The organism is Streptomyces sp. NPDC055254, assembly GCF_053606025.1.
In genome coordinates, this window is sequence record NZ_JBSGQV010000001.1 from 288,358 (window position 1) to 345,599 (window position 57,242).

General features: G+C 71.8%; 50 protein-coding genes (2 of these 50 only partly in view). 28 read left to right on the forward strand and 22 right to left on the reverse strand.

What is annotated here, in order from left to right; genetic code table 11:
* On the reverse strand, positions 1-247 hold the beginning of the coding sequence (gene glgP, locus ACWFQ8_RS01225) for an alpha-glucan family phosphorylase (protein WP_453784104.1). 2,390 nt of this gene lie to the left of the window's left edge; 247 of the gene's 2,637 nt are visible here — the first part of the coding sequence; its start codon is at positions 245-247; its stop codon lies beyond the left edge, outside the window.
* Positions 248-867: 620 nt separating this feature from the next.
* Between glgP and ACWFQ8_RS01230 the strand changes: the two genes are divergently transcribed.
* From ACWFQ8_RS01230 to ACWFQ8_RS01250, 5 genes are all read left to right on the forward strand, one after another.
* On the forward strand, positions 868-2,862 hold the full coding sequence (locus ACWFQ8_RS01230; protein ID WP_453784105.1) for a maltotransferase domain-containing protein: 1,995 nt from the start codon (positions 868-870) through the stop codon (positions 2,860-2,862).
* Positions 2,859-4,568: a maltose alpha-D-glucosyltransferase gene (gene treS, locus ACWFQ8_RS01235; protein ID WP_453784106.1), complete on the forward strand. Its 1,710-nt coding sequence runs from the start codon at positions 2,859-2,861 to the stop codon at positions 4,566-4,568. Before ACWFQ8_RS01230 ends, treS begins: the two co-directional genes overlap by 4 nt.
* A 159-nt stretch (positions 4,569-4,727) precedes the next feature.
* On the forward strand, positions 4,728-6,302 hold the full coding sequence (locus ACWFQ8_RS01240; protein WP_453784107.1) for a maltokinase N-terminal cap-like domain-containing protein: 1,575 nt from the start codon (positions 4,728-4,730) through the stop codon (positions 6,300-6,302).
* Positions 6,299-8,629 carry a 1,4-alpha-glucan branching enzyme gene (glgB, locus tag ACWFQ8_RS01245; RefSeq protein WP_453784108.1) on the forward strand — a complete coding sequence of 777 codons (2,331 nt, stop codon included), beginning with the start codon at positions 6,299-6,301 and terminating at the stop codon, positions 8,627-8,629. The genes ACWFQ8_RS01240 and glgB overlap by 4 nt, the downstream gene beginning before the upstream one ends.
* Positions 8,630-8,909: 280 nt before the next feature.
* Complete coding sequence (locus tag ACWFQ8_RS01250) at positions 8,910-9,593, forward strand: helix-turn-helix domain-containing protein (protein WP_453784109.1); 684 nt, start codon at positions 8,910-8,912, stop codon at positions 9,591-9,593.
* A 126-nt stretch (positions 9,594-9,719) separates the two neighbouring features.
* Here the strand turns inward: ACWFQ8_RS01250 and ACWFQ8_RS01255 are convergent, their stop codons facing one another.
* Complete coding sequence (locus ACWFQ8_RS01255) at positions 9,720-10,745, reverse strand: ATP-dependent 6-phosphofructokinase (protein WP_453784110.1); 1,026 nt, start codon at positions 10,743-10,745, stop codon at positions 9,720-9,722.
* A gap of 323 nt (positions 10,746-11,068) precedes the next feature.
* Between ACWFQ8_RS01255 and pta the strand changes: the two genes are divergently transcribed.
* From pta to pyk, 3 genes are all read left to right on the forward strand, one after another.
* Positions 11,069-13,159, forward strand: coding sequence for a phosphate acetyltransferase (gene pta, locus ACWFQ8_RS01260; RefSeq protein WP_453784111.1), 2,091 nt, complete (start codon positions 11,069-11,071; stop codon positions 13,157-13,159).
* Between the two features lie 51 nt (positions 13,160-13,210).
* Positions 13,211-14,434 (forward strand): acetate kinase, encoded by a 1,224-nt coding sequence (locus ACWFQ8_RS01265; RefSeq protein WP_453784112.1) that lies wholly within the window; start codon positions 13,211-13,213, stop codon positions 14,432-14,434.
* Positions 14,435-14,497: 63 nt separating this feature from the next.
* A complete protein-coding gene (gene pyk / locus ACWFQ8_RS01270) occupies positions 14,498-15,928 on the forward strand; it encodes a pyruvate kinase (RefSeq protein ID WP_453784113.1) in 1,431 nt (476 codons plus the stop codon).
* A gap of 108 nt (positions 15,929-16,036) precedes the next feature.
* Here the strand turns inward: pyk and ACWFQ8_RS01275 are convergent, their stop codons facing one another.
* The 4 genes from ACWFQ8_RS01275 to ACWFQ8_RS01290 all read right to left on the reverse strand — a co-directional run bounded on the left by ACWFQ8_RS01275 (position 16,037) and on the right by ACWFQ8_RS01290 (position 20,294).
* A complete protein-coding gene (locus ACWFQ8_RS01275) occupies positions 16,037-17,368 on the reverse strand; it encodes a hypothetical protein (protein ID WP_453784114.1) in 1,332 nt (443 codons plus the stop codon).
* On the reverse strand, positions 17,358-17,954 hold the full coding sequence (locus ACWFQ8_RS01280; protein ID WP_453784115.1) for a DUF6114 domain-containing protein: 597 nt from the start codon (positions 17,952-17,954) through the stop codon (positions 17,358-17,360). Before ACWFQ8_RS01280 ends, ACWFQ8_RS01275 begins: the two co-directional genes overlap by 11 nt.
* Positions 17,955-18,064: 110 nt before the next feature.
* A complete protein-coding gene (locus tag ACWFQ8_RS01285; protein ID WP_453784116.1) occupies positions 18,065-18,703 on the reverse strand; it encodes a DUF6230 family protein in 639 nt (212 codons plus the stop codon).
* 598 nt (positions 18,704-19,301) lie between these two features.
* Complete coding sequence (locus ACWFQ8_RS01290) at positions 19,302-20,294, reverse strand: tetratricopeptide repeat protein (protein ID WP_453784117.1); 993 nt, start codon at positions 20,292-20,294, stop codon at positions 19,302-19,304.
* A gap of 239 nt (positions 20,295-20,533) precedes the next feature.
* Here ACWFQ8_RS01290 and ACWFQ8_RS01295 point away from each other — a divergent pair, with 239 nt between their 5' ends.
* Positions 20,534-21,172, forward strand: a complete 639-nt coding sequence (locus tag ACWFQ8_RS01295; protein WP_453784118.1) for a TetR/AcrR family transcriptional regulator — start codon at positions 20,534-20,536, stop codon at positions 21,170-21,172.
* Positions 21,173-21,236: 64 nt separating this feature from the next.
* Here ACWFQ8_RS01295 and ACWFQ8_RS01300 read toward each other — a convergent pair whose 3' ends face one another.
* From ACWFQ8_RS01300 to ACWFQ8_RS01310, 3 genes are all read right to left on the reverse strand, one after another.
* The gene (locus tag ACWFQ8_RS01300; protein WP_453784119.1) at positions 21,237-22,937 is read right to left on the reverse strand and encodes an acyl-CoA mutase large subunit family protein; all 1,701 of its coding nucleotides are present in this window, start codon (positions 22,935-22,937) and stop codon (positions 21,237-21,239) included.
* Positions 22,938-23,013: 76 nt separating this feature from the next.
* Entirely contained in the window at positions 23,014-23,343 is a 330-nt protein-coding gene (locus ACWFQ8_RS01305) for a DUF3817 domain-containing protein (RefSeq protein ID WP_453784120.1), read from the reverse strand.
* 60 nt (positions 23,344-23,403) lie between these two features.
* Complete coding sequence (locus ACWFQ8_RS01310; RefSeq protein ID WP_384543760.1) at positions 23,404-23,910, reverse strand: MarR family winged helix-turn-helix transcriptional regulator; 507 nt, start codon at positions 23,908-23,910, stop codon at positions 23,404-23,406.
* Positions 23,911-24,369: 459 nt separating this feature from the next.
* On the opposite strand from ACWFQ8_RS01310, the gene ACWFQ8_RS01315 reads away from it, so the two are divergent.
* Entirely contained in the window at positions 24,370-25,431 is a 1,062-nt protein-coding gene (locus ACWFQ8_RS01315) for a glycoside hydrolase family 6 protein (RefSeq protein ID WP_453784121.1), read from the forward strand.
* Positions 25,432-25,523: 92 nt separating this feature from the next.
* Here ACWFQ8_RS01315 and ACWFQ8_RS01320 read toward each other — a convergent pair whose 3' ends face one another.
* Positions 25,524-25,820, reverse strand: a complete 297-nt coding sequence (locus ACWFQ8_RS01320; RefSeq protein WP_453784122.1) for an MTH1187 family thiamine-binding protein — start codon at positions 25,818-25,820, stop codon at positions 25,524-25,526.
* Positions 25,817-26,161 carry a DUF3817 domain-containing protein gene (locus tag ACWFQ8_RS01325; RefSeq protein WP_453784123.1) on the reverse strand — a complete coding sequence of 115 codons (345 nt, stop codon included), beginning with the start codon at positions 26,159-26,161 and terminating at the stop codon, positions 25,817-25,819. Before ACWFQ8_RS01325 ends, ACWFQ8_RS01320 begins: the two co-directional genes overlap by 4 nt.
* Before the next feature lie 184 nt (positions 26,162-26,345).
* Between ACWFQ8_RS01325 and ACWFQ8_RS01330 the strand changes: the two genes are divergently transcribed.
* The 5 genes from ACWFQ8_RS01330 (at position 26,346) to ACWFQ8_RS01350 (ending at position 29,743) form a co-directional block, all read left to right on the forward strand.
* Positions 26,346-26,984, forward strand: a complete 639-nt coding sequence (locus ACWFQ8_RS01330) for an AIM24 family protein (RefSeq protein ID WP_453784124.1) — start codon at positions 26,346-26,348, stop codon at positions 26,982-26,984.
* Complete coding sequence (locus tag ACWFQ8_RS01335) at positions 26,984-27,634, forward strand: AIM24 family protein (protein ID WP_453784125.1); 651 nt, start codon at positions 26,984-26,986, stop codon at positions 27,632-27,634. The genes ACWFQ8_RS01330 and ACWFQ8_RS01335 overlap by 1 nt, the downstream gene beginning before the upstream one ends.
* A gap of 11 nt (positions 27,635-27,645) precedes the next feature.
* Positions 27,646-28,437: an AIM24 family protein gene (locus ACWFQ8_RS01340; protein WP_453784286.1), complete on the forward strand. Its 792-nt coding sequence runs from the start codon at positions 27,646-27,648 to the stop codon at positions 28,435-28,437.
* A gap of 100 nt (positions 28,438-28,537) precedes the next feature.
* Positions 28,538-29,041, forward strand: coding sequence for a MarR family winged helix-turn-helix transcriptional regulator (locus ACWFQ8_RS01345; RefSeq protein ID WP_453784287.1), 504 nt, complete (start codon positions 28,538-28,540; stop codon positions 29,039-29,041).
* 120 nt (positions 29,042-29,161) lie between these two features.
* Entirely contained in the window at positions 29,162-29,743 is a 582-nt protein-coding gene (locus ACWFQ8_RS01350; protein WP_453784126.1) for a PepSY domain-containing protein, read from the forward strand.
* Between the two features lie 95 nt (positions 29,744-29,838).
* Here ACWFQ8_RS01350 and meaB read toward each other — a convergent pair whose 3' ends face one another.
* Both meaB and ACWFQ8_RS01360 read right to left on the reverse strand, forming a co-directional pair.
* Positions 29,839-30,801, reverse strand: coding sequence for a methylmalonyl Co-A mutase-associated GTPase MeaB (gene meaB, locus ACWFQ8_RS01355; protein WP_453784127.1), 963 nt, complete (start codon positions 30,799-30,801; stop codon positions 29,839-29,841).
* A gap of 50 nt (positions 30,802-30,851) precedes the next feature.
* Positions 30,852-32,063: an acetyl-CoA C-acetyltransferase gene (locus tag ACWFQ8_RS01360; RefSeq protein ID WP_453784128.1), complete on the reverse strand. Its 1,212-nt coding sequence runs from the start codon at positions 32,061-32,063 to the stop codon at positions 30,852-30,854.
* A gap of 136 nt (positions 32,064-32,199) precedes the next feature.
* On the opposite strand from ACWFQ8_RS01360, the gene mce reads away from it, so the two are divergent.
* From mce to ACWFQ8_RS01395, 7 genes are all read left to right on the forward strand, one after another.
* Positions 32,200-32,628: a methylmalonyl-CoA epimerase gene (gene mce, locus ACWFQ8_RS01365; protein ID WP_453784129.1), complete on the forward strand. Its 429-nt coding sequence runs from the start codon at positions 32,200-32,202 to the stop codon at positions 32,626-32,628.
* Between the two features lie 182 nt (positions 32,629-32,810).
* Positions 32,811-37,367: a polarized growth protein Scy gene (gene scy / locus ACWFQ8_RS01370; protein WP_453784130.1), complete on the forward strand. Its 4,557-nt coding sequence runs from the start codon at positions 32,811-32,813 to the stop codon at positions 37,365-37,367.
* A 194-nt stretch (positions 37,368-37,561) separates the two neighbouring features.
* Complete coding sequence (locus ACWFQ8_RS01375; RefSeq protein WP_453784131.1) at positions 37,562-38,500, forward strand: cellulose-binding protein; 939 nt, start codon at positions 37,562-37,564, stop codon at positions 38,498-38,500.
* A gap of 100 nt (positions 38,501-38,600) precedes the next feature.
* Positions 38,601-39,614, forward strand: a complete 1,014-nt coding sequence (locus ACWFQ8_RS01380) for an ABC transporter ATP-binding protein (protein WP_453784132.1) — start codon at positions 38,601-38,603, stop codon at positions 39,612-39,614.
* A 2-nt stretch (positions 39,615-39,616) separates the two neighbouring features.
* The gene (locus tag ACWFQ8_RS01385; protein WP_453784133.1) at positions 39,617-40,393 is read left to right on the forward strand and encodes an ABC transporter permease subunit; all 777 of its coding nucleotides are present in this window, start codon (positions 39,617-39,619) and stop codon (positions 40,391-40,393) included.
* Between the two features lie 152 nt (positions 40,394-40,545).
* Positions 40,546-41,661 carry an ABC transporter ATP-binding protein gene (locus ACWFQ8_RS01390; protein WP_453784134.1) on the forward strand — a complete coding sequence of 372 codons (1,116 nt, stop codon included), beginning with the start codon at positions 40,546-40,548 and terminating at the stop codon, positions 41,659-41,661.
* Positions 41,658-42,521, forward strand: a complete 864-nt coding sequence (locus tag ACWFQ8_RS01395; RefSeq protein ID WP_453784135.1) for an ABC transporter permease — start codon at positions 41,658-41,660, stop codon at positions 42,519-42,521. Before ACWFQ8_RS01390 ends, ACWFQ8_RS01395 begins: the two co-directional genes overlap by 4 nt.
* 19 nt (positions 42,522-42,540) lie before the next feature.
* On the opposite strand, the gene ACWFQ8_RS01400 is transcribed toward ACWFQ8_RS01395, so the two are convergent.
* Positions 42,541-42,867: an ATP/GTP-binding protein gene (locus ACWFQ8_RS01400; RefSeq protein ID WP_453784136.1), complete on the reverse strand. Its 327-nt coding sequence runs from the start codon at positions 42,865-42,867 to the stop codon at positions 42,541-42,543.
* A gap of 229 nt (positions 42,868-43,096) precedes the next feature.
* Here ACWFQ8_RS01400 and ACWFQ8_RS01405 point away from each other — a divergent pair, with 229 nt between their 5' ends.
* On the forward strand, positions 43,097-44,128 hold the full coding sequence (locus ACWFQ8_RS01405; protein ID WP_453784137.1) for an LLM class flavin-dependent oxidoreductase: 1,032 nt from the start codon (positions 43,097-43,099) through the stop codon (positions 44,126-44,128).
* A gap of 10 nt (positions 44,129-44,138) precedes the next feature.
* On the opposite strand, the gene ACWFQ8_RS01410 is transcribed toward ACWFQ8_RS01405, so the two are convergent.
* Complete coding sequence (locus ACWFQ8_RS01410; protein ID WP_384532758.1) at positions 44,139-44,531, reverse strand: SCO5389 family protein; 393 nt, start codon at positions 44,529-44,531, stop codon at positions 44,139-44,141.
* A gap of 220 nt (positions 44,532-44,751) precedes the next feature.
* Here ACWFQ8_RS01410 and nucS point away from each other — a divergent pair, with 220 nt between their 5' ends.
* Positions 44,752-45,423, forward strand: coding sequence for an endonuclease NucS (gene nucS / locus ACWFQ8_RS01415; protein ID WP_453784138.1), 672 nt, complete (start codon positions 44,752-44,754; stop codon positions 45,421-45,423).
* A gap of 92 nt (positions 45,424-45,515) precedes the next feature.
* On the opposite strand, the gene ACWFQ8_RS01420 is transcribed toward nucS, so the two are convergent.
* From ACWFQ8_RS01420 to ACWFQ8_RS01430, 3 genes are all read right to left on the reverse strand, one after another.
* Complete coding sequence (locus ACWFQ8_RS01420; protein WP_453784139.1) at positions 45,516-48,128, reverse strand: ATP-binding protein; 2,613 nt, start codon at positions 48,126-48,128, stop codon at positions 45,516-45,518.
* Positions 48,129-48,320: 192 nt separating this feature from the next.
* Positions 48,321-48,644 carry an STAS domain-containing protein gene (locus ACWFQ8_RS01425; protein ID WP_267717808.1) on the reverse strand — a complete coding sequence of 108 codons (324 nt, stop codon included), beginning with the start codon at positions 48,642-48,644 and terminating at the stop codon, positions 48,321-48,323.
* 185 nt (positions 48,645-48,829) lie between these two features.
* Positions 48,830-49,678, reverse strand: a complete 849-nt coding sequence (locus ACWFQ8_RS01430; RefSeq protein ID WP_453784140.1) for a 3-hydroxyacyl-CoA dehydrogenase family protein — start codon at positions 49,676-49,678, stop codon at positions 48,830-48,832.
* Positions 49,679-49,861: 183 nt separating this feature from the next.
* Here ACWFQ8_RS01430 and ACWFQ8_RS01435 point away from each other — a divergent pair, with 183 nt between their 5' ends.
* The gene (locus ACWFQ8_RS01435) at positions 49,862-50,434 is read left to right on the forward strand and encodes a cob(I)yrinic acid a,c-diamide adenosyltransferase (protein WP_453784141.1); all 573 of its coding nucleotides are present in this window, start codon (positions 49,862-49,864) and stop codon (positions 50,432-50,434) included.
* 36 nt (positions 50,435-50,470) lie between these two features.
* Here ACWFQ8_RS01435 and ACWFQ8_RS01440 read toward each other — a convergent pair whose 3' ends face one another.
* Positions 50,471-51,043 (reverse strand): hypothetical protein, encoded by a 573-nt coding sequence (locus ACWFQ8_RS01440; protein ID WP_453784142.1) that lies wholly within the window; start codon positions 51,041-51,043, stop codon positions 50,471-50,473.
* 182 nt (positions 51,044-51,225) lie between these two features.
* Here ACWFQ8_RS01440 and ACWFQ8_RS01445 point away from each other — a divergent pair, with 182 nt between their 5' ends.
* The 3 genes from ACWFQ8_RS01445 to ACWFQ8_RS01455 all read left to right on the forward strand — a co-directional run bounded on the left by ACWFQ8_RS01445 (position 51,226) and on the right by ACWFQ8_RS01455 (position 55,100).
* The gene (locus ACWFQ8_RS01445) at positions 51,226-52,410 is read left to right on the forward strand and encodes a sensor histidine kinase (protein ID WP_453784143.1); all 1,185 of its coding nucleotides are present in this window, start codon (positions 51,226-51,228) and stop codon (positions 52,408-52,410) included.
* Entirely contained in the window at positions 52,407-53,072 is a 666-nt protein-coding gene (locus tag ACWFQ8_RS01450) for a response regulator (RefSeq protein WP_453784144.1), read from the forward strand. The genes ACWFQ8_RS01445 and ACWFQ8_RS01450 overlap by 4 nt, the downstream gene beginning before the upstream one ends.
* Before the next feature lie 123 nt (positions 53,073-53,195).
* Positions 53,196-55,100, forward strand: a complete 1,905-nt coding sequence (locus ACWFQ8_RS01455) for a glycosyl hydrolase family 18 protein (RefSeq protein WP_453784145.1) — start codon at positions 53,196-53,198, stop codon at positions 55,098-55,100.
* 152 nt (positions 55,101-55,252) lie between these two features.
* Here the strand turns inward: ACWFQ8_RS01455 and ACWFQ8_RS01460 are convergent, their stop codons facing one another.
* The 3 genes from ACWFQ8_RS01460 to atpD all read right to left on the reverse strand — a co-directional run.
* The gene (locus tag ACWFQ8_RS01460) at positions 55,253-55,699 is read right to left on the reverse strand and encodes a DUF2550 domain-containing protein (RefSeq protein WP_453784146.1); all 447 of its coding nucleotides are present in this window, start codon (positions 55,697-55,699) and stop codon (positions 55,253-55,255) included.
* Between the two features lie 162 nt (positions 55,700-55,861).
* Positions 55,862-56,233, reverse strand: a complete 372-nt coding sequence (locus tag ACWFQ8_RS01465; protein ID WP_281209075.1) for a F0F1 ATP synthase subunit epsilon — start codon at positions 56,231-56,233, stop codon at positions 55,862-55,864.
* A gap of 138 nt (positions 56,234-56,371) precedes the next feature.
* On the reverse strand, positions 56,372-57,242 hold the 3' portion of the coding sequence (atpD, locus tag ACWFQ8_RS01470) for a F0F1 ATP synthase subunit beta (RefSeq protein ID WP_453784147.1). It continues 572 nt past the right edge of the window; the window shows 871 of its 1,443 coding nt (coding positions 573-1,443); its start codon lies beyond the right edge, outside the window; its stop codon occupies positions 56,372-56,374.

The following is a 57,242-nucleotide window of genomic DNA, read 5'->3' on the forward strand; positions in this document are numbered from 1 at the left end:
CGGCCACGGCGAGCCGGCGCAGGAAGCGGCGGTCGGCGGCCAGTTCCGCGAGCCGGGCCGCGGAGACGGAGCCGAGCAGCCGGACGGGATCGCGACCGGCGGCCTGCCAGCCCTCGGGGTCGACGGATTGGAAGAGTTCGCGGGTCTCCGCATGCCATGACCAGCGCAGATTGCGCGCGAGGTCGGTGAGCGGCAGCAGAGGCCCGGGAAGGACGGGACGCACGGTGAATCGACGGATAGCCTTCACGTGTTCCACCTTCGCAGGGGATTACGGATCGGAGCGGCCGCACCACGCTGTGCACCCGCGCATCACCCCCGGAAGGCTAGCGACGGCCGCCGCTTCCGACCATGGCGCCTCCGGCGGACTCCGGGCCGAAGGACCCGCCCCGGGGGCGCGTCGGGACGTTTCGAGAGGCCCCGTCAACTCCACCGGTGCCACAAACCGGTACTCCCTGGCGCCGGATTCCCACCCCCGGAGCGGTGCGCACGAGGCCCCCGGGACGGCCGGGACGCCGCTGTCACTCACCCGCGCGCGGGGTGGTCGCGGTCGACCCGGCGGAGTCCCGGCGGATGTCGTCCCGGGCCCCGGATGCGGCCGTGCCACTACGTACGAGTAGTTGACCGAGAGCGCGGATTGGGCGCCGCGAGAGTGGGAAGGGCTGACCGGGTACACGTCGTACACGCACGGCGCACCCGCACCCCCCTCTCCCCGCCACCCGAGTGAACGCGGACAGGAGCGGCCATGCCCGCAGCCCAGCCGTCCACTGAGCGGCTAGAAACAGAGCGAACAGAGCGTGCACTACCAGCCGCGATACCGGCTGGCCTGTTGTCACCGAGCCCTGCGAACTGCCCCCAGGTGATCCCATCATGATCGGTCGCATTCCCGTGCTGGACGTCCGCCCCGCCGTCGACTGCGGCGCCAGACCCGCCAAGGCGGTCGTGGACGAGGTCTTCGAGATCTCGGCCACCGTCTTCCGCGAAGGGCACGACGCCGTCGCCGCCCATGTCGTCCTCCGAGATCCGAGCGGGCGGCTGAGGCCCCCCGTGCCGCTGCGCGAGCTGGCCCCCGGTACCGACCGGTGGGGGGCCCGGGTGTCCGCCGACACCGAGGGGAGGTGGACGTACACCGTCGAGGCGTGGAGCGACCCGGTCGCCACGTGGCGGGCCCATGCCGCGGTCAAGATCCCCGCCGGGATCGACACCTGGCTGGTGCTGCTGGAGGGCGCCGAGCTCTACACCCGGGCCGCCGCCCGGATCACCAAGCGCGACGGCCGCGAGGCCGTGCTGGCGGCGGCCCACATCCTGCGGGACGAGGACCGGCCGGTGGCCGAGCGGTACGCGGCCGCCCTCGCCCCCGCCGTGGACGCCGCCCTCGCGCGGCGCCCGTACCGGGAGCTGGTCACCGCGGCGAAGCCGCTGCCGCTGCTGGTCGAGCGCAAGCGGGCCCTCTTCGGTTCCTGGTACGAGATGTTCCCCCGCTCGGAGGGGGCGGTGGTCGAGCCCGGCGAGGTGCCTGCCAGCGGGACCTTCCGCACCGCTGCCGAACGCCTGCCCGCGATCGCCGCCATGGGCTTCGACGTGGTGTACCTGCCGCCCGTCCACCCCATCGGCAGCACCTACCGCAAGGGACCCAACAACACCCTTTCCGCTGGCAGTTGGGACCCGGGCGTGCCGTGGGCGATCGGCTCCACCGAGGGCGGGCACGACGCCGTGCACCCCGACCTCGGCACCATCGAGGACTTCGACGCCTTCGTGGCCCGTGCCCGCGAGCTGCGCCTGGAGATCGCGCTGGACTTCGCGCTCCAGTGCTCCCCCGACCACCCGTGGGTGGAGAAGCACCCGGAGTGGTTCCGCCACCGGGCGGACGGGACGATCGCGTACGCCGAGAACCCGCCGAAGAAGTACCAGGACATCTACCCGGTCCACTTCGACACCGACATGGCCGGCATCGTCGAGGAGACCTGCCGGATCCTGCGGTACTGGATGGACCACGGGGTCCGCATCTTCCGGGTCGACAACCCGCACACCAAGCCCGTCGTCTTCTGGCAGAAGGTGATCGCGGACATCAACAAGTCCGACCCCGACGTGATCTTCCTGGCGGAGGCCTTCACCCGCCCCGCGATGATGCGCGCGCTGGCGGCCGTCGGCTTCCAGCAGTCGTACACGTACTTCACCTGGCGCAACACCAAGGCCGAGCTGACCGAGTACCTGACCGAACTGGCCGACACCCGCTCGGCCTCCGTCATGCGGCCGAATTTCTTCGTCAACACCCCCGACATCCTCCACGAGTACCTCCAGCGGGGCGGCCGCCCGGCGTTCGAGGTGCGGGCGGTGCTCGCCGCGACCCTCTCCCCCACCTGGGGCGTCTACGCCGGTTACGAGCTCTGCGAGAACACTCCGGTGCGGGAGGGCAGCGAGGAGTACCTGAACTCCGAGAAGTACGAGTTCCGGCCACGGGACTGGGCCGCCGCCGACCGCGAGGGCCGCACCATCGCGCCGCTCATCACCAGCCTGAACCGGATCCGCCGGCGCAACCCGGCCCTCCAGCAGTTGCGGGACATCCACTTCCATTCGACCGACAACGAACAGGTGATCGCCTATTCGAAGCACGCCGGAGCCAATTCCGTACTGGTGGTCGTCAACCTCGATCCGCACCACACCCAGGAGGCCACGGTCTCGTTGGACATGCCGGTACTCGGCCTCGACTGGCACGGGTCCCTCGCGGTGCGCGACGAGCTCACCGGCGAGACCTATCACTGGGGCAGGGCGAACTACGTGCGCCTAGAGCCGGGCCGTACGCCCGCGCACGTGCTGGCAGCTCTGCGACCGTCCCCGCCCACCGGAGGGTCACCCACCACATGATGATCAACGACCCCGTCCACGACACCTTCGAGGACACCCCCGCCAAGGACCGCGATCCCGACTGGTTCAAGCGGGCCGTCTTCTACGAGGTCCTCGTCCGCTCCTTCCACGACAGCAACGGCGACGGCGTGGGGGACCTCAGGGGCCTCACCGCCAAGCTGGACTACCTCCAGTGGCTCGGCGTCGACTGCCTCTGGCTGCCGCCCTTCTTCGCCTCACCCCTGCGCGACGGGGGCTACGACGTCTCCGACTACACCTCGGTGCTCCCCGAGTTCGGCGACCTCGCCGACTTCGTGGAGTTCGTGGACGCCGCGCACACCCGCGGCATGCGGGTGATCATCGACTTCGTCATGAACCACACGAGCGACCAGCACGAGTGGTTCCAGCAGTCCCGCAAGGATCCGGACGGACCGTACGGCGACTACTACATGTGGGCCGACAACGACAAGCAGTACCAGGACGCCCGCATCATCTTCGTCGACACCGAGACCTCCAACTGGACGTACGACCCCGTACGCAAGCAGTACTACTGGCACCGCTTCTTCTCGCACCAGCCGGACCTGAACTACGAGAACCCGGCCGTGGTGGAGGAGATCGTCTCGGCGCTGCGCTTCTGGCTGGACCTCGGCATCGACGGCTTCCGCCTCGACGCCGTGCCCTACCTGTACGCGGAGGAGGGCACCAACTGCGAGAACCTGCCGCGCACCCACACCCTCCTCAAGCGGGTCCGTGCGGAGATCGACGCCCACTACCCGGACACCGTGCTGCTCGCCGAGGCCAACCAGTGGCCCGAGGACGTCGTCGACTACTTCGGGGACTACGCCAAGGGCGGGGACGAGTGCCACATGGCGTTCCACTTCCCCGTCATGCCGCGCATCTTCATGGCGGTCCGAAGAGAGTCCCGCTACCCGGTCTCCGAGATCCTGGCCAAGACCCCGGCGATCCCGGACCGCTGCCAGTGGGGCATCTTCCTGCGCAACCACGACGAGCTGACCCTCGAAATGGTCACGGACGAAGAACGCGACTACATGTACGCCGAGTACGCCAAGGACCCGCGGATGCGGGCCAACATCGGCATCCGGCGCCGGCTCGCCCCGCTCCTGGACAACGACCGCAACCAGATCGAGCTGTTCACCGCCCTGCTGCTGTCCCTGCCCGGCTCGCCGATCCTCTACTACGGGGACGAGATCGGCATGGGCGACAACATCTGGCTCGGTGACCGCGACGGCGTCCGCACCCCGATGCAGTGGACCCCGGACCGCAACGCCGGTTTCTCCTCATGCGATCCGGGCAGGCTGAACCTGCCGGTCATCATGGACCCGGTCTACGGGTACCAGGTCAGCAACGTCGAGGCGGCCATGGCGTCGCCCTCCTCGCTGCTGCACTGGACCCGCCGGCTGATCGAGATCCGCAAGGCGAACCCGGCCTTCGGACTCGGCTCGTACACCGAACTGCCCTCGTCCAACCCGGCGGTACTCGCGTTCCTGCGCGAGTTCGGGGACGACCTGGTGCTGTGCGTGCACAACTTCTCGCGCTTCGCGCAGCCCACCGAGCTGGATCTGCGGTCGTTCAACGGGCGGCTCCCGGTGGAGCTCACGGGTGACGTGCGCTTCCCGCCGATCGGCGAATGGCCGTACCTGCTGACCCTGGCGGGACACGGCTTCTACTGGTTCCGGCTGCGCACCGAGCAGCGCGCCGCCGACTAGCGGGTCGGCCGGGTACGGGGCGGGCAGCACGCGAATGGGTCAATCGCCCGCCCTGTACGGATCATCCTGACCCGACACTCGCACTACCGGAGAAGCAACTGCCGCGCATCCGGGACACTCTGCGCATTCTGTGACGGCCCGGGGAAAGGACGCGACGCCATGTCGGAGGCTGCATCCGCCCGGAGCCGGCTGACGGCCGACCCGGTCGCCGGGGTCGGCGCACTCGAACCGATGCTGCGGGCCTGGCTGCCCGCCCAACGCTGGTTCGCGGGCAAGGGCCGGGCCATCAGCAGGCTCGGCACCGTATCGGCGGCCGAACTACTGCCCCCGGGCTCCTCGCCCGGGCTGCTGCACCTGCTCCTCGACGTGGACGGGGACTGCTACCAACTCCTGCTGGGCATCCGGCCGTCACTGCCGCCCGCCCTCGCGCCGGCGCTGATCGGCCACGCCGAGGAGGGCCCTTACGCGGGCCGGGCGGTGTACGAGGCGCTGGGCGATCCCCGGCTCGCGGCCATGCTGCTGGAGCGGCTGCGCTCCCCCGGCGCTCTCGGGCCGCTGCGCTTCGACCGGGATCCGGACGCCTCGGTCCCGGCCGGACTGCTGCCGCGCCCGCTGTCCGGGGAGCAGACGAACTCGTCCCTGATCTACGGAGATTCGTTCATCCTCAAGGTGTTCCGCCGGGTCGGCCCCGGGGTCAACCCGGATCTGGAACTGCCCAGGGCGCTGGCCGCCGCGGGCTGCGCCCGGGTCCCGGCGCCCGTCGCCTGGTACGAGGCGGCGCTGCCCGGCAGCGAACCACTGACGCTGGGCGTCCTCCAGCCCTACCTGCGCGGCTCCGACGACGGCTGGCAGCTCGCGCTGCGCCGGCTCGGCGCCGGGGCCGACTTCACCGCCGAGGCGCACGCGCTGGGCCGGGCCACCGCCGAGGTGCACAGCGCGCTGGCCGGGGCGCTGCCGACCGTCGCGCTGGGCCCGGAGCAGACCGCGCGGCTCGCCGCAGGGATGACGGCGCGCCTCGCCGCCACCGCCCGCGAGGTGGCGGCGCTGCGGCCCTACGAAGCGGGGCTGCGGGGGGCCTTCGACGCACTGGCCGCCTCACGCGGCGCGGGGGTGTCCGCCCAGCGGATCCACGGGGACCTGCACCTGGGCCAGACCCTGCGCACCCTGGACGGCAGCTGGTCGCTGATCGACTTCGAGGGCGAGCCGGCCCGGCCGCTGGCGGACCGGCGCCGGCCGGAGCCGGCGGTCCGCGACATCGCCGGGATACTGCGTTCCTTCGACTACGCCGCCCGCTCGCACCGCCCCTTCGCGCCCGCCTGGGCCGACGACTGCCGGGCCGCCTTCTGCGAGGGCTACGCCCGCACGACGGGCCGGGACCCGCGCGAGGATCCCGTACTGCTGCGCGCGTACGAGACCGACAAGGCGGTGTACGAGGCCCGGTACGAGTTCCGGCACCGCCCCGACTGGCTGCACGTCCCGATGGCAGCGATCCGGCGGCTCGCCGCCGGCGCGGACCGGAGCTTCGGCCGGGCCGCGCCCGGTCCGGCGCCCACCACTCGCCCGGCCCGGTCCCACCGGACGAGCTCCGGACTCGGGACGGGGCTCGGCACCGGGCACGGCCAGGGTCCCGCTCCGGGACCGGGCGCCGGCCCCGGGGCCTCCCCCGGCGAAGGCTTCTCCCCCTCCACCTCCCCCCGTCCCCGCCCGCAGCCGCCTAGGAGGCCGCCCACGTGAGCGCCGCTCGTCAGTCCCCCTCCACCACCGCGTCCTCCCCGGCCCCGGCCCCGGACCCGGACATGGCCACGGCCCCGGCCCCCGCCGCGCCCGCCGCGGCCGTGCGCAGAACCCAGGCACCGCGCGCCCGGACGGCGCCCGCGCACGGGGTCCGGCAGGCGCCGGCGCTGGAGGCCGCTGAACGGGCCCGGCTGCTGGAGGGCCGTCACCACGATCCGCACTCCGTGCTGGGCGCGCACACCGAGCGCGGCGGGGTCGTCCTCCGCGCGCTGCGCCCGTACGCCAAGGCGGTGACCGTCCTCGCCAAGGGGCTGCGGGCCGAGCTCCACGACGACGGCGACGGGCTGTTCACCGGGCTGCTGCCGCTCGCCGAGGTGCCGGACTACCGGCTGCTCGTGACGTACGACGGGGTCGAGACGGAGGTCCACGACCCCTACCGGTTCCTGCCGGCCCTCGGCGAGCTGGACCTGCACCTGATCGGTGAGGGACGCCACGAGCAGCTGTGGAAGGCGCTCGGCTCCGAGCCGATGGAGCACCAGGGCGTGGCCGGCACCCGGTTCACGGTGTGGGCGCCGAACGCCCAGGGGGTCCGCGTCTGCGGGGACTTCTCGTACTGGGACGCGGCCGCGTACCCGATGCGCTCGCTCGGCTCGACCGGTGTGTGGGAGCTGTTCCTGCCGGGTCTGGGCGCGGGCACCCTGTACAAGTACGACATCACGCGGCCCGACGGCAGCCACACGCTGCGCGCCGACCCGATGGCGCGCGCGGCGGAGGTCCCGCCGGCGACGGCCTCGGTGGTCACCGCCTCCTCGTACGTCTGGCAGGACCGCGCCTGGATGGCCGAGCGCGGTGCCCGGCCCCCGCACCAGGCCCCCTTCTCGGTGTACGAGGTGCACCTGGCGTCGTGGCGGCCCGGGCTCTCGTACCGGCAGCTGGCGGAGCAGCTCCCGGCGTACGTGAAGGAGCTGGGCTTCACGCACGTGGAGCTTATGCCGGTGGCCGAGCACCCCTTCGGGGGTTCGTGGGGCTACCAGGTCACCGGCTACTACGCGCCGACCTCGCGGATGGGCGGCGCGGACGACTTCCGCTTCCTCGTGGACGCGCTGCACCTGGCCGGGATCGGGGTGATCGTCGACTGGGTGCCGGCCCACTTCCCGCGCGACGAGTGGGCGCTCGCGGAGTTCGACGGCCGGCCGCTGTACGAGCACCAGGACCCGAGGCGGGCCGCGCACCCGGACTGGGGGACGCTGGAGTTCGACTACGGGCGCAAGGAGGTCCGCAACTTCCTCGTCGCCAACGCCGTGTACTGGTGCGAGGAGTTCCACGTGGACGGGCTGCGCGTGGACGCGGTGGCCTCGATGCTCTACCTCGACTACTCGCGCGCCGAGGGCGAGTGGTCGCCGAACGAGCACGGCGGGCGGGAGAACCCGGACGCGGTGTCGCTGCTCCAGGAGATGAACGCCACCGTGTACCGGCGCTGCCCGGGCGTGGTCACCATCGCGGAGGAGTCCACGGCGTGGAACGGCGTGACCCGGCCGACGGACGCGGGCGGGCTCGGCTTCGGCCTGAAGTGGAACATGGGCTGGATGCACGACACGCTGCGCTACATGTCGAAGGAGCCGGTGCACCGCAAGTACCACCACCACGACATGACCTTCGGGATGATCTACGCCTTCAGTGAGAACTACGTGCTGCCGATCTCGCACGACGAGGTGGTGCACGGCAAGGGTTCGCTGGTGTCGAGGATGCCCGGGGAGGACTGGTGGCAGCGGCGGGCCTCGCACCGGGCCTACCTGGGCTTCATGTGGGCCCATCCCGGCAAGCAGCTCCTCTTCATGGGGCAGGAGTTCGCCCAGGGCGCGGAGTGGTCGGAGGCGCACGGGCCGGACTGGTGGCTGCTGGACCCCTCCTACCCGGCGGCGGCCGACCACCAGGGGGTGCGCCGGCTGGTCGGCGACCTGAACCGCACCTACGCGGCGGCGCCCGCGCTGTGGGAGCGGGACTCCGTTCCGGAGGGCTTCGCCTGGGTGGAGGCGGACGCGGCGGACGACAACGTCTTCGCGTTCCTGCGCTACGCGCAGGACGGCTCGCAGCTGCTGGCGGTGTCGAACTTCTCGCCGGTGGTCCGGCACGGGTACCGGATCGGGGTCCCCGAGGAGGTCCGGCTGTGGCGGGAGGTCCTCAACACCGACCACGAGGTCTACGGCGGCAGCGGGGTGCACCACGCGCAGCCGCTGCGCCCGGAGCCGGTTCCGGCGCAGGGCCGGCCGGCGAGCCTGCGGATGACCCTGCCGCCGCTGGCGACGCTCTGGTTCAGGCCGCAGTAGGAGGACGCGGGGCCCTCGCTACCCGTGTGCGGGGGCCCCTCACGGATCAGGGACCGCGGGGACGGGCGGTTCAGGTGCCACGAGGTGCGTCGGAGGTCTTGCGCGGGCGGGTTTTGGCTGGAACCGTACGAAGTGAAGGGATCTTCCGATGTACCGGTTACCGGACAGTCGCCGAGAATACCGACAAATGGCCCTCATTCCATAGGACTTTCCTACGAGTTATGGGCTTGTTTGTTTGGTCTGTAGGCGGACTGCCCTGGCCACTTCTACGGTGTGCCGTGTGCACTCCAGCCCACCTTTCAATGCCCCCGCCGCGCGTCGTCTCCGCGCGGCCCTGGGCATGGCTCCCGGTCATGTCGCTTATGGCCTCGGCGCCCAGTACGGCCTGCTCGTCACACCCGAGACCGTGATGGCCTGGGAGCGTGGCGAGATATCGCCCTCCTCGGCGGAGCTCACGGCCCTCGCCGGCGTCCTGTGGTGTTCGCCCGGAGAGCTGCTGGCCGAACCGGTCACCCTGCGGGAGCACCGGCTGGCCCGGGGGCTGGCCGCCGACGAGCTCGCCCGGCGCGTCGGGCTGGACGCGAACGCGTACCAGAGGATGGAGGACACCGGGCGCTGGAAGGGCAACGAACGCCAGTCCGCCGCGCTCGCCACCCTGCTGGGCCTGACGCTGTCCCAGTTCGTCACCGCGACGGGCAAGCAGGAGGAGCTCGCGGAGACCCTGCGCAGCGCGGTCACCACCCGCTGGCAGGCGTACGTGAAGCCGCTCTCCAAACTGCTCCCGATTCCCAAGGCGCACCTGGAGCGGGTGCTGGAGCAGCTGCACGGGGAGTACCAGTCGCGGATGGTGGCGACCCTCAGCTGGGGCGGCGGCCAGGGCGAGGCGGGCAGCGGCGACTCGGGACGGGAGTTCCTCGCGGACATCGTGGAACGCTTCTGGAACATCGCCGGCGGTGCGGCGTAGGGCTCGTCCGGGGCGCCGGCCCGTCCCGCGGAGGTGTCCGCGCCGGGAGGGCCCCGGAACGTCCGGCGCCGGAGCGGGGCCGGACGTCCCGGCCGGAAGGGGCCGGGCGGCGTGCCCCGCGGCGGGTCAGAAGACCGACTCGGCCTCGTACATGCGGGTGTCGGGGACGGTCTTGAGCTCGGTGACGGCCGAGGCCAGCGGGGCCATCACGATGTCGGTGCCGCGCAGGGCGGTCATGTTTCCGAAGTCGCCCCGGTGGACGGCCTCGACGGCGTGCCAGCCGAAGCGGGTCGCCAGGACGCGGTCGTACGCGGTGGGGGTGCCGCCGCGCTGGACGTGGCCGAGGATGACCGGGCGGGCCTCGCTGCCCAGGCGCCGCTCCAGCTCGACCGCGAGGCGGTTGCCGATGCCGGCGAAGCGCTCGTGCCCGTACTGGTCGATGGCGCCCTTCTCGTACGGCATGGAGCCCTCGGCCGGGTGAGCACCCTCGGCGACGCAGATGACGGCGAACTTCTTGCCGCGGGCGAACCGTTCCTCGACCATCTTCACCAGGGCGTCCACCTCGAAGGGGCGCTCGGGCAGGCAGATGCCGTGGGCGCCGCCGGCCATGCCGGACTCCAGCGCGATCCAGCCGGCGTGGCGGCCCATGACCTCGACCACCATGACGCGCTGGTGCGACTCGGCGGTGGTCTTCAACCGGTCGATGGCCTCGGTGGCGACCATGACCGCGGTGTCGAAGCCGAAGGTGCGGTCGGTGGAGGAGATGTCGTTGTCGATGGTCTTGGGTACGCCCACGACGGGCATCCCGGCGTCCGACAGCATCCGGGCGGCGGTCAGCGTGCCCTCGCCGCCGATCGGGATGAGGGCGTCGATGCCGTAGCGCCGGGACAGTTCCCGGGCGTTCTCCGCGGCCTCGTGCAGACGGGCGCGCTCCATCCGGGCGGAGCCCAGGATCGTGCCGCCCCGGGCCAGGATTCCGCTGACCGCGTTGATGTCGAGGGGGCGGTAGTTGCCGTCGAGGAGGCCCTTGAAACCGTCCTCGAAACCGATGACCTCGTCCCCGTGGCCGACCAGGGCCCGGTGTACGACCGACCGGATGACAGCGTTGAGGCCCGGGCAGTCGCCGCCTGCGGTGAGAACTCCGATTCGCATCGTGCTGTGTCTCCTGCTCCTGGTCGTACCTGGCCGTACGCGGGCGGGCGGACAGCCGTACATATGAAGGGCGTATTGATGAAGCGTGTCCGATTGTTCCACGCGCCGGGGGTGCGCCGCGCTTTGTGATGCTCATCCGCGCAGGCCGTTGGACCCTCCCGGCAGGACCTTTCTCCGGCGGGCGTCATATCCAGCGTCGGAGGTATTGTCAAGAGGGCAAGCCCGTACCAACCGGGTCAGGAGCAGCACCATCGGCTCGCCGCGCGGCGGGGCGGGGCGGCACCGATATGCACCATTCACCTCATGAGGGACGGAGAGCACGCGTGACGCGCAGCGTGTACGTGACCGGTATCGAACGGGGGGACGGCCGCCAGGTCGTCGAGCTGGGGATCATGGAGCTCCTCACTCGGCAGACGGGCCGGGTCGGCGTCTACCGGCCGCTGCTCCACGACGCGCCCGACCGCCTCTTCGACCTGCTCAAGGCGCGCTACCGGATCGAGCAGGACGCCGCGACGGCCTACGGCATGGAGTACCAGGCGGCCTCGGCCATCCTGGCGGAGAAGGGTACCGACGAGCTGGTCTCCCGGCTCGTCGACCGCTACCACCGGGTGGCCCGCGACTACGACGTCATGCTCGTCCTCGGCACCGACTACGCCGACACCAACCTTCCCGACGAGCTGGCGCTCAACGCCCGCATCGCCAATGAGCTGGGCGCCCTGGTCGTGCCCGTGGTGGGCGGCACGAAGCACCCCGCGGAGGCGGTGCGCGCCGAGGCCCGCAACGCCTACCGCGCGTACGAGAGCCTGGGCTGCCACGTGGCGGCGATGGTGGTCAACCGGGTCGCCGCGGAGGACCGCGACACCATAGCCGAGCGCCTGGGCGCCCGGCTCCCCGTGCCCTGCTACGTCCTGCCCGACGACAAGTCGCTCTCGGCCCCCACCGTCGCCCAGATCACCCGGGCCCTCGGCGGCGAGGTGCTCCTCGGCGACGACGCCGGGCTGGCGCGCGACGCCCTGGACTTCGTCTTCGGCGGCGCCATGCTGCCCAACTTCCTGAACGCGCTGACCCCGGGCTGCCTGGTGGTCACCCCCGGGGACCGCTCGGACCTGGTCATCGGCGCGCTGGCCGCGCACACCTCGGGCACCCCGCCGATCGCCGGGGTGCTGCTGACGCTCAACGAGCGGCCGGGCCGGGACATCCTGACGCTCGCCTCGAAGCTCGCGCCCGGCACGCCGGTGGTGTCGGTGGCCGGCAACAGCTTCCCGACCGCCGCCGAACTCTTCTCGCTCCAGAGCCGGTTGAACTCGGCGACCCCGCGCAAGCTGGAGACCGCCCTGGGCCTCTTCGAGCGGCACGTGGACACCGGCGAGCTGCGCGACCTGCTGTCGGTGGCCCGCTCGGAGCGCGTCACCCCGATGATGTTCGAGCACGAGCTCCTGGAGCGCGCCCGCTCCGAGCGGCGCCGCGTCGTGCTGCCCGAGGGCGCCGAGGAGCGGGTGCTGCGCGCCGCGGACGTGGTGCTGCGCCGGGGGGTGTGCGACCTGACCCTGCTGGGCGAGGAGCCGGCGATCCTGAAGAAGGCCGCCGACCTCGGCGTCGACATCTCGGGCGCGCAGCTCATCGACCCGGCGAAGTCCCCGCTGCGGGAACGCTTCGCCGAGTACTACGCCCGGGCCCGCGCCCACAAGGGGATGACCGTCGAGCTGGCCAACGACGTGGTCACCGACGTCAACTACTTCGGCACCCTGATGGTCCAGGAGGGCTTGGCCGACGGCATGGTCTCGGGCTCGGTGCACTCCACCGCCGCGACCATCCGCCCGGCGTTCGAGATCATCAAGACGAAGCCGGAGGCGTCCATCGTCTCCTCGGTCTTCTTCATGTGCCTGGCCGACCGGGTCCTCGTCTACGGGGACTGCGCGGTCAATCCGGACCCGGACGCGGAGCAGCTCGCCGACATCGCCGTCCAGTCGGCGGCCACCGCCGCCGCCTTCGGTGTCGAGCCGCGGATCGCGATGCTCTCGTACTCGACCGGCACCTCCGGCTCGGGCGCGGACGTGGACAAGGTCCGCAAGGCCACCGAGATCGTCCGGGCGCGGCACCCCGACCTGTTGATCGAGGGTCCGATCCAGTACGACGCCGCCGTGGAGCCCTCGGTCGCCGCGACGAAGCTGCCCGGGTCCGAGGTGGCGGGCCGCGCCACGGTGCTGATCTTCCCCGACCTCAACACGGGCAACAACACCTACAAGGCCGTGCAGCGGTCGGCGGGCGCCGTCGCGGTCGGTCCGGTGCTCCAGGGCCTGCGCAAGCCGGTCAACGACCTCTCGCGCGGTGCCCTCGTCCAGGACATCGTCACCACCGTGGCCATCACCGCGATCCAGGCACAGGGCGCGCCGGCGCCCACCGCCACCGCCTGACCCCTTCCTTCCCCTCCCCTCGCCAGCGCCCGCGACAAGGAAAGACCCACCGTGACCGCATCACGCGTACTCGTCCTCAACTCCGGCTCCTCGTCGGTGAAGTACCAGCTCCTCGACATGGCGGACCGGTCGCGCCTGGCCGCCGGCCTGGTGGAGCGCATCGGCGAGGAGACCTCACGGCTCGTCCACGAGCGTCTCGTCCCGGCGGGCGGCGCGGACGCCCCGGCCGGCCGGCGCGAGCGGCTCGGGCCGATCGCCGATCACCGGGCCGCGCTGGGGGCCGTGGCCGCGGAGCTGGCCGCCGACGGCCTGGGGCTGGACTCGCCCGAACTGGCGGCCGTGGGGCACCGGGTGGTGCACGGCGGGACGAAGTTCACCGAGCCGACCGTGATCGACGACGCGGTGCTCGCCGAGATCCGCGCTCTGGTGCCGCTGGCCCCGTTGCACAACCCGGCGAACGTGACGGGCATCGAGGTGGCGCGCGGGCTGCGCGGGGACATCCCGCAGGTCGCCGTCTTCGACACCGCCTTCCACTCGACGATGCCGGAGTACGCGGCGCGGTACGCGATCGACGCCGCGACGGCCGACCAGTACGCCATCCGGCGGTACGGCTTCCACGGCACGTCCCACGCGTACGTCTCGCGGGCGACGGCGGGGCTGCTCGGCAAGCCGGTCGAGGACGTGAACGTGATCGTGCTGCACCTGGGCAACGGCGCCTCGGCCTCCGCCGTGCGCGGCGGGGTGTGCGTGGAGACCTCGATGGGCCTGACCCCGCTGGAGGGTCTGGTCATGGGCACCCGCTCGGGCGACCTCGATCCGGCGGTCGTCTTCCACCTGGCGCGGGTGGGGGGCCTCTCGGTGGATGAGATCGATTCGCTCCTGAACAAGAAGAGCGGTCTGCTGGGCATGTGCGGCGACAACGACATGCGCGAAGTACTGCGGCGCGCGGGCGAGGGGGACGAAGCGGCGGCGACCGCCTTCGCCGCGTACGTCCACCGCCTCAAGAAGTACATCGGCGCCTACGCTGCGGTCCTGGGCCGGGTGGACGCGGTGGTTTTCACGGCCGGGGTGGGCGAGAACGCCCCCCAGGTCCGGGCCGCCGCGGTCGACGGCCTGGCCGAGCTGGGCCTGGCGCTCGACCCGGAGGCGAACGCGGTGCGCTCCGGCGAGCCGCGGCTGATCTCGCCGGACAGTGCCCGCGTGGCGGTGGCCGTGGTCCCGACGGACGAGGAGCTGGAGATCGCGACGCAGGCCTACGCGCTGGTTACCGGGTAGTCACTTTGGACTTTCCGCCAGACGGAATATTCCGCTACGAAACAAACCGATAGGATCCGCTCCATGCGCCGTTCCAAAATCGTCTGCACGCTGGGCCCCGCCGTCGACTCGTATGAGCAGCTGAAAGCGCTCATCGAGGCAGGTATGAACGTGGCCCGATTCAACTTCAGCCACGGATCCCAGGCAGAACACCAGGAGCGGTACGACCGCGTCCGGAAGGTCTCCGAGGACACCGGGCACGCGGTCGGCGTCCTGGCCGACCTCCAGGGCCCGAAGATCCGCCTCGAAACCTTCGCCGAGGGTCCCGTCGAGCTGGTGCGCGGTGACGAGTTCACCATCACCACCGAGGACGTCCCCGGCGACAAGTCCATCTGCGGCACCACCTACAAGGGCCTTCCGGGAGACGTCTCCAAGGGCGACCAGATCCTGATCAACGACGGCAACGTCGAGCTCCGGGTGACCGAGGTCGCCGGCTCCCGCGTCAAGACCATCGTCATCGAGGGCGGTGTCATCTCGGACCACAAGGGCATCAACCTGCCGGGTGCCGCCGTCAACGTCCCCGCCCTGTCGGAGAAGGACGTCGACGACCTCCGCTTCGCCCTGCGGATGGGCTGCGACATGGTCGCGCTGTCCTTCGTCCGCGACGCCGACGACGTCAAGGACGTCCACAAGGTCATGGACGAGGAGGGCCGCCGGGTCCCCGTCATCGCCAAGGTGGAGAAGCCGCAGGCCGTGGCCAACATGGAGGCCGTCGTCGACGCCTTCGACGCGGTGATGGTCGCGCGCGGCGACCTGGCCGTCGAGTACCCGCTCGAAAAGGTCCCGATGGTCCAGAAGCGGCTCATCGAGATGTGCCGCCGCAACGCCAAGCCCGTGATCGTCGCCACCCAGATGATGGAATCGATGATCACCAACTCGCGTCCGACGCGCGCGGAGGCGTCCGACGTCGCCAACGCGATCCTCGACGGCGCGGACGCGGTCATGCTGTCGGCCGAGTCCTCGGTCGGCGCCTACCCGATCGAGACCGTCAAGACAATGTCGAAGATCGTCATCGCGGCCGAGGAGGAGCTCCTCTCCAAGGGCCTCCAGCCGCTGGTCCCGGGCAAGAAGCCGCGTACCCAGGGCGGCTCCGTCGCCCGCGCCGCCTGTGAGATCGCGGACTTCCTGGACGCCAAGTCGCTGGTCGCCTTCACCCAGTCCGGTGACACCGCCCGCCGGCTGTCGCGCTACCGCGCCTCGCAGCCGATCCTGGCCTTCACCACCGACCAGCACACCCGCAATCAGCTCACGCTGAGCTGGGGCGTCGACTCGTACATCGTCCCGCACGTGAACAACACCGACGCGATGGTCGACCTCGTGGACGCGGAGCTGCTCAAGCTCAAGCGCTACAACCAGGGCGACACCATGATCATCACGGCCGGTTCGCCCCCCGGTGTCCCGGGCACCACCAACATGGTCCGGGTGCACCACCTGGGCGGCGACGCGCGCGCCTGAGGGGACCGCCGGTCGCCCGACCGGCGAAAAGACTCTGCCGCACGGAGACCGAGGGCGGCACCCCGCAGTGCTGCGGGGTGCCGCCCTCGGTGCCGCGACCGCTCCGGCCTACTCCGGCGGGCCGATGTAGTTCTTGAGGCCCGGGACGGTGAGCGTGCCGCCGAACTGGCCGGCCTGGACGACCTTGACGTCCGTGAAGAACGCGAACGGCACGTTCAGCGGCGGCGGGCTGTTCGGGGTGAACTCGATCGGGATCAGACCGAAGAGGTTGCCCTTGAGGCTTTCGGTGTACATCGTCACCGTGCCGCCGCGGATCTTGGACGTGGACCCCGGACGGGACTTCAGGTGGGCGACGTTCCCGCCCTTGCCGACCGTCTGGTACAGGTCCTTGATGTCCAGCGAGTCCGCCGTGAACTTCAGGACCTTCTTGACCTTGCCGCTCCCCGTCTTCACCTCGACGATGCCGTGGTAGTCCAGGCCGTTGAGGGTCAGCCGCGAGCTGTCGAGGTACCAGGGCTCGTCCGGCAGGAGCGGGATCCCCTGCTCCAGTTCGGCGTCGGCCAGGGCCTTGGCATCGTAGGTCGGGCACGGGAAGGGTTCCTTCCCGTCCGCGTCCTTGCCGTCCTCGGCGTCCTTGTCCTCGGCGTCCTTGTCGGTGGCCTCCTTGTCGGTGGCCTCCTTGTCGGTGGCCTCCTTGTCCGCCGCCTTGTCGGACGGGTCCGCCGTGCTGCCGGTCTCGTCCTTCGGGGCCGTCTCGGTGTTCTTGACCTCCTCGGACAGCTCGGACACCTCGGTGCCGACCTGCTTCGCGGCCTCGCGGATCGCCTCCGCGGCCGGGTCCGGGGTCTGCGCGCCGCTCGGGGTGGGCGCGGGCGCCGGGTCGGTCGTGGTCCGCGCGTCCCTCAGGGGCTTGCCGAGTTCGTCCAGGAGCGTCTCGATCTTGGCGCCGACCCCCAGCGGGTCCAGGGGGTTCGGCTTCTCGGCCGCCGGCGGCGTGGTGCTCGGAGCCGTCTGCGGCGCGGGGGGCTTCTCGGTGGGCGCGCCGGCCGTCGGCCCGGTCGCCGTCGGGCTCGTAGTGGGCTTCGGCTTCACGGCTGCCGAAGCGGACGGTGTGGGAGTCGCGCTGGGCGAGGTGCCCGGCGAAGGAGTCTTCGACGGCTTCGGCGACTCCGTCTTCTTGCTGTCCTCCGGGTCGTCGGACCGCGTCACGCACGGTCCCGGCGCGAAGGGAAGGTCCTTCTCGTCGGCCACGGCCAGCTTCGGCGCCATGCCCATTCCGACGAACACGGCCGTCGGCATGGCCGCCAGCGCCATCGTCTTGCCGACGGGTATCTGGAGCTTGTTCAGCAGCGACTTCCTGGGTGCCGCGTGCCGCGGCCCCTTGCTCTCACGGGACTCTGCGCCTGGGGCCACGCCCCGCTGCGTCTCGTCACCCCGCACTGTTCCTCCCGCCATCGGCGTGGGCAGTCGTCTCGCTCGTGTGTGCCGTTTCCGTCTCGCGCGGTCCCGGGATGCCCTGGGTCCCCGCCATCGCCTCTGCCTTGGTCGGACCGCCCGGCTGCTGGTGCGCCTCGTGCGCGGAGAGCGCCCGCTCGTCGGCCGGCTCCTCGTCGGCCGCCTGCCCGGGAGCCCACGACAGCGCGAGCGCGCCGCCGAGGAGGGCGGGTACGAAGCCCAGCCCGAAGCCGCCGAGATTGGACACCGGAAGCGACACCAGGGCCAGCAGGATCGAGGCGACCCCGGCGAAGACGCGGATGGCCTGCTGGAACCAGAGGGCCAGACCCAGCGTGATCAGCAGGACGCCGATGATCAGCGCGCCGGCGCCACCCGTGGTGGCCATGGCGAGACTGAGGTTCCCCAGCCGGAGGTCCGCGTACGGGAAGTACGCGATCGGGAAGCCGCCGACAAACGTGAACAGCCCCGCCCAGAAGGGGCGGCGCCCGCGCCAGGCACGGAAGTGGTAATACACCACGGTGAGCCAGGCGTCGTCTTCTGCGCGAACGTAAACCGGGGCCTGGGGGTTCATGGACAACAGCTCCCTGGAAACGGTGGTACGGAGAACTCTGTGGAGCCCGGAGGGGCGGTCGGCGACGGCTCGCGCCACCGACCGCCCCTCCGGTCACTCACCGGGACGGATTACTTGGCGTCCTGGTAGCACGGCTGGTCGCCGCTGAGCAGGCGCAGCTTCAGGTCGGGCAGCTTGAACGTGCCCGCCGTCGTCGCCCACGCCTTCTGCCGGACGTTGGTCAGGATCGCCTTGTCCGCGCGCTGCGAGAACGCGTACGGGCTGGCGACCGTACCGGCCTGCGGCTTGGTCTTGTGGCTCGGGTCACCGACCGCGATACCGATGTCCAGGTTCTTGAACTCGGCGTCGGTGTCGAGCTCGGCAACATCGAGGTAGATGTTGTCGGCGACGGCCGGCTTGCCCTTGTGACCGGTCCTCAGCTGCAGGGTGATGTTGCCCAGCGGCGTGGGAGTGACCAGCGACTGGCACATGTTGGTGATTTCCGCGTGACTGAACCCGGAGATGGTGACCGGGTGGTGCTGCGGCTTGCCCTTGAGGTCGTGCCCCTCGGCGATACCGCCGTACTGAATGAGGTTGTCACCGTCGAGCTTGTCGGCCGAGACCTTGAAGTCCTGGCCGGAGACGCTGAAGGACGCCGCGAGAGCGCCCTGCGCCAGACCCACACCGACCGCGGCGGTGGCCGCGATGCTCGGCACCATGACGAGCGCGAAGCGCTTCCATCTGGTCCCGCCACGAATCTGAGAATTCATTTCGTTCCTCCTTCTCGGACGTACATCTCCGGTCCGGGCCGTGCCCGTCCTGGGATGGGAGAAGTGCTACGTCCTCGGGAAGGAGCGCAGGCGGCCGGGCCGCGGCTGTGCCACGTCCGATACACCGGCGATCACCCCCGAGCGACAACCACTGGGCCACGCGTTCGCGCAACCTGGAGGACAGGCCCCACCGGTGCGGCGGAGACCCCCCTGTCCCACGGCCGGTGCCACTGCCACAGGCCGGCTCGGTGGGGACCCTTCACCGCGGCTCCGGATGAGCGGCTCTGCGGGAAGGACCGAGCGTCGCCGATCGTGGTCCATTCCCGGCCGGGGCACAAGGGGGTTCGTTACTGGCGGGTAACGGCCAGATAACCGGGGTACGACCCCCTGCCGTCGGGTAGCAACACACGGTGTCACCCATGGCCACGACGAAACGGGGGAAGACCGAACACTCCGGACAGTTCACGGGGTTCGGCTTACTACGAGTAACAGCGGCCGCGATTGCCAAGTTTTGGCAAAGCGCGGCCGCTGTTTGTCTCCGTGTCAACACAACACCGACGGACGCCGGTGCGCTGGGAACCTTTCTCCGGTACGGACCCTAGAAAAGCACCCGCGCGAGTGCCGTACGGGCCGCCGCCACCCGCGGATCGTCCGCGCCGATGACCTCGAAGAGCTCCAGCAGCCGCAGTCGTACGGCATTGCGCTCGTCACCCGCAGTCACCCGGACGGTGTCCACCAAGCGCCCGAAGGCGTCCTCCACGTGACCGCCGACCAGGTCCAGATCGGCCGCGGCGATCTGCGCCGCCGGGTCGCGCGGGTTCTCGGCCGCGGCGGTGCGCACCGCCTGCGGATCCATGTCCCGCACCCGGGTCAGGAGCTCCGCCTGGGCGAGGCCCAGCTTGGCCTCGGTGTTGGCGGGGTCGTCCACCAGTACGTTCCGGTACGCCCGCGCGGCGCCGGCCAGGTCACCCGCGTCCAGCGCGACGACGGCCGCCTCCAGCAGCGCGTCGTGGGGGCCGGCCGGGACCTCGGCCCCGGCAGCCGCGTCCGGCGCCTCGGCGTTCGGGTCCACCTCCAGGCCGATCAACCCGAAGCGCTCCTCGGCGACCTGGACCAGCTCGGCGAGGGTGGCGCGGATCTGCTGCTCGGGGACCACGCCCTGGAACAGCGGCAGCGCCTGACCGGCGACGACGGCGAAGACGGCCGGGATCCCCTGGATGCCGAACTGCTGCATCAGCGTCTTGTTGGCGTCGACATCGATCTTGGCCAGGACCAGCCGGCCGTTGGCCTCGACGACCAGGCGCTCCAGCAGCGGGCTGAGCTGCTTGCACGGCTCGCACCACTCGGCCCAGAAGTCCAGGACGACCGGGACCTCGGCGGAGAGCTGGAGCACGTCACGTTCGAAGCCGGCCTCGTCTACGTCGAAGACGAGCGCGGACGGCGGCACGGCGCCTGCGGCGGGGGCGCCGCCCTGCTCGGCCTGTCGTGCCGATGCGGCGCGGGCCTGCTCGGCCTTGGCCTTGGCTTCGCCGGCCGCCTTCACAGCGGCGAGGTCGACGACGCCGCTCATGGACATGTTTCTGGGCTGCATGCGTACATCCTCCCCCGAGTGCGCGCGCCGACGAAAAAGATCGCGTGAATTGCGTGCTGCCGCGACCGGTGATGCGGGCGGCGCCGGGTCCCCACCTGGCGCCTGTAGCCTTTCGCGTGGTTGTCGCTCTTACGCTACGAGCCGTAGCGTAACTCCTCCGAGCCCCGCGGCGCTCCGTGATCTGAACCACACCGCCGGGGAACAGGGCCGCTGGGCTACCGGCGGGTATGGTCTCGGCCATGCGCAACCCCAGCCCAGGCAGCGGCCCCCCGCCCGGCCGCACCGGCCGCCCCCGCAGCGCCGCCGCGGACGCCGCCATCCTCGCGGCGACGCGGGACGCGCTGGTCGAACTGGGCTGGTCGAAGCTGACGATGGGCGACGTGTCGGCGCGGGCCGGGGTCGCCAAGACCACCCTCTACCGGCGCTGGGCCGGCAAGAGCGAACTGGTCGTGGACGCGGTGGCGGAGCTCTTCGACTCCCTCGAACTGCCGGACCGGGGCTCCCTCGAAGCCGACATCGAGTACGTGGTGCTGCGCTTCGCGGAGCTGCTGCGGCGACCGGAAGCCCGTACGGCCCTGATGGCGGTGGTCGCGGAATCGACCCGGGACGAGGCGCTGCGCGACCGGATCCGGTCCGCCATCGTGGACCGGCAGAAACGTCTCGTCGTACTGGGTCGCGAACGCGCGCAGGCCCGCGGCGAACTTCCGTACGAGGACGAGTCCGTCGCGGACCACACCACGGACCTGATCTTCGACGTGATCGCGGGCACGGTGGTGCACCGCGCCCTGGTGAGCTCGGAGCCGGTGGACGAATTCTGGGTGGCCACCTTCACGGCCCTGCTGATGCACGGCCTGCGGGGCGGCGCGGCGGCCGCCTGAGGAAAGCGGAAGGGCCGACCCGGGCGCCGCGTACGGACACCCCGGCCGGCCCTCGCCCCTCGGCTCAGAAACCGGGCGGCTCGGTATAGGTGCCCCACTCGTCGCGCAGCACGTTGCAGATCTCGCCCATCGTGGCCTCGGCCCGGGCCGCGTCCAGCATGGCCGGAATCATGTTCGACCCGTCCCGCGCCGCCGCCAGCATCGCCCCCAGGGCCGTCTGCACCGCGGCGTCGTCGCGGCGGCCCTTGCGCGCGGCCAGCTCCTCGACCTGGACGCGCTCCACCTCGTGGCTGACCCGCAGGATCTCCAGGTCCCCGGTGACCGAGCCGTGGTGGACGTTGACACCGACGACCCGCTTGTCCCCCTTCTCCAGGGACCGCTGGTACTGGAAGGCCGACTCGGCGATCTCGCCGGTGAACCAGCCGTCCTCGATGCCCCGCAGGATGCCGGAGGTGATCGGACCGATGGGGTGTCGCCCGTCGGGGTGGGCGCGCAGGCCGCGCTCCTTGATCTGGTCGAAGATCTTCTCGGCGTCCGCCTCGATGCGGTCGGTGAGCTGCTCGACGAACCAGGAACCGCCCAGCGGGTCGGCCACGTTGGCGACGCCGGTCTCCTCCATCAGCACCTGCTGCGTGCGCAGCGCGATCTCGGCGGCCTGCTCGCTCGGCAGGGCGAGGGTCTCGTCGAGGGCGTTGGTGTGCAGGGAGTTCGTACCGCCGAGAACGGCCGCGAGGGCTTCCACGGCGGTGCGCACGACGTTGTTGTACGGCTGCTGCGCGGTGAGCGAGACCCCGGCGGTCTGGGTGTGGAAGCGCAGCCACATCGACTTCTCGCTCTTGGCCCCGTAGACCTCCTTCATCCAGCGGGCCCAGATCCGGCGGGCGGCGCGGAACTTGGCGATCTCCTCGAAGAAGTCGAGGTGCGCATCGAAGAAGAAGGAGAGGCCGGGAGCGAAGACGTCCACGTCCATGCCCCGCGAGAGGCCGAGCTCCACGTAGCCGAACCCGTCGGCGAGGGTGTAGGCGAGCTCCTGCGCGGCCGTCGCTCCGGCCTCGCGGATGTGGTAGCCGGAGACTGACAGCGGCTTGTACGCCGGGATGCCCTTCGCGCAGTACTCCATGAGGTCGCCGATGAGGCGCAGGTGCGGCTCGGGCTCGAAGAGCCACTCCTTCTGGGCGATGTACTCCTTGAAGATGTCGGTCTGGAGCGTGCCGTTGAGCACGGCGGGGTCCACGCCCTGCCGCTCGGCGGCGACCAGGTACATGCAGAAGGCCGGTACGGCGGGGCCCGAGATCGTCATCGACGTGGTGACGTCGCCGAGCGGGATGTCCTTGAACAGGATCTCCATGTCGGCGGCGGAGTCGATGGCGACCCCGCAGTGCCCGACCTCACCGAGGGAGCGGGGGTCGTCGGAGTCCCGTCCCATCAGGGTCGGCATGTCGAAGGCGACGGAGAGCCCGCCGCCGCCGGCGGCCAGGATCATCTTGTAGCGCTCGTTGGTCTGCTCGGCGTTCCCGAAGCCGGCGAACTGCCGGATGGTCCAGGTACGCCCCCGGTACCCGGTGGCGTACAGGCCCCGGGTGTAGGGGTACTCCCCCGGCCACCCGATGCGCTCGAAGCCCTCGTACGCGTCCCCGGGCCGCGGCCCGTAGACCGGATCGACGGCATCGCCGGAGAGCGTGGTGAAATCGGCCTCGCGCTTGCGGGCCTTGTCGTAACGGGCCTGCCAGCGGCGGCGGCCCTCCTCGATGGCGTCAGCGTCCATACCCATGAATTTACTAGGACGTCCTAGTAAATGTCGATGGGCAACCCCGGGGAGTCGTCCCCGGGGAGGTACGAAATTACGCCTTCGCGGTGGCCAGACCGTCGCTGACCAGCGGCTCGACCTCGGCGCGGACCTTGCGCTCGACGAAGAAGGCGGCGAGCGGAATGGTTCCCGACACCATGACCCAGAGCATCTTGCCGAAGGACCACCGGGCCTTGGAGCTCAGGTCGAAGGCGAAGACCAGGTAGATCATGAAGAGCACACCGTGGGCCTGGGACACCACGAAGGTCAGGTCGGCGCCCATGTCGAAGCCGTACTTGAACACCATGCAGGTGCACAGCACCAGCAGCATGACGGCGGTGACATAGGCCAGTACCCGGTAGCGGGTCAGCACGCTCTTCTTCATGCCCCTGAGCCTAACCGTCCGTTTTGCGCGATCTTGACGGGGGCCGCCTCCGCGAGCGGCCTACTCCTCGAAGTCGGCGGCGGCCACCCGCAGCGGGCGCAGCAGGGCGAAGATCTCCGCGCACTCCTCGGAGTCGTACGCGCCGAGGCCGAAGTCGATCTCCATCAGGTCCCGGGTCGCCGCCTCGACGACCTCGCGGCCCTTGTCCGTGATGGAGGCGAGGGTGCCGCGGCCGTCGTTGGGGTTCGGCCGCTTGTCGACGAGTCCGGACCGCACCAGCCGGTCCACGGTGTTCGTCACCGACGTGGGGTGGACCATCAGCCGCTCGCCGATCTTCGACATCGGCAGCTCGCCGGCCTTGGAGAAGGTGAGCAGCACCAGCGCCTCGTAGCGGGCGAACGTCAGCCCGTACGGCTTGACCACCGCGTCGACCTCACCGAGCAGGATCTGGTGCGCGCGCATGATCGAGGTGATGGCCGCCATCGAGGGGACGGGCCCCCAGCGTTGCTGCCAGAGCTCGTCCGCGCGGGCGATGGGGTCGAAGGGAAGGCTGAGCGGCTTGGGCACGCACCCGACCCTACCGGGCGGTCATTTGGCGGCGAGCCCCGTCTCACTCCTCGGCCCTGCGGGCGTCCCGGCGGCGGCCGGTCACCACCGGATCGCCGGCCGGGGTGCGCCGTCCGGGGTGCGCCGCGCGAGGTCGCCGGCGTGGAAGCAGCCGTCGACGGTGCGCGAGCGCGCGCTGCGCTCGGGCGCCCGGCAGTAGCGGCCGCGCCGCCGCTTCCTTCCGCGCCGGCCGACTCGACCCCGGCCGGCCGATGCGGCAACACCCGTGTGCGTCATGCGCGTTCCGAACCACGGGCGCCGGGGACGATCAGCGGAAGGACCACGGAGCCGCTACGACCAGGGGCACGGGAGCGCCCGCCTGCGGGGGCGCGGCGTCGCGGTGTCGTACGACACCGACACCTGTCCGTTATGTCACGATGTCCCGGCCCGCTGTCCGCACCTTCGTCCCGAGGAAGCCGGATGTCCCCCGCCGCCGCCCGCCGCCCCCTCGCCGCCCTCGGCCTCGTCCTGCTCCTCGCGGCCTCCGCGGCCTGCGCCGGCGATCCCGCGCCCGGGCCCGGGCCCCGCGCGCCGGCCGCCCCGTCGGGGACCGCCCTCGGCGGCGCCGGCGCGGGCTCCGGCGCGGGCTCCGGCTCCGGCGCGGAGTCCCCGTACTGGGTGGACCCGCGGAGCGACGCCGCCCGGCAGGTCGCCGCCTGGGAGGCGGCCGGCCGCCACAGCGACGCCCAGGTGCTGCGCCGGATCGCGGACCGGCCGACGGCGCTGTGGGCACCGCCCGGCGATCCCGGACCCGAGATCCGCCGGGCCCGGGCGGGAGCCGGGGCCGCCGACCGGACCCTGGTCGTCGCCGCGCGGAACCTCCCGCGGCGCGACTGCGGCCGGCAGCCGGCCGGCGGCGCCCGGGACGCCGCGGCCTACCGCACCTGGATCGGCGCCGTCGCCGACGCCATCGCGGATGCCAGGGCCGTCGTCGTCCTCGAACCGGACGCCGTCGCGCACCTCGTCGACAACTGCGTCCGGGCCGAGCACCAGGCCGAGCGCTACCGGCTGCTCTCCGAGGCCGTGGACCGGCTCAAGAAGAACCGGAACACCAAGGTCTACCTGGACGCCGGCGGCCCCGTCCGGATCCCGGACCCGAAGGACCTCGTCGAGCCCCTGTCCCGGGCGGGCCTGGGGCGGGCCGACGGCTTCGCGCTCAACGTCTCCGACTTCCAGCCGGACGGAGCGGCCCGGGCGTACGGCGCGGAGATCTCGCGGGCGACGGGCGGCAAGCACTTCGTGGTGGACACCGGTCGAAACGGCGACGGCCCCCTGCCGGGCGACCCGGCCCGGGCCCGGTGCAACCCCCCGGGCCGGTCCCTCGGCACACCGCCGACCGACCGCACGGGCGACCCGCTCGTCGACGCGTACCTGTGGATCGGCCGTCCCGGCGCGTCCGACGGCACCTGCCGCGGCGGCCCCCGGGCGGGCGCGTGGTGGCCGGACTACGCCTTGGGCCTGGCCCGCCGCGCCAGGCAGTAGCGCCGGCGCGGGCAGCGCGATTCCTGACCCCCGGGTACAGGGCCCGTAGCGGCCGGTCCGCCCGGAAGCACCGGCCGCACAGCACGGCGTGTTCAGCCGGCGGAGAGGTGCCGCTCGACCGTTTCCACCTTCGACGTGAGCCCGTCGGTGACGCCGGGGCGGATGTCCGCCTTCATCACGACCGAGACACGCGGGGCGCGGGCCTCCACGGCGGCCACCGCACGCCTGATGACGGACATCACCTCGTCCCAGTCACCCTCGACGGTGGTGAACATGGCGTCGGTGCGGTTCGGCAGCCCGGACTCCCGGACCACGCGCACCGCGTCGGCGACGTACTCGCCCACCTCCTCGCCGACCCCGAGCGGGGTCACGGAGAACGCGACGATCATGCCTCGGCCGCCACGCGCGCGCGGGCCGCGATCACGCTGTCGGCCTCCTCGCGCTTGAGCAGCTTGTCTCCGTACAGCCCGCCGAAGGGCAGCACCGCGAGCAGGAAGAAGAAGAGGACCTTCTTGAAGGGCCACTTCGCCCGGTTCCAGACATCCAGCAGGAAGACCGCGTAGACGACGAACAGGAACCCGTGCAGGATGCCGAGCGGCATCATCAGGTAGTCGATGTCCGAGATCCGGCTCAGCAGCGATCCGAAGATCAGCAGGGCCGGGAACGACAGCGCCTCGGGTACGGAGATGAGGCGCAGCCGGTGCAGGGCGGAGGCGGTCTTGATGTCCACGAGGAACCTTCGGGGGTGGCGGCCAGGGGTCCGGTCCAGTGTCTCAGCCGCATTGCGCGATCTTGACCCGGGGCCCGGCGCGACGCCGGACCGACCGCGGCGGCCGCGCCCGTACCGGCCCGGTGTGGCATATATCGGCCACGGGAGTCTGTTCGGGCCCGTCCGCTGCCGATAACGTCTCCCCGTGGCTCAGTTCCGACTTCAAGGCAGCAAGGTGCTCGCCGTCGACCTGACCGGGGACGCCGTGAAAGCGAAGAACGGCTCCATGGTCGCGTACGACGGTCAGATGGCCTTCAAAAAGATGACCGGTGGCGGTGAGGGCATCCGGGGGATGGTGACCCGGCGCCTGACCGGCGAGCAGATGACCGTGATGGAGGTACAGGGGCACGGCACCTGCTTCTTCGCCGACCGCGCGAGCGAGATCAATCTGGTCGCCCTGCGCGGCGAGAAGCTCTACGTCGAGTCCAGCAACCTGCTGTGCACCGACGCCGGCCTGCGCACCGGCACCACCTTCACCGGCCTGCGCGGCGCCTCGACGGGCAACGGCCTCTTCACGACGACCGTCGAGGGCTCCGGCCAGGCGGCGGTCCTCTCGGACGGCCCGGCCGTGGTGCTGCGGGTCAGCGCCCAGTACCCGCTCTCCGTCGACCCGGGGGCGTACATCGCGCACACCGGCGACCTCCGGCAGTCCTTCCAGTCCGGCGTGAACTTCCGCACGCTGATCGGCGAGGGCTCCGGGGAGGCGTTCCAGATCCGCTTCGAGGGCGAGGGCCTGGTGTACGTGCAGCCCAGCGAGCGCAACACCGTGGGGGGCGACGTCTGATGCCGTTCCGCGAGATCAACTCGAAGATGGTCGAGGCCCAGGTCGTCCCGGGGCAGAAGATGTACAGCCAGCGCGGGGCGATGCTCGCCTACCGCGGCGAGGTGTCCTTCACCCCCAGCCTGACCGGTGGTCAGGGCGGTGTGATGGGGATGATCGGCCGGCGCGTGGCGAACGAGCAGACCCCGCTGATGACGGTCGAGGGCAGCGGCACCGTGATGTTCGGCCACGGCGGCCACCACATCCAGGTGATCCACCTGTCCGGCGAGACGCTCTACGTGGAGGCCGACCGGCTCCTCGCCTTCGACGGCACCCTCCAGCAGGGCACGATGTTCATGGGCTCCCAGGGCGGGGTCATGGGCATGGTGCGCGGCCAGGTGACCGGGCAGGGCCTGTTCACCACCACCCTCAAGGGCCACGGCGCGGTCGCCGTCATGGCCCACGGCGGGGTCATCGAGCTCCCCATCACCCCGCAGCGCCCGGTCCACGTGGACCCGCAGGCGTACGTCGCGCACCACGGCGAGGTGCGCAACAAGCTCTCCGCCGCGGTCGGCTGGCGGGACATGGTGGGGCGCGGCTCCGGTGAGGCGTTCCAGCTGGAGCTGTCCGGCCAGGGAGCGGTGTACGTACAGGCCTCGGAGGAGAAGCTGTGAACTTTGGCCCCGTGACGGGCGGACCCGGCGGCCCGGTGGTCTTCGACCCGTACACCCTGCCGTCCGACGACAACGTGAACGCGTACACCTTCTGCGTCGAACTCAAGGGGAGCCAGTGGTTCCTGCAGAAGGGCAAGATGATCTCGTACTACGGGAGCATCGAGTTCAACGGCATCGGCCACGGCCGCTTCGACCGGCTGCTGCGCACCAGCTTCCACTCGCCGCTGCACGCCGGCGACTGGGTGGTGGCCGAGGGGCAGGGCAAGATGCTGCTGGCCGACCGGGCCTTCGACGTGAACTCCTTCGACCTGGACAACGGCAACCTGACGATCCGGTCGGGCAACCTGCTCGCGTACCAGCCCTCCCTGGCCCTCAAGCAGTCGATCGTCCCGGGGTTCCTCACGCTGATCGGAACCGGGAAGTTCGTCGCCGCGTCCAACGGACCGGTGGTGTTCATGGAGCCGCCGCTGCGCGTGGACCCGCAGGCGCTGGTCGGCTGGGCGGACTGCCCCTCGCCGTGCCACCACTACGACCACGGCTACATGTCGGGCGTGATGGGCGGGCTGCGTTCGCTGACCGGTATCGGGGGCGCCTCCGGCGAGGAGCACCAGTTCGAGTTCGTCGGGGCCGGTACGGTGCTGCTCCAGTCGTCCGAGATGCTGATGGCGGAGCAGGCGGTGGGGACGATCGGCGCGGAGCCGGGCGTTCCGGGCGTCGGCCACCAGGCGCAGGGGCACGGCTCCGCGAGTGTTCCGCGGATGCCTGGGCAGCTGGGTGATCTCCAGCGCCGCTTCGGACTGTGAGACCCGGAGCTTCGACCCGAACCTCGACGGACTTCGACCCGGACCTTCCGCATCTTTGTACGCAATTCAACTTCTTAGGTAGAGTTCACTCATGGAGACCATGGAGACCGACACGGCCGCCGCCCCCCGGACCCCGTCCGGGGACACCCCCTGGCTGTCCGACGCCGAGCAGTGCGCCTGGCGCACCCACCTGGACGTCAGCAGACTGCTGATGCACCAGCTGGAAAAGGATCTCCAACCGTTCGGGCTCACGAACAACGACTACGAGATCCTCGTGAACCTCTCGGAGTCGGCGGACCACCGGATGCGCATGAGCGACCTCGCGACCGCGACCCTGCAGTCCAAGAGCCGGCTGTCCCACCAGATCACCCGCATGGAGACGGCGGGCCTGGTCCGCCGCGAGAACTGCGAGTCCGACCGCCGCGGTCTGTACGCGGTACTCACCGGCGAGGGCATGGACACCATGCGCAAGGTCGCCCCGCACCACGTGGCGTCCGTCCGTCGGCACTTCATCGACCTGCTGCCGCCGGAGGCCCTGGCGACGCTGCGCGCCTCGCTGCACCCGGTGGCCGAGCACCTGCGGAACAACCGCGGCAAGGTCTGACGGCGGGCGCTCGACGCGCCCCGGACGGCGCTCGGCCGCACAATGGGGCAGGTACCCACCCAAAGCCGACCGCCGTCGCACGCCCGCGTGCGGCCCCGGCCGGCCCGAGGAGGTCCAGTCATGAAGCGCAACGTCCACGTCTCCGCAGCCGCGTCCGTCGTCCTGGTGCTGGGAGGACCGGTGGCGGCCGCGGCAGCGGCGACCGCCGACACGGCGAGAGCCGTGACCGCCGTCGCCGTGCTCCCCGCCGCCGATACGGCCGAGGAGGCCTCGGCGGCGGCCCTGAAGCACTTCCCGGGCGTCGTCGAGTCCCTCGACAAGGACGGCACCGTCTGGCACGCCGACGTGATCAGCAAGGACGGCAAGACGCACGTCGAGCTGGAGGTCGCGGCCGACGGGACGGTCACCGAACGGGACCGCGACACCGGCCAGAACGCCGCCGCGTACAAGGAACTGCTGGCCGCCGAGGTCACCGCCGACGAGGCGATCAAGGCGGGCGCGGCCGCCCACCCCGGCGCGGTGTGGACCGTCGAGTGGAACGACGACGACGGCAGCCGCTCCTGGCACGTCGAGGTCCGCGGCTCCGACGGCAGCACCTGGGACGGCCAGGTGGACCCGAAGACGGGCAAGGTCACGGCGTCCGACGCGAACGACAGCGGCAACGACACCGGCAACGACAGCGACCAGAACGGCGGCAACTGACGCGGCGCCCCGCGAACGGGCGGGGGCGGGGACCGGCTCCGCGCCGGTCCCCGCCCCCACTGAGGGCCCGGACCCCGAACCCGGGGTCCGGGCCCTCAGGCCTCCGTCAGCGTCGCGAGCAGCGCGTCCGCGGCCGCGTACGGGTCCAGCTCCCCGACGGCGACCCTGGCGGCGAGCGCGTCGAGGTGCGCGTCCCCGTGCAGGTCCGCCATCCGCGCCCGCAGCGCCGTCACGGCGATCGTCTCGACCTCCCGCGCCGCCCGGGCGGTACGCCGCTCGGCGAGCACGCCCCGCTCGTCCATCCACGCCCGGTGCTTCTCCAGGGCCTCGACCAGTTCGTCGATGCCCTGGCCGCGCGCGGCCACGGTCTTCACGATCGGCGGCCGCCAGTCCCCGGCGCCGCGGGACTCCCCCAGGCTCAACATGTGGTTCAGCTCCCGGGCGGTGGCGTCGGCGCCGTCCCGGTCCGCCTTGTTCACCACGTACACGTCGCCGATCTCCAGGATGCCCGCCTTCGCGGCCTGGATCCCGTCGCCCATTCCGGGGGCCAGCAGCACCACCGAGGTGTCGGCCTGGGAGGCGATCTCCACCTCCGACTGGCCGACACCGACGGTCTCGACCAGGATCACCTCGCAGCCGGCCGCGTCCAGCACCCGGATCGCCTGCGGGGCGGCCCACGCCAGCCCGCCCAGGTGCCCCCGGGTGGCCATGGAGCGGATGTACACGCCGGGGTCCGACGCGTGGTCCGACATGCGCACCCGGTCACCGAGGAGCGCCCCGCCCGAGAAGGGCGAGGACGGGTCGACGGCGAGGACCCCGACCCGCTTGCCGGCCTTGCGGTACGCGGAGACCAGGGCCGAGGTCGAGGTCGACTTGCCGACGCCCGGCGACCCCGTCAGGCCCACCACGTACGCCCCGCCCGTCAGCGGAGCCAGGGCCGCCATCACCTCGCGCAGCTGCGGAGACGCCCCCTCGACCAGGGAGATCAGTCGGGCCACCGCCCTCGGCCGGCCCTCGCGCGCCTGGGCCACCAGCTGGGGGACGTCCACCGCCGTCATACGTGCTGCGCTCCTCGGTTCTCGTACGGTACGGGTGCGGTAGGTACGGGCTACGGGGCCTGGGTGCCCGGCACGCGCACGATCAGCGCGTCGCCCTGACCGCCGCCGCCGCACAGCGCGGCCGCGCCGATCCCGCCGCCGCGCCGCTTGAGCTCCAGCGCCAGGTGAAGGACCACGCGGGCGCCGGACATGCCGATCGGGTGGCCCAGGGCGACGGCGCCGCCGTTGACGTTCACCTTTTCCGGGCTCACCCCGAGGTCCTTCATTGACTGCACCACGACCGCGGCGAAGGCCTCGTTGATCTCGATGAGGTCCAGGTCGGAGACGTCCAGCCCGTCCTTCTTCAGGGCGTGCCGGATCGCGTTGGACGGCTGCGACTGGAGGGAGTTGTCCGGTCCGGCCACGTTGCCGTGGGCGCCGATCTCGGCGAGCCACTCAAGGCCGAGCTCCTCGGCCTTCGCCTTGCTCATCACGACCACGGCGGCGGCGCCGTCGCTGATCTGCGAGGAGGTGCCGGCGGTGATGGTGCCGTCCTTCGCGAAGGCCGGGCGCAGCTTGCCGAGGGACTCCGCGGTGGTCTCCGGACGGATGCCCTCGTCCGCCGAGAAGACGACCGGGTCGCCCTTGCGCTGCGGGATCTCGACCGGGGTGATCTCGGCCTCGAAGACGCCGTTCTTCTGCGCGGCCGCGGCCCGCTGGTGCGAGGCGGCGGCGAACTCGTCCTGCGGGGCGCGCTCGATGCCCAGGCGGGTGTTGTGCTTCTCGGTGGACGCGCCCATCGCGATGTTCTCGAAGGCGTCCGTGAGCCCGTCGTGGGCCATCGCGTCGAGCATCTCGACGGCGCCGTACTTGTAGCCCTCGCGCGACTTGGGCAGCAGGTGCGGGGCGTTGGTCATGGACTCCTGGCCGCCGGCGACCACGATGTCGAACTCGCCGGCGCGGATCAGCTGGTCCGCCAGGGCGATCGCGTCCAGGCCGGACAGGCACACCTTGTTGATGGTGAGGGCGGGCACGTTCATCGGGATGCCGGCCTTGACCGCCGCCTGGCGGGCCGGGATCTGGCCCGCACCGGCCTGGAGGACCTGGCCCATGATCACGTACTGCACCTGGTCGCCGGAGATCCCGGCGCGGTCCAGCGCGGACTTGATGGCGAAACCGCCGAGGTCGGCACCCGAGAAGGACTTCAGCGAGCCGAGCAGACGCCCCATGGGCGTGCGGGCCCCGGCGACGATCACTGACGTGGTGTTGTTCGATCCGGACATGAGGCACGGCCCCTTGGATGAGGAGTGAACGAGGGTTTACGTCAATGTACTGAGCGGTACCCGCAGCGGTCACCGGGCAGTCGGTGTGATGGCGCGCACGTTGCGTGACCACCCTCCGGGACGGTGCACTGGACCCATGCTGACAAGAATCGACCACATCGGGATCGCCTGCTTCGACCTCGACAAGACCGTCGAGTTCTACCGTGCCACGTACGGCTTCGAGGTGTTCCACTCCGAGGTGAACGAGGAGCAGGGCGTTCGCGAGGCCATGTTGAAGATCAACGAGACGTCCGACGGCGGCGCCTCCTACATCCAGCTCCTGGAGCCCACCCGCGAGGACTCCGCGGTGGGCAAGTGGCTGGCCAAGAACGGCGAGGGGGTCCACCACATCGCCTTCGGCACCGAGGACGTCCTGGGCGACTCGGAAGCCATCCGCGGCAAGGGCGTCCGCGTCCTCTACGACCAGCCCCGGACCGGCTCCATGGGGTCCTCGATCACCTTCCTGCACCCCAAGGACTGCCACGGAGTCCTCACCGAACTGGTCACGGCCGACCCGCGGCACTGATGGCCCGATTCCCCGGCCGGTAGAGTGGCCATGGCTCGGCCGGGGTTCGGTGCGGAGACGGGGTCGGGGCCTGTGACCCCTGCCCCGGTATCTGACACCATTCCCCCGGGGGCGTCGTTCAGCGGGCGAGCGATGCTCAATTGGGAGTGAGCTTGCGACCAGGGGACGGATGGGACCGCGCTGTGCGGGGCTACGAAAGCCAGGAGAGCCATCAGGCCGAGGCCGACCATCTCTCGCGCTTCGAGGCCGAGATGGAGCGGCTGAAGAAGGAGCGCGGGAAGGCCGTCCAGCACGCTGAGGACCTGGGATACCAGGTCGAGGTGCTGCGCGCCAAGCTCCACGAGGTACGCCGCAGTCTGGCGTCCCGCCCCGCCTACGACGGCGCGGACATGGGCTACCAGGCGGAGCAGCTGCTCCGCAATGCCCAGATCCAGGCCGACCAGATGCGCTCCGACGCCGAGCGCGAGCTGCGCGACGCCCGCGCCCAGACCCAGCGCATCCTCCAGGAGCACGCCGAGCACCAGGCGCGCCTGCAGGCCGAGCTGCACGCCGAGGCCGTCAACCGGCGCCAGCGCCTGGACCAGGAGCTCAACGAGCGCCGCCAGACCGTCGAGGCCCACGTCAACGAGAACGTGGCCTGGGCGGAGCAGCTGCGCGCCCGTACGGAGTCCCAGGCACGCCGGCTCATGGAGGAGTCCCGCGCCGAGGCCGAGCAGTCCCTGAACGCCGCCCGCGCCGAGGCCGCCCGGGTCGCCGAGGAGACCCGGCGCCGGATGGCCGCCGACGCGGAGGCCGCCCGCGCGGAGACCGAGGCGACCCTGCTGCGGGCCCGCAAGGAGGCCGAGCGGCTGCTGACCGCCGCCTCCGCGCAGGCCCAGGAGGCCACCGAGCACGCCGAGCGGCTGCGCTCCACCACTTCCGCCGAGGCCGAGCAGACCCGGCGCCAGACCATGGACCTGGGCCGGGTCGCCGAGTCCCGCGTGCAGGAGGCGGACGCCGCCCTGCGCGAGGCGCGCGCCGAGGCCGAGAAGCTGCTCGCGGAGGCGAAGGAGAGCGCCGCCCGGCAGCTGGCCTCCGCCGAGTCCGTCAACGAGCAGCGCACCCGTACCGCCAAGGAGCAGGTCGCCCGGCTGGTCGGCGAGGCCACCAAGGAGACCGAGGCCCTCAAGACGGAGGCCGAGCAGGCCCTGGCCGACGCCCGCGCCGAGGCGGAGCGACTGCGCACCGAGGCCGGCGAGCAGGCCCGTACGGCCGCCGCGGAGGACACGGCGGCGCAGCTGGCGAAGGCGGCCCGCACCGCCGAGGACGTACTGAACAAGGCCTCGGAGGACGCCCGCGCCACCACCCGTGCCGCGTCCGAGGAGGCCGAGCGGATCCGACGCGAGGCCGAGAGCGAGGCCGAGCGGCTGCGGCTGCAGGCGGCGACCACGGCCGACGAGCTCAAGGGCGCCGCGAAGGACGACACCGAGGAGTACCGGGCCCGCACCGTAGAGCTGCAGGCGGAGGCCCGCAGGCTGCGCGGCGAGGCAGAGCAGCTGCGCGCGGAGGCCGTCGCCGAGGGCGAGCGGATCCGCGGCGAGGCCCGCCGCGAGGCGGTCCAGCAGATCGAGGAGGCCGCCCGGACCGCCGAGGAGCTCCTCGGCAAGGCCAAGGCGGACGCGGACGAGCTGCGCGGCGGGGCGACCGCCGAGAGCGAGCGGGTCCGCGCCGAGGCCGTCGAGCGGGCCACCACCCTGCGCAAGCAGGCCGAGGAGACGCTGGAGCGCACCCGCGCCGAGGCCGAGCGGCTGCGCGCCGAGGCCGAGGAGCGGGCCGAGGCCGTACGGGCCGAGGCCGACGCCGCGGCCCGCGCCCGGCGCGAGGAGACCGAGCAGGCGCTGGCCGCCAAGCGGGCGGAGGCCGACGAGGAGCTCGTCCGGCTGCACAGGGAGGCCGAGGGCCGGCTGGGCACGGCCGAGCAGACGCTGCGCGACGCCCGCGCGGCGGCCGAGGGCCTGCGCCGCGAGACCGCCGAGGAGAACGACCGGCTGCGCGCCGAGTCCGCGGAGCGGATCCGCGGTCTCCAGGCGCAGTCTCAGGCCGAGGCCGAGCAACTGCGCACGGAGGCCGCCGAGGACGCCGGACGGGTACGGGCGGAGGCCGAGCAGGCCGCCGTACGGCTGCGCGGCGAGGCCGAGGCCGAGGCCGAGCGGGTGCGCACGGAGGCGCAGGAAACCGCCGACCGACTGCGCGCCGAGGCGAAGGCCGCGGCCGAGCGGGTCGCCGCGGAGGCCGCCGAGGCACTGTCCGCGGCCGCCGAGGAGGCCGCGCGCCGCCGCCGGGAGTCCGAGGAGACCCTGTCGTCCGCCCGGACCGAGGCGGAGCAGGAGCGGGCCCAGGCCCGCGAGCAGAGCGAGGAACTGCTGGCCGCGGCCCGCAAGCGCTCCGAGGAGGCGCAGGCCGAGGCGGCCCGCCTGACCGAGGAGGCCGAACGGCGCGCGTCGGAGCTGGTGTCGGCGGCGGAGGCCACCGCCCAGCAGGTACGCGACTCCGTGGCCGGGCTGCACGAGCAGGCCGAGGAGGAGGTCGCCGGACTGCGCAGCGCCGCCGAGCACGCGGCGCAGCGCACGAGGACCGAGGCCGAGGAGGAGGCCGAGCGGGTCCGCGGCGACGCACACGCGGAACGCGAGCGTGCCGCCGAGGACGCTGCCCGGGTCCGCAGCGAGGCGCGCGCCGAGACCGACGCGGCGAAGGCCCTGGCCGAGCGCACCGTCGGCGACGCGATCGCCGAGGCGGAGCAGCTTCGCTCCGACACGGCCGAGTACGCGCAGCGGGTGCGCACCGAGGCCACGGACGCGCTGGCCGCGTCCGAGCGGGACGCGGCCCGGACCCGGGCGGACGCCCGTGACGACGCCAACCGCATCCGCGGCGAGGCGGCGGAGGCGCTGGAGGCGTCCCGCGCCGAGGGCGCCCGGATCCGTACGGAGGCCACGCAGGAGGCGGAGCGGGTCGTCGCCGAGGCCGAGGCAGAGGCGCGGCGCCTCACCGCCGAGGCGGCGGAGGCCGCGGAGGCCACCCGCGCCGAGGCCGCGGGCACGCTGGACGAGGCCCGGTCCGAGGGCAACCGGCTGCGGACCGAGGCCGCGGAGCAGGCCGACCGGCTCGTCACCGAGGCCGCCGCGGAGGCGGACCGACTCGTCGAGGAGACCCGCGCCGCCAACGCCGTCACCGTGGGCGAGGCCGCGGCGGAGGCCGAACGGCTTGCCGCCGAGGCGGCCCGGACCCTGGAGAGCGCGCGTGCCGAGGCGCGGGCGCTCACCGCGCAGGCGGCCGGGACCCTGGCCGGGGCCGAGCGGGACGCCGCGAAGATCATGGTCGACTCGCGCGCCGAGGGCGACCGGCTGGTCGAGGAGACCCGCGCGGCCAACGAGCGCACGGTCGGCGAGGCCGCGGCCGAGGCCGAGCGGCTGCGCGCGGACGCGGCCCGGGCCCTGGACGACGCCCGTGCGGAGGGCGGCCGGATCATCGGCGAGGCCACCGCGGAGGCGGACCGCGTCACGGTCGCGGCCAACGAGACCCTGGCGAGCGCCGAGCGGGAGTCCGAGCAGACCCTGGACGAGGCACGCGCCGAGGCCAACCGGCTGCGGACCGAGGCGGCCGAACAGGCCGACCGGCTCATCACCGAGGCCGCGTCGGAGGCCGGCAAGCTCACCGAGAAGACCCGCAAGGACAACGAGCGCACCGTCGGCGAGGCGACCGGCGAGGCCGAGCGGCTGCGCGCGGAGGCGACGGAGGCCCTGTCCTCGGCGCAGGAGCACGCGACCCGTACCCGGTCCGAGGCCGAGCGGGTCAAGGCCGAGGCGGCGACCGAGGCGGAGCGCACCCGTGCGGAGGCCCGCGCGGAGTCCGAGCGGCTGCTGGACGAGGCCCGCGAGGAGGCCAACAAGCGCCGCAGCGAGGCCGCCGAGCAGGTCGACCGCCTCATCACCGAAGCCGCTTCGGAGGCCGACAAGCTCACGGCGGACGCGCGGGCGCAGGCTCTGGCCGCCACGACGGCGGCCGAGGAGCAGGCCGACGCGATGGTCGACGCCGCCCGCAAGGAGGCCGCGCGGATCGCTTCGGAGGCGACCGTCGAGGGCAACTCCCTCGTGGAGAAGGCCCGTACGGACGCGGACGAGCTGCTGGTCGGCGCGCGCACGGACGCCGCCGCCATAAGGGAGCGGGCGGAGGAGCTGCGCGGCCGCGTGGAGGCGGAGGTCGAGGAGCTGCACGAGCGGGCCCGCCGGGAGTCGGCCGAGCAGATGAAGTCGGCGGGCGAGCGCGTGGACAAGCTGGTGCGGGCGGCGACCGAGCAGAGCGTCGAGGCCGAGGCGAAGGCCAAGGCCCTGGTGTCGGACGCGAGCAGCGAGGCGAGCAAGGTGCGCATCGCCGCGGTCCGCAAGGCCGAGGCGCTGCTCAAGGAGGCCGAGCAGAAGAAGGCCGAGGTGGTCCGGGTGGCGGAGGGCGCCCTCGCGGAGGCCAGGGCCGAGGCCGAACGCCTTGTCGAGGAGGGCCGCCGTGAGCTGGAGGTCCTGGTGCGCAGGCGCGAGGACATTCAGGCGGAGATCTCCCGTGTCCAGGACGTTCTTGAGGCGTTGGAATCATTCGAAGCGCCCTCGGGCGGCGGAAAGCCTTCGGTCGGCGGCCAGGGCGCGGGGGGCGTGAAGGCCGGCGCGGCAGCAGGTTCCACTCGTTCGAGTGGCAAGACGTCAGAGGGGTAGTCATCGCACAGGGATGTGTGCTCCTGATAGAGGTGCAGGCGAACGAGTGACAAGCATTCTGTCGCCTTGCCACTCAAAAGGGGTCTCATTGTCCAGATCAAACGTGGATTGACTCGATGACACGCCGTCTGGGCGCCTAGGATCGCCTTAACACCTCACGTAGCACCTCATCGGTCTCATTCGACAGGAACCCCATGAGCGACACTTCCTCCCCCTTCGGCTTCGAGCTCGTGCGGCGTGGTTACGACCGCGGTCAGGTGGACGACCGCATTACCAAGCTGGTCTCCGACCGCGACAGCGCCCTTGGACGTATCAACTCTCTGGAAAAGCGGATCGAGGAGCTGCACCTCGAGACGCAGAACGCCCAGGCACAAGTGAGCGACGCCGAGCCGTCGTACGCCGGCCTCGGCGCCCGGGTCGAGAAGATCCTGCGTCTCGCGGAGGAGGAGGCGAAGGACCTGCGCGAGGAGGCCCGTCGCGCTGCCGAGCAGCACCGCGAGCTCGCCGAGTCGGCGGCCCAGCAGGTGCGCAACGACGCCGAGTCGTTCGCGGTGGACCGCAAGACGAAGGCGGAGGACGAGGGCGTCCGCATCGTCGAGAAGGCCAAGGGCGACGCCACCACCCTGCGTGCGGAGGCCCAGAAGGACGCCGCCTCCAAGCGCGAGGAGGCCGACGCGCTCTTCGAGGAGACCCGTGCCAAGGCCGCCCAGGCCGCAGCGGACTTCGAGACCAACCTGGCCAAGCGCCGTGAGCAGTCCGAGCGCGACCTGGCCTCGCGTCAGGCCAAGGCCGAGAAGCGCCTCGCGGAGATCGAGCACCGCGCGGAGCAGCTGCGCCTGGAGGCCGAGAAGCTGCGCACGGACGCGGAGCGCCGCGCCCGCCAGACCGTCGAGACCGCGCAGCGCCAGGCCGAGGACATCGTCGCCGACGCCAACGCCAAGGCCGACCGCATCCGCAGCGAGTCCGAGCGCGAGTTGGCGGCGCTCACCAACCGCCGCGACTCGATCAACGCGCAGCTGACCAACGTCCGCGAGATGCTGGCCACCCTGACCGGTGCGGCCGTCGCGGCGGCCACCCCGATCGTCGACGACGAGCCGGTCTCGCGCGGTGTCCCGGCGCAGCAGAGCCGCTAGTACGCCGCTTTCCCTCGCTGGTAGCGAAACCGGCGGATCAGGGCCGTATGTCACCTGTTCGAGGTGGCGTACGGCCCTTCCGGGCTCTAGCGTGGCCCGCATGATCGAGCTTGAGGGCCTTACCAAACGATTCGGCGCGAAGACCGCCGTGGACAACCTCAGCTTCCAGGTCAGACCGGGGGTGGTGACCGGCTTCCTCGGCCCCAACGGGGCGGGCAAGTCCACGACCATGCGCATGATGCTCGACCTCGACAACCCGACCAGCGGTACGGTCCGGATCGACGGGAAGCACTACCGGGACCTGCCGGAGCCACTGAAGTACATCGGGGCGCTGCTCGACGCGAAAGCCATGAACGGCGGTCGCAGCGCCTACAACAACCTCCTCTGCCTCGCCCAGTCGAACCGGATCCCCGAGCGCCGCGTCTCCGAGGTGCTGGACCTGGTCGGACTGACGGCCGTGGCGAAGAAGAAGTCGAAAGGATTTTCGCTGGGTATGGGGCAGAGGCTGGGAATCGCCTCCGCGCTGCTCGGCGATCCGGAGATCCTGATGTTCGACGAACCCGTCAATGGTCTGGACCCGGAGGGAATTCTCTGGATCCGAAATCTTATGAAGGGGCTCGCCGCAGAAGGAAGGACGATCTTCGTGTCCTCCCACCTGATGAGCGAAATGGCGCTGACCGCAGACCATTTGGTCGTCATCGGCCAGGGACGGCTGCTGGCCGACCTGTCGATGGCCGATTTCATCCAGCAGAACTCGCGCAGCTACGTCCGGCTTCGCTCGCCGCAGCAGGAGCGGCTCAAGGACGTCCTGCACGAGGCCGGGATCGACGCCATCAGTGTCCCGGCCACCGGCGCGCTGGAGATCGACGGCGTGGGTCCGGAGAAGCTCGGCGAGCTGGCCGCCCAGCACCAGATCGTGCTGCACGAACTCAGCCCGCAACGGGCTTCACTGGAGGAAGCGTTCATGCGCATGACGGCGGACTCCGTCGAGTACCACGCCCACGCGCCCGGCGCGCCGGGGACCCTCGGCGGCCCCGCCGACAACCCGGCCCGCCCCGCCGACGTCCCCGCCTGGGGCGCCGGCCACGACGCGGTGCGCAAGGGCGGCGAGTGACCATGTCCTTCCCCGCAGTCCTCAAGTCCGAGTGGACCAAGATCCGCACCGTCGCCTCCACGACCTGGACCCTGGTCTCCGCCCTCGTGGTCACGGTCGGGATCAGCGCCGCGCTGTGCGCCTTCTTCAACGCGGCCTTCAACGACATGCCGGCGGAGCAGCAGGCCACCTTCGACCCGACCCTGGCCAGCTTCGCCGGCATGAGCCTCGGCCAGCTGGCGATGATCGTCTTCGGCGTGCTGGTGGTCGGCACCGAGTACAGCTCCGGCATGATCCGCACCTCCCTGGCCGCCGTGCCGAAGCGCGCGAGCCTGCTGTTCGGCAAGCTGATCGTGGCCACCGGGCTGGCCCTGGTCGTGGGTCTGGCGACCAGCTTCCTGTCCTTCTTCCTCGGGCAGGCCATCCTGGGCGACCGCAGCATCGGCATCGGCGCGGACAACGTCCTGCGCGCCGTGATCGGCGCCGGGCTGTACATGGCGCTGATCGCCCTGTTCTCCATGGGCGTGACGACCATGCTGCGCAGCTCGATGCTGGCGCTCGGCATCCTGATGCCGTTCTTCTTCCTGGTGTCCAACATCCTCGGGGCGGTGAGCGCCACCCGGAAGGTGGCCCAGTACTTCCCGGACCAGGCCGGCTCCAAGATCATGCAGGTGGTGCCGGGCGCCATGGACAGCGCCGAGACCCCCTACGGACCGTGGGGCGGCTTCGGGATCATGGCCCTGTGGGCACTGGCCGCCGTGATCGGGGGCTACGTCGTCCTCAAGAAGAGGGACGCGTGAGGGTCTCGTCCTTCTGACGTACTACGGGTGATCCCCGGGTCGGGCTCAGGGGTTCCTCAGGGATCCGGCCCGGGACGGAACCGTAGGAGACTCGATATCCTCTTAACCCTTACACGGGCGAGAGTCGTCCCGGCCTGGCAAGGGGCAGCAAGATGATCGAGGCAGTCGGCCTGACCAAGCGCTTCGGCGCGAAGACCGCTGTCGACCAGCTGTCCTTCCAGGTCAGGCCCGGACACGTCACCGGATTCCTGGGGCCCAACGGCTCCGGGAAATCCACCACCATGCGCATGATCCTCGGCCTGGACCGGCCCACCGCCGGCCGGGTCACGATCAACGGCCTCCCCTTCCGGGAGCTGCCGAACGCCCAGCGGCACGTCGGGGCCCTGCTCGACGCGAAGGCCGTGCACGGCGGCCGCCGGGCCCGCACCCACCTGCTCTCCGTCGCCCAGCTCTCCGGCATCCCGGAGCGGCGGGTGGACGAGGTACTGGCCGTGGTCGGCCTCCAGGACGTCGCCCGGCAGCGCACGAAGGGCTTCTCGCTCGGCATGGGCCAGCGGCTCGGCATCGCCACCGCCCTGCTCGGGGACCCGCAGGTGCTGCTCTTCGACGAACCGGTCAACGGACTCGACCCCGAGGGCATCCTCTGGGTCCGCAACCTCATGCGCCGGCTCGCCGCCGAGGGACGCACCGTCTTCGTCTCCTCGCACCTGATGAGCGAGATGGCGCTCACCGCCGACCACTTGATCGTGATCGGCCGGGGCCGATTGCTGGCCGACATGGGCACCCAGGAGTTCATCACCCACAACTCGGCCGGATTCGCTCGGGTACGCACGGCCGACACCGGCCCCGATGGCCGGGACGCACTGGGTACGGCGCTCACCGGGGCGGGCGGCCGGGTCCTCCAGGAGCCCGACGGGGCACTGCGCGTGACCGGCCTGGAGCTCCCGCGCATCGCGGACCTCGCCCACGGGGCCGGCGTACGGCTGTGGGAGCTGTCACCGCACCGGGCCTCGCTGGAGGAGGCCTACATGCGGATGACGCAGTCCTCCGTCGAGTACACCTCCACCGAGGATCCGCGGGCCGAGCTGTGGGAGCCGGAGCCCCTGACCCTCCCCGCGTGGGAGGACGAGGTCCCGGTCCCGGAGACGCCCCGGGCGGGCTTCTACGCGCCCCCTCCGCCCGGCGCCGGCGGCCGGCCCTTCCTGATGCCCAGCGATCCCGGCGAACTCGCCGCAAGCGCCAAGAACAACCCCGAGGACTCCCGATGACCGGCCCCGACCCCGCCGCCGCACCGCAGGCCGTCACGGCGGTCGGCGGGCCGGCGCGGGATTACAGCTCGCCGCTGCCCAGCCCCCGGCCGCACCTGGGGCACGCCGTGGCCTCGGAGTGGACCAAGATGGTCTCGGTCCGCTCCACCCTGTGGACGCTGAGCGCGCTCGTGGTCACCGTCGTCGGCTTCGGCGCGCTCTTCATCTCGCAGACCGTGGACCGGGACTACGCGGAGATCTCCTTCACGACCCCGGCGCTCTTCGGCCTGCTGATCGGCCAGATCGCCGTGCTGGTCCTCGGCGTCCTGACGATCACCTCCGAGCACGCCACCGGTCTGGTCCGCACCACCTTCACGGCCGCGCCCGACCGCCACCGGGTGCTCACCGCGAAGTACCTCGTCTTCAGCCTCACGGCCTTCCTCGTCACCGCCGGGTCGGTGTTCCTCGTCGGACTGGCGGGCGCCCTCGTCCGCGGCGGCAGCGACGCGGGAGCGCACGCGACCTCCGAATGGTTCGGCGCGCTGGCGGGCTGTGTCTACGTCACCCTGCTCGGCGTGCTCGCCCTCGCCGTCGGCGCACTGCTGCGCCACTCGGCCGGGGCGATCGCCGTGATGCTGGGCCTCGTGACGCTCCCGCCGGTGGTCGGCGCGGTGCTCAGCTCGTGGGCGGCCACGGCCCGGGCGGGCCAGGCGGTCATCGAGTACAACGCGCCGGTGGCGCTCATGCAGCTCTTCGGGATGCCGACGGGCGAGGGCATGGGCTCGATGCCCGGCGGCGTCTCGCACATGACCCTGATCACCCTGATCACGGGCGCCGCCGTGGCCGCCTCCTACGTGACGGTCGCCCGCCGGGACATCTAGTGCGTCTGTCTCCCGCGGCCTAGTACTTGGGCGCGTTGCGGGAGCGCTGCACCCGTGAGGCGCGGCGGTCCTTGGCGTTCCAACAGGCCTTGTGCCAGTGCCGCCGGTCGTCCACACCGCCGTACTCGGGCCAGGCCACGAGGTGGGGGGTGCCGGAGGGGATCTCCTGGTCGCAGCCGGGGCAGCGGTAGCGCTTGCCCGCCGCGCTCGCGCCCGCGACGTGCCGGACCTTCCACTCCTCGCCCTGGTACTCCTCCGTGCGCTCGAGCCCGTACCGGTCGAGACCGGTGCGGGGTCGTTCGTCCGGAGTCTCGCCGCCCCTGGGGCGGTTGTGACGCGGTGACACGTATACCTCACGGAGGGGCGGACGGCGGTGGCTTTCTCCCAGACTACGCGCAGCGGGCCCGGGTACCCGCAGTGTGTCCGAGGGAGCCGGCCGGGCGATCCGGGGCGGCCCGACAATCCCAATAACTTTCGTGTCAGCCCGTGCCTTTGGCACGTGTCAGGCGTTGTTGCCATCAGGAGAACCGGTCGGCCTGGGGGAGACCGCGTCAGCCGCGAGGAGGCTAAAGGCGATGCGTGTAGGAGCATTTGTACTGGCGGCCCAGTTCCCGGGTCAGGGACAGGGCGAGGCACTGCACCGGGCGGTGCGGACCGCCGAGGTGGCGGAGGAGGCCGGGCTGGACTCGGTGTGGCTCGCCGAGCACCACTTCGTCCCGTACGGGGTCTGCCCGTCGGCGGTGACCCTGGCGGCCCTGCTGCTGGGACGCACCCGGCGGCTGCGGGTGGGGACGGCGGTGAGCGTGCTGCCGAGCACGCATCCGGTGGCTCTCGGGGAGCAGGCGGCGCTGCTGCACCTGACCTCGGGCGGCCGCTTCACCCTGGGGGTCGGCCGCGGCGGTCCGTGGGTCGACCTGGAGGTGTTCGGGGGCGGTCCGGAGAGCTACGAGAAGGGTTTCCCGGAAGCCCTGGACCTGCTGCGGCGCTGGCTGACCGAGACGCGCGTGGGAGCGTCCGGCGAACGCTACGCCTTCCGCGAGGTGGCCGTCGTGCCCCGCCCGTCGGAGTCCCTGGACGCGGACGGCCCGGGCCCGGAGGTCATCGTGGCCTGCACCTCGCCTGCCTCGGTACGCCTGGCCGCGCAGCGCGGACTGGCGATGCTGCTCGGCATGCACTGCGGGGACGAGGACAAGGCGGCGATGGTCGCGATGTGGCACCGGGAAGCGCTCGCCGCAGGGCACGCGCGGGAACACGTGGCCGAGGTCGGACACGTCTCCGCCGGGGTGTGCCAGCTGGCGGACCGCACGGCCGGCGCCCGCGAGGCGCTGCTGAAGTCGATGCCGGGCTGGCTCAAGCAGGGTCTGGACGCCCATGTGACGGTGGACGGGCGCGTGCGCGCGATGCGGGATCCGGTCGGATACACGGAACTGCTGTGCGACCTTCACCCGGTGGGCACCCCGAAGCTCGCGGCGGACCGGCTGGCGGCCACCTCCGAGCGGACGGGCATCACGCGCTTCGCGCTCCTGACCGAGGGCTCCGGCGATCTCGCCGCGACGGAGGAGAACGTACGGCGCCTGGGCGCCGAGGTCCTGCCCCGTCTCGGCTGAGACCGTCGGACTAGCAGTCGCGCATCTGCGGCGACTGGTTGAGCAGCTGGCCGCGGATCGAAGTGAACTTGGCCAACCGGTCGTCCACCGAGGAGTCCAGCGGGAACACCGCTACCCGGTGGCAGTTCTGGAACGCCAGGCGCACTCCGAAGTGCCGCTGCAGCGCACCGCGTATCGCGTCACTCGCGAGGGCGCGCAGCAGCTGCCCTCGCGCCTGCTCGTCGGGCGGCGGCGTCTGGTTGTCGGCGAACTGTCCGCCGTCCACCTTCAGCTGGGCCACCAGCGAGCTGATCATCTCCCATGCGTAGGGCAGGGAGGTCCGGACGCAGTCGACGAAATCGGCTTCGTCGACCTCGCCTCGCTCGGCCTGTTCGAGTAGGGCCGGTGAGACGTCGAGCGACATGGGTTCTCCTCTCGCGACCCCGGCCGATTGGGTGGCCGGAGTCTTACGGGCAGGGAAGGAGGTCGCGACGCAGCGTGCACGCTCGACAACCTCCCGCTCACCACGGTAGGCGTCCCATGGGTGCCGCACCAGGAGAATGCGCATACAACGCGCCATCGGCGAACGGGGCTTTCAGGGGCGAATCGCGTGGAGGCCCGTCGGTCGAGTAGCGTTGCCGACCATGCGTCTCGTCATCGCCCGCTGCTCCGTCGACTACGCGGGCCGCCTCACCGCCCATCTGCCCTCCGCACCCCGTCTGATCCTCGTGAAGGCCGACGGCAGTGTCTCGATCCACGCGGACGACCGGGCGTACAAACCGCTCAACTGGATGTCGCCGCCGTGCACCCTCAAGGAGGGGAGCGGCGACGAGACCGGCGTGTGGACGGTCATCAACAAGGCAGGCGAGAAACTCATCATCACGATGGAGGAAGTCCTGCACGACTCCTCCCACGAACTGGGCATCGACCCGGGTCTGATCAAGGACGGCGTGGAGGCGCACCTCCAGGAGCTCCTCGCGGACCGCATCGAGACCCTCGGCGAGGGCTACACCCTGATCCGGCGCGAGTACATGACCGCGATCGGCCCGGTGGACATCCTGTGCCGGGACGCCTCGGGCGCCACGGTCGCCGTCGAGATCAAGCGGCGCGGCGAGATCGACGGCGTCGAGCAGCTGACCCGCTACCTGGAACTCCTCAACCGCGACCCCCATCTGGCGCCGGTCCGGGGCGTGTTCGCGGCCCAGGAGATCAAGCCCCAGGCCAAGGTCCTCGCGACGGACCGCGGGATGGACTGCGTGGTCCTCGACTACAACGCCATGCGCGGCATCGAGGACGACAAGCTCCGCCTCTTCTGAGACCCGCCTCTTCCGGAGACCCCGTACCGACCCCTCCCCCGGGGTGCCCCCGGCGAACCCCTCGTCGGGTGCTCGCCGGGCCACCCGGTCCGCTACGCCTCGCCGCCCGTCGGTCCCGGCGGTACACCCGGTTCCGTCGGCCCGGTGGGCGTCGGCTCCACGGGCGGTGTCGGCGAGGGCGTGACCACCGGGGGCGCGGTCGTCGGCGTCGTAGGCACCTGCGAGGTCGGCGCCGGAGACTTCGACGGCGTCGAGGACGGCCGGCGCGACGGGGTACGGGCCGGGGTCTGCCCCGGGGTCGGTGCGACGCCCTCCTCGGTGGTGGGAGGTTCCGCCGGCGCCTGCGGTGACGTCGGCTCCGGTACAGGAACGTTCCCGCCGGTACTCACGGCCGTCGACGGGGCCGTCGGTGACGGCGTCGAGGACACCGCCGGGCCCTTCGGCGCGGCGGGGGTGTCCGGCGAACTCATCGCCAGGGCCGCCACGGCGGCGAGCACCACGACGGTGAGCGCCCCGGCGGCGGCCAGCAGCAGCGGCTTGCGCCGCCCGGATTCCGGGGCGGAGGGGTGCACCACCGGCGCCACGGCGGGGAAGGGCTTCTTCGGCGTGAGCGGGAAGGCCTCCTCGAACACTTCGGACAGCGTCGAGGGAGCCTGCGAACGGCCCGTCACGGGGACCACGGGAGTGATCCGGGTCACGGCTTCGGCGGCGCCGGCCGCACCCGCTCCGGCCCCGCCGACCGCTGCGGCCCCTGCGCCGGCTCCGGCCCCGGCGCTCAAGGCCCCCAGGGCCCCGACGCCCGTGCCGCCCGGCACACCGGCGGCCGCGGACGCACCGGACGCACCGGCGGCCTTGCCCTCAGTCCCACCGGCACCCGCACCCCCGGCCGCACCACTACCCATACCCGCCGCACCGACACCGGCACCGGCGGCGGCACCTGCACCCGAGCCGCCCGCCGCAGCGCCGCCCGGCATGCGGGCCCCGGCACCGGCGCCCGTGCCGCCGCCGGGCACGGCGCCGCCGGAGGTCGGCGCGCCGCCCGGCGCGGCGGCCGGCGGCTCCAGGCGCAGCGGCGGCGACACCGCCACCTCCGCCGCCTCGCGGTCCGCGACCAGCGCCAGCGCGCGCCGCCCGGCCACCGTGCCCCGCTTGTCCGCCAGCGCCCCCCGCAGTCCGGTCGAGGTCTCCAGCTCCGCCCGCGCGCGGTCCAGGCGCCCCTCGCACAGCGCGAGCACCCCGAGCTCGTGGTGGAAGTACGCCTGCTCGGCGACCTCGCCCGCCTTGCGCGCGGCCTCCGCGCCCGCGCGCAGCACCCGCTCCCAGGCCTCCCAGTGCAGCGAGGCGGCGAACGCCGGAGCCGCCGTCCGCGCCAGCAGCACCGCCGCCACCACGTCCGCGCCCGTCAGCGCCGCCAGGACCGCGTCGGCCTCCGCCGCGACGCGCTCCGGGGTCACCGAGGCGTGCCCGGTCCACCAGGCGTAGTGCCGGGCGGCCGTACGGGCCTCCTCGGGCGCGGTCTCCCCGTACCCGACCTCCTCCAGCTGCCGGGCCACGCCGGCGGCCAGCCGGTAGCGCGTTCCGACCGGCGTGAGCAGGCCGCAGGCCAGCAGTTCCGCCACCGCCGCGTCCGCGTGGGTGTCCCCCACCAGCGCCGGCAGGTGCGTGTGGTGCGGCAGCTCCCCGCCCAGCGCGCACGCGATCCGCAGGGCGGCCCGCGCCGACTCGCTGACCCGCGAGGCCAGCAGCTCCGCCGGTGCCGCGCCTTCGGCGGGCGTGGGCAGCGGCACCTCCACGGCGTCGCGCGGTCGCTCCTCGAAGACGCCGGGCTCCTCCTCGTCGTCGTCCTCGTCGGTGCGGTTCAGCTCGTCCCGCTGCCGCAGCAGCGCGGCGGCCTGGACGAAGCGCAGGGGCAGACCCTCGGAGGCGAACCGCAGGTCCCCCGCCCAGGCGGTCTCCTCATCGGTGAGCGGCCGTCCGACGCCCGCTTCGAGCAGGGCCAGGCAGTCGGCCTTGCCCAGCCCGCCGAGGAAGACCTCTTCCAGGTGCGAGTCGTCGGACGGGGCCCGGGTCTCGGGGGTCGCGGCCAGCAGATAGGCGCACTCGGGGGTGGCGCGCAGCAGCTCGTCGAGGGCGGGCCCGCCGATCTCCAGGTCGTCGAGGAGGACGACGGCGCCGATGTCGCGGACCCGGGCGAGCAGCTCGATCCGGTCCGGCCGTTCGTCCGAGGACTCGTAGACGGCCGCGTACAGGGCGTGGAGCAGCTCGACGGGCTGCTGCTGCCCGTGCCCGGAGAGCCGTACGACGCCGTCGGGCGCGAGGGACTCGCAGGCGGCGGCGACCGTGTCGAGAAGTGAGGTGCGGCCGGAGCCGGCGGGCCCGGTGAGGCGTACGGAGCGCCCGCGGCTCAGGAGCCGGACGAGCCGCTCCTTCTCCTCCTCCCGCTCCAGCATCGGGTGGGAGGGTGCCGGGGCGCCAGGCAGCGCGGGCGGCCGTGCGGCGGAGTTCCGGGCCCTGCGCGCGGCCGTGTCCCGCTTGGCGGGGCGGCCGGTCCTCGTGCCGGGGCGCAGCGGCTCGATCTCGCTGCCGTCGACGGGGTTGACGGTGAGGGTGAAGTCGCCGGCGGTCAGCGTGACCACACGTGCGGGGGCCGTCGCGGGCCCCGTGGACTGCTCGTCCGGTTCGGCATGCCCCTGTGTCCGGTCCATGACCAAGTCCCCCGATCGCGGGCCGCGCGCCTCGCCGTCGTACTGCCCGGCCTTCGCACACCCGCGTCGCTTCTGGTCCGGTTTCCGCCCGAACCCTAGACCGTGCCCGGTCCCGCCGGAACCGCCGGGGTGCCTTCACCACCGGACCGTTACGTTTCCGCAGGAAACCGGAGGCCCGCCCCCACACGGTGATCACACCCTGGGGAGGGACTCCGCTTCCAGTCCGCCCTCGATCGCGAGGATCCGGTGCAGGCGGGTGGCGACGAGCAGCCGCTGCATCTGGGGCGGCACCCCGCGCAGGACGAGCCGCCGCCCGGTCCGGCCGGCCCTCCGGTGGGCGCCCATGATCACGCCGAGTCCGGTGGCGTCCCAGGAGTCGAGCCCGGTGAGGTCGAGCACCAGGTCGCCGTGGCCGTCGTCGAGGGCGGAGTGCAGGACCGTACGGGCGTCCGCCGCGCTGCGCACGTCGAGACGGCCCCCGACAGCGAGTTCGGCGTGGTCGCCCCTGATGTGCATGTGTACTCCCGGCGGTACTGCGTACGTATGGTCCGACTGGTCCGTGGTCGGCAACTCTCACTGCAACTGACTGCCGCGCGGGCGAGGAAGTTGCCGACCGTGAGCGAACCGATACCTAATTCACCCCGACGGGTGAAGGCATTCGAACGGTGGTGCTCAGTGGCCCGGTCCGGGCCGGCCCGGCCTCAGTGCTTGTAGAAGCCCTGGCCGCTCTTGCGACCGATGTCGCCGGCGTCCACCATGCGGCGCATCAGCTCCGGCGGGGCGAACTTCTCGTCCTGCGACTCGGTGTAGATGTTGCTGGTGGCGTGCAGCAGGATGTCGACGCCGGTCAGGTCGGCGGTGGCCAGCGGCCCCATCGCGTGGCCGAAGCCGAGCTTGCAGGCGATGTCGATGTCCTCGGCGGAGGCCACTCCGGATTCGTACAGCTTGGCGGCCTCGACGACCAGCGCGGAGATGAGACGGGTCGTCACGAAGCCGGCGACGTCGCGGTTGACGACGATGCAGGTCTTGCCGACGGACTCGGCGAACGCCCGGGTGGTTGCGAGCGTCTCGTCGCTGGTCTTGTAGCCGCGCACGAGCTCGCACAGCTGCATCATCGGGACGGGCGAGAAGAAGTGGGCGCCGACGACGCGCTCCGGACGCTCCGTCGCGGCCGCGATCTTGGTGATCGGGATGGCGGAGGTGTTGGAGGCGAGGACGGCGTCCTCACGCACGATCTTGTCCAGGGCGCGGAAGATCTCGTGCTTGATCTCGATCTTCTCGAACACGGCTTCGACGACGATGTCGACGTCGGCGGCCGCGTCGAGGTCGGTCGTGGTGGTGATCCGCCCGAGAGCGGCCTCCGCCTCCTCGGCCGTCAGCTTCCCCTTGGAGACGAACTTGTCGTACGAGGCTTTGATCCCGTCCGTGCCACGGGTCAGGGCGGCGTCGGTGACATCGCGCAGCACGACGTCCCAACCCGCCTGCGCGGAGACCTGCGCGATCCCGGAACCCATCAGTCCGGCACCGATGACGGCGAGCTTCCCAGCCACTGCACACCCCTCGTTCTTGAAAAAACAGCCCAGTCTCGTAGCCCTCTCCGGCGGAGACTAGCGTCCGGGCGGTGCGCTGTGACCGCGAAGTAACACGCGTCACGTCTCAGATGACGGACATCACACCGGTACGGCCCAGCACTGCGGCGGAGGCCCGCAGTTGGTCCCCTCTACCCTGGCCGCATGGTGAACCTCACGCGCATCTACACCCGTACCGGCGACAAGGGCACGACCGCCCTCGGCGACATGAGCCGCACGGCCAAGACCGACCTGCGGATCTCGGCGTACGCCGACACGAACGAGGCCAACGCGGCCATCGGGACGGCGATCGCGCTCGGCGCGCTGCCGCAGGAGGTCGTGAAGGTCCTGGTACGTGTGCAGAACGACCTCTTCGACGTGGGCGCGGACCTGTGCACTCCGGTCGTGAAGGACCCGCAGTACCCGCCGCTCCGGGTGGAGCAGTTCTACGTGGACAGGCTGGAGGCGGACTGCGACGTCTTCAACGAGGAGCTGGAGAAGCTCCGCAGCTTCATCCTCCCGGGCGGCACCCCGGGCGCCGCCCTCCTGCACCAGGCCTGCACCGTCGTCCGCCGCGCCGAACGCTCCACCTGGGCGGCGCTGGAGGTGCACGGCGAGGTGATGAACCCGCTGACGGCGACGTACCTGAACCGCCTCTCCGACCTCCTGTTCATCCTGGCCCGGACGGCCAACAAGGAGGTCGGCGACGTGCTGTGGGTGCCGGGCGGCGAGCGGTAGCGGCCGCCCCCGCTCCCCGGGCCGCGTCGGCCGGCCTCAGCGCTCGGTCTTCGCGAGCGGGACGTGCTCCCCGGCACCGGCCGGAGCCTTCTTGGGCCAGACCGTGTAGGCGAGGGCGACCAGCGCGTGGATGCCGACCGCGCGCAGGGCCCCGGACTGCCACGCCTTCAGGGAGCTGACGTCGCCGGCGTCGCCGACGTACCCGATCGCGACCTGGAGCAGGCCCAGGGCGACGGCGGCGGCCAGGACGGTGCGGCCCCACAGCTTCCACTCGTGCGCGGCACGCGCCGCGCCGTACCCGGCGCCGGCCGGCTCGGGGCCGCCGGCGAAGCGGTGGGCGGCATGGCGGTCGAGCCACTTGACCGTGTAGTGGCCGTAGGCGACGGTGTAGCCGATGTAGAGCGCGGCGACGCCGTGCTTCCAGTCCGGCGCGGCCCCGCTCTTGAGGTCGAGCGTGGTGACGACCAGCAGTATCAGCTCCAGCAGCGGCTCGCACAGCAGGACCGCGGCGCCCAGCACGGGCTTCTTCGCGAGGTAGCGCAGGGCCAGGCCGGCGGCCAGCAGGACCCAGAAGCCGACCTCGCAAGCGACGATCAGGGCGACGATCACGGGGGTCTCCGTTCGGTTCGGTCGGTCCGGGGAGCCCCCGGCGATCCGTCCCTTCCAGATTCCCGCCCGGACCGGCCCGTTTCGTCGTCATCGGTGAGGAATGAGGACTGCATCCTTCGATGTAGCCCGATTCCCCCCAGCGGTCGAGGCCCGCGCCGTTCCCAACCGTGTTGGATGGGACCGTGACCCGGACGAACCCGCGCCCCCACCGCGACGACGTGCTGCTCGCCGCGGGCAGCGTGCTCGCGGGACTGGTCCTGTGGTCGCTCGGGGTCTACAGCAGTCCCGACCGCGACCTGCTGCCCGCCTGGGCCGCGCTCGTCCCCCTCGTGGTGCTCGGCTCGTTGGAGCTGGTGCGCCGCACCCTGCCCCGGCTGACCCTGCCCGTGGGTACCGCCGGACTGGTCGCGGACCAGTTCACGGTGGGCAACATCGCCACCGTCCTGATCTTCACGGATCTGATGTACGCGGCCGTCGTCTACGGCAGACCGGCGATGGCCCGGCGGCTCCCGGTGACCACGGGCCTGATCACCGTCGCGGTCACGATCGCCTCGCTCGTCTGGCTGCGCTCTGCGCAGGCGCTCCTGATCGGCGTGATCACCGGCATCGTCAGCTTCGGCCCGGCACTGACCGGCGCCACCCTGCGCAACCACCGCGAGGCCGCGGTGGCGGCCCGGCTGCGCGCCGAGCAGACGGCGCTGCTGGCCGAGATGGACCGGGCGCAGGCCGTCCTCGCCGAGCGCGCCCGGATGGCACGGGAGCTGCACGACATGGTCGCCAACCACCTGTCCGCCATCGCGATCCACTCCACGGCGGCGCTGTCCATCGACAGGGCGGAGACCAGCCGCGACGCACTCGGGGTGATCCGGGAGAACAGCGTCCAGGGGCTGGCCGAGATGCGCCGTCTGATCGGGCTGCTGCGGGACGCCGGAGCGGAGCAGGAGGCCGTCGCCACGCCCTCGCTGGACGGGCTGGACGCCCTGCTCGGGCGGGCCCGGGCGGGTGGCGCGGCGGGCGGGCTGGACTTCGTACTGCACGACGAGCGGCCCTGCGGCGAGCCCGTCCCGGCGCCGGTGGAGCTGGCCGCGTACCGGATCCTCCAGGAGTCCCTGACCAATGCGGTCAAGCACGCCGCCCCGGGCACGGTCACGGTTCGCGTGAGCGGCGCGGACGGACTGCTGTCGGTGCTGGTGGACTCGCCCTACGGGGACCGGCCCGGGCCCCGCGCGCCCGGCTCCGGGGCGGGGCTGGTCGGTATGCGCGAACGGGCGGAACTGCTCGGCGGTACGTTCACGGCGGGCCGGGACGGCTCCCGATGGCGGGTACGGGCGACCCTGCCCGCGAAGGAGAGGGCGGTGGAGGCATGACCATCCGGGTGGTGGTGGCGGAGGACCAGAGTGCGGTCCGGGCGGGGTTGGTGCTCATCCTGCGCAGCGCGGGCGACGTCGAGGTGGTGGGCGAGGCCGCCGACGGCGAGGAGGCGGTCCGCCTGGCCCGGGAGCTGCGGCCGGATCTCGTCCTCATGGACGTGCAGATGCCGAAGCTGGACGGGGTGTCGGCGACCCGCCAGGTGGTCGCCGAGGGGCTGGCGGACGTCCTGGTCCTGACCACCTTCGACCTGGACGAGTACGTCTTCGGGGCGCTGCGGGCGGGGGCCGCCGGATTCCTGCTGAAGAACGCGGACGCCGCGGAACTGATCGGGGCGGTTCGCACGGTCGCGCGCGGGGAGGGCCTGATCGCGCCGTCGGTGACCCGGCGGCTGATCGCCGAGTTCGCGGCTCCGCGGGCGCGGCGGCCGCAGGTCCCGCCGGCGACGCGGGCCGCCGTGGCCTCGCTGACGCCCCGGGAGCGGGAGGTGCTCGGGTGTCTGGGAGAGGGGCTCTCGAACGCGGAGGTGGCGGTGCGGCTGTCGATGGCGGAGGCGACGGTGAAGACGCACGTCAGCCGGCTGCTGGGCAAGCTGGACCTGCGCAGTCGGGTCCAAGCGGCGGTGCTGGCGCAGGAGTTGGAGCTCCCGGGTCGGGGGTGAAAGCGCCCCCCGACGAGGTCTGGACCTCTTGACGGTTGGTCCAGACCTTTCTACGCTCACCGCAACACTGTGGTGAGCGTGCCATGACAAAGCGTGCTCACGGGCGGCGCAGGTCCCACCCCCATGTCGCAGTCGGCCCCACGGCCGCGACGGACCTACGGAGGAGCACCCTTGAGCACAGCATCCCCACCCCGCACCGGGCGTACCCGGTTCTTCACCCGGGTCGCGGCGGTCCTCGCCGCCCTCGCCGTGCCCGTCTCCGGGCTCGTCGCGCTGGCCGGCCCGGCCCAGGCCGCCACCTCGGCGACCGCGACCTACACCAAGGTCTCCGACTGGGGCTCCGGCTTCGAGGGCAAGTGGACGGTGAAGAACACCGGCACCACCACCCTGACCAGCTGGACCGTGGAGTGGGACTACCCGGCCGGCACCTCGGTGACCTCGGCCTGGGACGCCGCCGTCACCAGCTCGGGCACCCACTGGACCGGCAAGAACCTCGGCTGGAACGGCACCCTCTCCCCCGGCGCCAGCATCAGCTTCGGCTTCAACGGAGCCGGCTCCGGCGCCCCCAGCGGCTGCAAGGTCAACGGCGGCCCCTGCGACGGCAGCACCCAGCCCGGCGACAATCCGCCCTCCGCTCCGGGCGCCCCCACCGCGAGCAACGTCACCGAGACCTCCCTCGCGCTGACCTGGGCGGCGGCCACCGACGACAAGGGCGTCAAGAACTACGACGTCTTCCGCAACGGCGCCAGGATCGCGACCGTCACCGGCACCGGCCACACCGACACCGGCCTGACCAAGGGCACGACGTACCGCTACTCCGTCACCGCCCGCGACAGCATCGACCAGACCGGCCCGTCCTCCGGCGAGCTGTCGGTCACCACGCCGGGCGGCACCACCGAGCCCCCGGACCCGAGCGGCAAGGTCAAGCTCGGCTACTTCACCGAATGGGGCGTCTACGGCCGCAACTACCACGTGAAGAACCTGGTCACCTCCGGCTCCGCCGCGAAGATCACGCACATCAACTACGCCTTCGGCAACGTCCAGGGCGGCAGGTGCACCATCGGTGACGCCTACGCCGACTACGACAAGGCCTACACCGCCGACCAGAGCGTCGACGGCAAGGCCGACACCTGGGACCAGCCGCTGCGCGGCAACTTCAACCAGCTGCGCAAGCTCAAGGCCCAGTACCCGAACATCAAGGTGCTGTGGTCATTCGGCGGCTGGACCTGGTCCGGCGGCTTCGGCCAGGCAGCGGCCAACCCGGCCGCCTTCGCGCAGTCCTGCTACGACCTGGTCGAGGACCCGCGCTGGGCCGACGTCTTCGACGGCATCGACCTCGACTGGGAGTACCCGAACGCCTGCGGTCTGTCCTGCGACACCAGCGGCGCCGCCGCACTGAAGAACATGATGCAGGCCATGCGCGCCAAGTTCGGCACGAACAACCTGGTCACCGCCGCCATCTCCGCCGACGGCTCCAACGGCGGCAAGCTCGACGCCGCCGACTACGCCGGAGCCGCGCAGTACGTCGACTTCTACAACGTCATGACGTACGACTTCTTCGGCGCCTGGGCGGCGCAGGGCCCGACGGCCCCGCACTCCCCGCTCACCTCGTACAGCGGCATCCCGCAGCAGGGCTTCAACTCCGAGGCCGCGATCACCAAGCTCAAGGGCAAGGGCATCCCCGGCTCCAAGCTCAACCTCGGCATCGGCTTCTACGGCCGGGGCTGGACCGGGGTCACCCAGGCCGCCCCCGGCGGCACCGCCACGGGGCCCGCGCCGGGCACGTACGAGCAGGGCATCGAGGACTACAAGGTGCTCAAGACCAGCTGCCCCGCCACCGGCACCATCGCCGGCACGGCCTACGCCAAGTGCGGCAGCAACTGGTGGAGCTACGACACCCCGGCCACCATCGCCGGCAAGATGACCTGGGCCAAGCAGCAGGGCCTCAAGGGAGCCTTCTTCTGGGAGTTCAGCGGCGACACCACGAACGGTGAGCTGGCGCACGCGATCCACACCGGGCTCCAGTAACCCCCCGGACGGGTTCCGGTGACCCCACTGACCGGACCCGGTGAAAGACGAAGCCGGGGGGACGGGTCCGCCCCCGTCCCCCCGGCTTCCTCACGTCCGCGGTACGTCGCCCCATGCGGCCGGGCACCGCGCGGGCACCGCACGGGCACCGCTCAGGCGACGTTCACCCGCTGGCCGGGAGGCGCCGCCTCCAGCCAGGCCAGGAAGCCGGTGAGCGCGTCCTCGCTCATCGCCAGCTCCAGGCGCGTCCCCTGGTGGCGACAGCCGAGCACGACGGCGTCGGAGAGCAGGGCCAGCTCCTCCTCGCCCTCGGGTGCGCGGCGGGCGAGGACCTCGATGGAGGACCGCTCCAGCAGCCGGCGCGGCCGCGGCGAGTAGCTGAACACCCGGAACCACTCGATCCGGTCACCGCTGTAGCGGGCGACCCCGTACACCCAGCCCTTGCCCGAGATGTCGGGCTCCTCGGCCACACCCCAGCGCATGCTGCAGTCGAAGGTCCCGCCGGAACGCTGGATGAGTCTGCGGCGCAGCCCGAAGACAAACAGCCCGATCACCACCAGGGCTACGACCAGGCCGCTCACAAGCAGAGCGAGGAGCATCTTCACCGACCTCCTCGCTCATCGACAAACCTCACGAAAAACGGACCCGCATCGCCTCAGCCGCGACCCGGTCTGGAAAATTCCAGCACGGACCGCGGCTGAGGTCTGCCGAACCCCGGAGGTCTACCTCCCGGGCCCAGCGGATAGAACTCCGACGGGCGATCAGCCCGTTACGGCGCGCAGCCGGACATCAGCGCGACGCTCGGCGGCCGCATCGGCCTCCGACTTCGCGCGCTCCAGTGCCCGCTCCGCACGCTGGACGTCAATCTCGTCCGCGAGCTCGGCGATCTCGGCCAGCAGGGACAGCTTGTTGTCCGCGAACGAGATGAATCCGCCGTGCACCGCGGCGACGACAGTGCCGCCTTCGCTGGTACGGATGGTCACCGGGCCCGATTCCAGCACACCGAGAAGCGGCTGGTGACCGGGCATGACGCCGATGTCGCCGGACGTGGTGCGGGCGACAACAAGGGTGGCCTCGCCGGACCAGACATTGCGGTCCGCCGCGACCAGCTCGACGTGCAGCTCAGCAGCCAAGGTGGCTCCTCGGGTCACCACCCGGCGGGTCGGCCGGGTGTTGGGTCAAATTCTAATGGGCGTGGAGAGGGGCGGGACACACCCGCCCCTCTCCGTCAAAGCTGCGAACCGGATGCGCCCCTCGCGGAGCGCGCCGGATCAGGAGACGCCCAGCTCCTTGGCGTTCGCCTTGAGGTCCTCGATACCACCGCACAGGAAGAACGCCTGCTCGGGGAAGTGGTCGTAGTCACCGTCGCAGATGGCGTTGAACGCGGTGATCGACTCGTCGAGCGGAACGTCCGAACCGTCCACGCCGGTGAACTGCTTGGCGACGTGGGTGTTCTGCGACAGGAAGCGCTCGACACGACGGGCACGGTGGACAACGAGCTTGTCCTCCTCGCCCAGCTCGTCGATACCGAGGATCGCGATGATGTCCTGGAGGTCCTTGTACTTCTGGAGGATCCCCTTGACGCGCATCGCCGTGGCGTAGTGGTCCGCCGTGATGTACCGCGGGTCGAGGATGCGGGACGTCGAGTCCAGCGGGTCCACGGCCGGGTAGATGCCCTTCTCGGAGATCGGACGGGAGAGAACCGTCGTCGCGTCGAGGTGGGCGAAGGTGGTCGCCGGCGCCGGGTCGGTCAGGTCGTCCGCGGGGACGTAGATCGCCTGCATCGAGGTGATCGAGTGACCACGGGTCGAGGTGATGCGCTCCTGGAGGAGACCCATCTCATCGGCCAGGTTCGGCTGGTAGCCCACCGCGGAGGGCATACGGCCGAGCAGGGTCGACACCTCGGAACCCGCCTGGGTGTACCGGAAGATGTTGTCGATGAAGAACAGCACGTCCTGCTTCTGCACATCGCGGAAGTACTCCGCCATGGTCAGACCGGCGAGCGCGACGCGCAGACGGGTGCCCGGGGGCTCGTCCATCTGGCCGAAGACGAGGGCCGTCTTGTCGATGACGCCCGACTCGGCCATCTCCTCGATGAGGTCGTTGCCCTCACGGGTACGCTCACCGACGCCCGCGAAGACC

Coding starts and splice junctions, on each gene's coding strand:
- ACWFQ8_RS01295 (WP_453784118.1), top strand. CDS start 20,534: ATGCGCAACCCCAGCCCAGGCAGCGGCCCCCCGCCCGGCCGCACCGGC.
- ACWFQ8_RS01450 (WP_453784144.1), top strand. CDS start 52,407: ATGACCATCCGGGTGGTGGTGGCGGAGGACCAGAGTGCGGTCCGGGCG.
- pyk (WP_453784113.1), top strand. CDS start 14,498: ATGCGCCGTTCCAAAATCGTCTGCACGCTGGGCCCCGCCGTCGACTCG.
- ACWFQ8_RS01455 (WP_453784145.1), top strand. CDS start 53,196: ATGTCGCAGTCGGCCCCACGGCCGCGACGGACCTACGGAGGAGCACCC.
- ACWFQ8_RS01290 (WP_453784117.1), bottom strand. CDS start 20,294: ATGCAGCCCAGAAACATGTCCATGAGCGGCGTCGTCGACCTCGCCGCT.
- ACWFQ8_RS01230 (WP_453784105.1), top strand. CDS start 868: ATGATCGGTCGCATTCCCGTGCTGGACGTCCGCCCCGCCGTCGACTGC.
- ACWFQ8_RS01315 (WP_453784121.1), top strand. CDS start 24,370: ATGTCCCCCGCCGCCGCCCGCCGCCCCCTCGCCGCCCTCGGCCTCGTC.
- ACWFQ8_RS01405 (WP_453784137.1), top strand. CDS start 43,097: ATGCGTGTAGGAGCATTTGTACTGGCGGCCCAGTTCCCGGGTCAGGGA.
- ACWFQ8_RS01435 (WP_453784141.1), top strand. CDS start 49,862: ATGGTGAACCTCACGCGCATCTACACCCGTACCGGCGACAAGGGCACG.
- ACWFQ8_RS01385 (WP_453784133.1), top strand. CDS start 39,617: ATGTCCTTCCCCGCAGTCCTCAAGTCCGAGTGGACCAAGATCCGCACC.
- ACWFQ8_RS01350 (WP_453784126.1), top strand. CDS start 29,162: ATGAAGCGCAACGTCCACGTCTCCGCAGCCGCGTCCGTCGTCCTGGTG.
- ACWFQ8_RS01395 (WP_453784135.1), top strand. CDS start 41,658: ATGACCGGCCCCGACCCCGCCGCCGCACCGCAGGCCGTCACGGCGGTC.
- ACWFQ8_RS01320 (WP_453784122.1), bottom strand. CDS start 25,820: ATGATCGTCGCGTTCTCCGTGACCCCGCTCGGGGTCGGCGAGGAGGTG.
- ACWFQ8_RS01280 (WP_453784115.1), bottom strand. CDS start 17,954: ATGAACCCCCAGGCCCCGGTTTACGTTCGCGCAGAAGACGACGCCTGG.
- ACWFQ8_RS01420 (WP_453784139.1), bottom strand. CDS start 48,128: ATGGACCGGACACAGGGGCATGCCGAACCGGACGAGCAGTCCACGGGG.
- ACWFQ8_RS01360 (WP_453784128.1), bottom strand. CDS start 32,063: ATGTCCGGATCGAACAACACCACGTCAGTGATCGTCGCCGGGGCCCGC.
- ACWFQ8_RS01410 (WP_384532758.1), bottom strand. CDS start 44,531: ATGTCGCTCGACGTCTCACCGGCCCTACTCGAACAGGCCGAGCGAGGC.
- ACWFQ8_RS01345 (WP_453784287.1), top strand. CDS start 28,538: ATGGAGACCGACACGGCCGCCGCCCCCCGGACCCCGTCCGGGGACACC.
- nucS (WP_453784138.1), top strand. CDS start 44,752: ATGCGTCTCGTCATCGCCCGCTGCTCCGTCGACTACGCGGGCCGCCTC.
- treS (WP_453784106.1), top strand. CDS start 2,859: ATGATGATCAACGACCCCGTCCACGACACCTTCGAGGACACCCCCGCC.
- ACWFQ8_RS01460 (WP_453784146.1), bottom strand. CDS start 55,699: ATGCTCCTCGCTCTGCTTGTGAGCGGCCTGGTCGTAGCCCTGGTGGTG.
- ACWFQ8_RS01240 (WP_453784107.1), top strand. CDS start 4,728: ATGTCGGAGGCTGCATCCGCCCGGAGCCGGCTGACGGCCGACCCGGTC.
- ACWFQ8_RS01255 (WP_453784110.1), bottom strand. CDS start 10,745: ATGCGAATCGGAGTTCTCACCGCAGGCGGCGACTGCCCGGGCCTCAAC.
- ACWFQ8_RS01425 (WP_267717808.1), bottom strand. CDS start 48,644: ATGCACATCAGGGGCGACCACGCCGAACTCGCTGTCGGGGGCCGTCTC.
- ACWFQ8_RS01375 (WP_453784131.1), top strand. CDS start 37,562: ATGAGCGACACTTCCTCCCCCTTCGGCTTCGAGCTCGTGCGGCGTGGT.
- ACWFQ8_RS01390 (WP_453784134.1), top strand. CDS start 40,546: ATGATCGAGGCAGTCGGCCTGACCAAGCGCTTCGGCGCGAAGACCGCT.
- mce (WP_453784129.1), top strand. CDS start 32,200: ATGCTGACAAGAATCGACCACATCGGGATCGCCTGCTTCGACCTCGAC.
- ACWFQ8_RS01285 (WP_453784116.1), bottom strand. CDS start 18,703: ATGAATTCTCAGATTCGTGGCGGGACCAGATGGAAGCGCTTCGCGCTC.
- ACWFQ8_RS01335 (WP_453784125.1), top strand. CDS start 26,984: ATGCCGTTCCGCGAGATCAACTCGAAGATGGTCGAGGCCCAGGTCGTC.
- ACWFQ8_RS01300 (WP_453784119.1), bottom strand. CDS start 22,937: ATGGACGCTGACGCCATCGAGGAGGGCCGCCGCCGCTGGCAGGCCCGT.
- meaB (WP_453784127.1), bottom strand. CDS start 30,801: ATGACGGCGGTGGACGTCCCCCAGCTGGTGGCCCAGGCGCGCGAGGGC.
- ACWFQ8_RS01305 (WP_453784120.1), bottom strand. CDS start 23,343: ATGAAGAAGAGCGTGCTGACCCGCTACCGGGTACTGGCCTATGTCACC.
- ACWFQ8_RS01380 (WP_453784132.1), top strand. CDS start 38,601: ATGATCGAGCTTGAGGGCCTTACCAAACGATTCGGCGCGAAGACCGCC.